Here is a 43,234-nt window from a genome sequence, read left to right as displayed (position 1 = left end):
CCCCCACCCCGGCCAGGTTTTTGGACGGAAAGCCGCAGCCGGGCTGATTGGGATTGACGATCAGCGCGTCCGGCAACGTGTCGCCGGGCAAGTGGTGGTCCGTCACCAGCACTTCGATGCCGCGCGCCTTGGCCGCTTCCACCCCGGCCACGCTGGCGATGCCGTTGTCCACAGTGACGATGATGTCCGGCCGCTTTTGCGCCGCCAGCGCCACGATTTCCGGCGTCAGTCCATAGCCGTATTCGAAGCGGTTGGGCACGATATAGCTTATGGTCCCGCCCAGCGCGCCCAGGCCCTTCACCGCCACGGCGCAGGCGGTGGCGCCGTCGGCGTCATAGTCCGCCACCACCAACAAGCGCTGGCCGGCGGCGATGGCGTCGGCCAGCCGGCGCGCCATAGCGTCGATATTCTTCAAGCCCTGGTAAGGCAGCAGGCCTTTCAGGCCGTAGTCCAGCTCTTGGCTGTCCGCTATGCCGCGGGCGGCGTACAAGCGCGCCTGCAGCGGCGTCAGCCCTTGGTTCAGCAGTTTTTGCTGCAGTTCCGCCGGCACTTCACGGGTAAGGATTTGCGACATGTTCTCTCAATACAAGGCCGCCACAGGCAGCGCGCGTTTCCAGAATTTCCACAGGTCCGCCGGCTTGACGGTCAGCTCGAAGCCGGCCGGACCGCTGGCGATCAGCGTCAGCTGTTGCAGCTGCCCGCGGCGCAGGGCCAGGAGCAGCGGCGCGAACCAGTCGCGCTCCATGCGCTCCAGTCCCTCGCGCCAGCCCCAGGCGTCACGGTACTGGGCCGCGGCTTGCATCGCGTCCAGCGCCAGCAAGCAGTCTTCTCCGCCGTCCAGCCCTTCGAAGGCGAACGGCGCGCCGTCAGCAGACATGCCGGTTTGCGCGGCCAGCCACTGCAGCGGTTCGTCATCCGCCAGCAGGCGCGGCGCCGGGGCGCGCCACGCGGCGGGCTGGCCTTCGCCCCACAGCCATACGCTGTTGACGGCCAGTTCGCCGCGCATTTCGCGCGCGTCATTGACTGGCTGGGTGTGCAGCAGCATCTGCAGCTCGTTCAGCATGCGGCTCCAGGCCAGTCCGGACTCGCCCTGCGGCAGGTGCAGATTGATGTCCTCGCCCACCACGTCCCATAGCGGCGCGAAGCTCGCCCGCAAGGGCTGGCGCGCTTGCAGCAGCCAGCGGCCCGGCTGAATGGCGTGAAAAGCCAGTCCATCCTCGCCGAAATGCCGGTTCAGGGCATCCACTAGCGCGGCGGCCTCGCCCTGCTCCACCTGCATCACGCCCACATCTGCCAGCAGCGCGCGGTCGCGGTCTATTCTCAGGTGCACCGGATCGGCCAGCAACCATTCGCCTTCCGCGGCATCGAGGCCGGCCGCGCTAGCGGCCAGCCGCGCCAGCCCCTGCGGCGGCGCGCCCCACAAGCGGCCCACGCAATCGGCCAGGCTCTGCTCGCGCCTTTGCAGCGAGCCCTGGCCCAGCAGCCGTTGCAACGAGGGCAGGCTCAGTCCCTTGCCGACTTCCACGCCGTCATGGGCATCCAGCCAGCACAGGCCTGGCATCAACAGGGTTAATTTCATCTTCTTGCCAAATGATTGAAAAATAAGGCCATTTTGACCAATGGTGATTTGGCCGGCGCGCCATTTTGCGGCAAACTGGCGTCTTTTGCCGGAACTATCGTCCCCGGCGCTCGCCAAACACGCTTTTGGCGCGCTCCGCCGCGGCGCCGGAACCCTTGAATATCTTGCATAGGCAGGCATGGCCTGCCCGGAAAAGTGATGGATTATCGCAAACTGCTACACATCCCGCAAAAATGCGCTGGCCGACTGGTCAATCACCATCTGAGCTGGCTGGGGGTGGCCGCCTGCCTGCCCCTGCTGGGCACCGCCACCGCCTTCGCCGTGGCCAACGGCGCTCAGGAAACCGAACCCGCCCGCATCGTGCAGCAGAAAGTGGTGGAGCAGCTGTCCCTTCCGCCATTCCGCTTCGCCGACAGCCAAACCCGCTATTGGCGGGACGAATCGATCAAACGCGGCGACACCATCGCCCGCGTGCTGAACCGCGTAGGCGTGCGCGACGACGAAACCCGCCGGCTGCTATACGGCGACAACGCCCAGGCCAAGAACCTGCTGAAACTGAAAGTGGGCGCCACCCTGTCCATTCAGACCAATGACTCGGGCGAGCTGTTCGGCCTGCGCTTCCTGCAAGACGACGACAACGGCGAGCAAGTCCTGGTGGTGCTGGAAAAGCGCGACGGCAAATGGCAGGCCAGCAACGACACGGTGGCGGCAGAAAGCGTGGAGACGGTGCGCTCCATCAATATCAAGCGCAACGCCGCGTCCGAATTGGCGACGGCCAATGTGCCGGCCGACATCCGCGGCCAGTTGGCCGAAGTATTCGCCGACCAGTTCGACCTCTCCAGCCTGGGCGCGGGCGACCGCATCAATCTGGTGTACGAGACCATGGTCTACGCCGGCTCCGCCATCGCCAGCGGCAACTTGCTCGCCGTGTCCATCGAGCGCCAGGGCAAGCTTTACCAGGCCTATTACTTCGCCCATGACAGCGAAAGCGGCGCTTACTACGACGCCGCCGGCAAGCCGGTGAAGAAAGGCTTCAGCCGCCAGCCCGTGGCCGGCGCCCGCATCAGCTCAGGCTTTGGCCTGCGCAAGCATCCGATCCTGCGCACGCTGCGCATGCACACCGGCATAGACTATGCCGCCAGCGCCGGCACGCCCATCTCGGCCCCTGCCGACGGCGTAGTGGTGAAGGCCGCGCGCGAAAGCGGCTACGGCAATGTGGCGATGATCAAGCATAATGCCAAACTGACCACGCTGTACGCCCATATGCGCGCCTTCGGCAAGGGCGTAAAGCCTGGCCTCAAGGTAAAGGCTGGCGACATTATCGGCTATGTGGGCAGCACCGGTCGTTCCACCGGCGCGCATCTGCATTTTGAGGTTAGAATCAACGATCAGCCGGTAGACCCGGCAACCAACGCCCTGCCCACGCCGGGACTGGGCCGGACCCAGCTCGCCCAGTTCAACGCCAAGCGCGTGCAATTGAGCGCCAAGCTGGACCTGCTGCAGAATATCCCGGTCAACGTTGCCCAGATCGATTGATGAACGACCTATATATCGGAATGATGTCCGGCACCAGCCTGGACGGCGTAGACGCCGCGCTGGTGCGCTTCGACGCGGCCGGCCAGCCTGCGCTGCTGGCCGAACACGCCCTGCCTTATCCCGCCGACGTGCAATCCGCCGTGCTGGCGCTGCAGCCGCGCGGCGATGACGAACTGCATCGCGCGGAAACGCTGGCCAACCAGCTGGCCGAGCTCTACGCCCAGGCCGCGCTCGAGCTGCTGGGCAAAACCGGCTGCGCGCCAGCCGACATCCGCGCCATCGCCTGCCATGGCCAGACCGTGCGCCACGCGCCGCATGAGGCCTACACCATACAGCTAGGCAATATGGCCCGGCTGGCCGAGCTGGCCGGCATAGACGTGATCGCGGATTTCCGCAGCCGCGACCTGGCAGCCGGCGGCCATGGCGCGCCGCTGGTGCCCGCCTTCCAGCAAGCCGTCTTCTCCAACCCTGAGCAGCGGCGGGTCATCCTGAACATAGGCGGCATCAGCAATCTCGCCCGGCTGCATGCCGGACAGAACGCGATAGGCTTCGACTGCGGCCCCGGCAATATGCTGATGGATGCCTGGTGCCGACGCCATCTCGGCCTCCCCTACGATGAAGACGGCCGCTGGGCCGCCGGCGGCAATATTCACGCGCCCTTGCTGGAAGCGATGCTGGCCGAGCCTTACCTGACGCAGCCGCCGCCCAAAAGCACCGGCCGCGACCTGTTCGACGACGCCTGGTTGGACGCCAAACTCGCCGCGCTGGCCGCTTCTCCCCGCCCGCAAGACACCCAGGCCACCCTGCTCGCCTTCAGCGCGCGCTGCATCGCAGATGCCATCTCAGGACACTGCCCAGGCAACCAGGCCGTCTACGTCTGCGGCGGCGGCGCCCGCAACCGCGCGCTGCTGGCAGAAATCGCCCGACTGCTGCCCGGCCAGCGCGTCGCCCCCATCGAAGAGCTGGGCCTGCCGGCGCAAGCCATCGAAGCCATCGCCTTCGCCTGGCTGGGCTGGCGCTTCGTCAACCGCGAGCCGGGCAATTTGCCGGCGGTGACCGGGGCGCGCGGACCGCGCATCCTGGGCGCGCTGTATCCGCGGTGAAAAATCGCATCAAGCCGTAATTAAGCTGTCGCGATAGCTCAAATGTGGATTCATCCTAATCACGCCGGAAAGATAGCATGAGTCGATTTGTCATCCTTTCCGGCTGTTCAGGCGGCGGCAAGTCCACATTGCTCGCAGAACTTGAGCAGCGTGGATACCCCATTGTCGAAGAGCCAGGCAGGCGGCTCATCAGGGCGGAAATCCAGAGGAACGGCGCCGCATTGCCCTGGATCGATTTGAAAGCGTTTTTGCATCAAACCATGGCAATGGCTCTTGATGGCCTCGCATCGCTCCATGAGCAGGACAATTGGGTCTTCTTCGATAGGGGATGGATAGACGCCGCCATTGCTCTCCAGCACATAAGCGGGGAAGCGGCATTAACAACCCCGGGCTGAGCCATCGCTATCATCAACGGGTATTCTTGACGCCCTCGTGGCCGGAAATTTATGTGCAAGATTCGGAGCGGCGTCACGGACTGGACCGCGCCATGGAAGAATATACCCGGCTGCTCAAAACCTACCCGACACTGGGGTATAACATGGATATTCTCCCAAAGATCAGTCTCAAAGAGAGGGCGGACTTCATTCTGAGTGCTTTGAACCGCTAAGCCGATCTCCAGAGGTGTTGGCTCAGATAGTTATTAGGGATTCGCTGCAAGGCAGCAAAGCGAAGTGGTCAGCATCCGGCACTACGATGCATGTCCTCCCCAGTTGCTCAGCCATCTCCAGCATATCAGCCTTGGCAAAACAAGCATCCGCGACGTACAAGCGCAGCGGACAGGCCACCCTTTTCAACAAATCCAGCATGTCCGGCCAATCGCGCTCTCCCCTTCTCAGCGCTTGCAATGCGTCCATATCTGCGGCTTGCAAACGCTGCGCCATTCCCCCAGGAACCGACATCAGGCTTTGCCACAAATCGCGCCAGGCCTCGCCGCCTTGACGCAAGGTCTGCAATACGATGTCCGCCCCGGGCTCAAAATCGCTCTTCCGCTCGAAACCGCCCAGCAGCAAGCGTTCTACCCGTTGCGGATGCTCGGCCCCCAGGCCAAGCGCCAGCTTGGCGCCCAGCGAATAGCCCCACACCTCCGCTTTATCAATTTGCAAACGCGTCAATAATTCCGCAATGTCCGCAACAAGAGCGTCCAGGACATAAGCAGAAGTTTCGCGAGGCGCGGGACTGCCGCCATGGCCGCGAGGAGAGACGCAAATCAGCCGATACCGGTCTCCCAGCGCCGCCGCGTAGCCCAGTTCCAAAGCGTCCTCGTGACTCATGCCGAAGCCAAGCAGCAGCAATAGCGGTGGTCCAGAGCCGTATTCGGCGTAATCCAATTTTAAAGTTTTCATGCCGAGGAAATCCTAAAAGAAGCCGCCCCTGCGCGAGGGCAGCTCATGTCGCGGACGCCCTTTGGTATTCGCAATTGAAAGAAATACATGCTGTTGAGTTGGCGTGCGCGCAAATGAAAACCAATAGTCTGAGGGACGCGCTCAGCAATGGCATTTTGATATCAATCACTACTTATCCACGACAATAGTAAGCCATGGTATCCTCTGCGTGAATCGTAATATCGGCGATATGGCCATAGGGTATGTATCTCCAAAAGTATCACTATCAGCCTCTCCGAAGCGCTTTCGCAGATGGGCACGAAATGAAATCAATGGGTTACAAGTAGAATGCGATTTTTCAAGCGCAAAGCCGTTGTCAAAAATAACCAGACGCCTCTGCCGCCGCAGTTGGTCTCCCTGCTGCGCGAGGCGTGGTGGCTGCTGATGGCGGTGGCCGCCGTCTATCTGGTGCTGGTGCTTGCCAGCTATTCTCCGCTGGATCCGTCATGGTCCCACAGTTCGTCCGACCCCACCGTCCGCAATTTCGGCGGCGCCTTCGGCGCGTGGATGTCCGACCTGCTGCTGTACATCTTCGGCTTCTCCGCCTGGTGGCTGGTGGTGTTCTGCTTGGTCGCCATAGGCTGGGGCTACCGCCGCATCGAAAGCCTGGGCTTCAAGTTCAACCCCATCACCGCCGCCGCCGTCGGCGGCTTCTTCCTGCTGCTGCTGTCCAGCGCCAGCTTCGAGGCCATCATCCTGGAGGGCAAGGCGGTGAAGCTGCCGCTCTACCCGGGCGGCATGCTGGGGCGCTTCCTCGGCAAACATTTCTCGCATGGCCTGGGCCTGTCCGGCGGCTATCTGCTGCTGGGCGTGATGTCGGCCATCGGCTTCTCCCTGTTCACCGGCCTGTCCTGGCTGGATTTGATGGAGAAGATAGGCGGCGCGATAGAGGATGGCGCCATCCGCCTGTGGCAAAGCTGGCAAGCCAAGAAAGACCGGGAAATCGGCAAGGAAACCGCGCAAAAGCGCGATGAGAAGGTTTCCGTGGCCAAGAAGAAGATAGAAGACGCCGCGCCGGTGCGCATAGAGCCGCCGGTATTGGAAGTGCCGGTGTCGGTCAAGGCGCAGAAGCCGGTGCAGCAGTCGCTGTTTTCCGACCCGACAGACGCCGCCCTGCCCGGCCTGAGCCTGCTGGACGCGCCCAAGGAGATGCTGGAACCCGTTTCCCAGGAAACGGTGGAATATACCTCGCGCCTGATCGAGCGCAAGCTGGCGGATTTCGGCGTGGACGTCAAAGTGATCGCCGCCTACCCCGGCCCGGTGATCACGCGCTATGAAATCGAGCCCGCCGTCGGCGTCAAGGGCGCGCAGATCGTCAACCTGATGAAGGACCTGGCGCGCGCGCTGTCGCTGGTTTCCATCCGCGTGGTGGAAACCATCCCCGGCAAAACCTATATGGGCCTGGAGCTGCCCAACCCCAAGCGCCAGATCGTCAAGCTGACCGAGATCATAGGCTCGGACGGCTACCAGAACATGGCGTCCAAGCTGACCATGGCGCTGGGCAAGGACATCGCCGGCCAGCCGGTGTCGGCCGACCTGGCCAAGATGCCGCATGTGCTGGTGGCGGGCACCACCGGCTCCGGCAAGTCCGTGGCCATCAACGCCATGATATTGTCGCTGCTGTACAAGGCTACGCCCAAGGAAGTGCGGCTGATCATGGTGGACCCGAAAATGCTGGAATTGTCAGTCTACGAAGGCATTCCGCACTTGCTGGCCCCGGTGGTCACCGATATGAAACAGGCCGCCAACGCGCTGAACTGGTGCGTGGGTGAAATGGAGCGCCGCTACAAGCTGATGTCCAAGCTCGGCGTGCGCAATCTAGCCGGCTTCAACCAGAAGATCAAGGACGCCGACAAGGCCGGTCAGAAGATTCCCAATCCGTTCAGCCTGACGCCGGAAACGCCGGAGCCGCTGGACACCCTGCCGCTGGTGGTGGTGGTGATAGACGAACTGGCCGACCTGATGATGGTGGCCGGCAAGAAGATCGAGGAGCTGATCGCCCGCCTGGCGCAAAAGGCCCGCGCCGCCGGCATCCACCTGATTCTGGCTACCCAGCGGCCGTCGGTGGACGTAATCACAGGCCTGATCAAGGCGAACATCCCCACCCGGATCGCCTTCCAGGTTTCCAGCAAGATAGACAGCCGCACCATTCTGGACCAGATGGGTGCGGAAGCGCTGCTGGGCCAGGGCGATATGCTCTACCTGCCGCCGGGCACCGGCTACCCCAATCGCGTCCACGGCGCCTTCGTATCCGACGATGAAGTGCATCACGTGGTGGAGTTCCTCAAAACCACCGGCGAGCCCAACTATATCGAAGGCATCCTCACCGGCCAGACGGACGGCGACGACAGCGCGGCAGGCGGCGCCCTGGACGGCGAAACCGACGGCGAGTCCGACCCGCTATACGACGAGGCAGTGGCCATCGTGGTGAAAACCCGCAAGGCCTCCATCTCCTCGGTTCAGCGCCATCTGCGCATAGGCTACAACCGCGCCGCGCGGCTGATCGAGCAGATGGAATCCGCCGGTTTGGTTTCCGCCATGGAAAGCAACGGCAACCGCACCGTGCTGGCGCCGGCACGCGAAGACTGACCCTGGGGCGCCGCGGCGCCCCCTTTTCCATTCACAAGGATGGCCATGCTCCGCTATCTGTCCGAACCGGCGTTTCGCCACGACTACGCGCCCAAAACTGGCGTGCTGCTGATCAACTTGGGCACGCCGGACGCGCCCACTCCGCAAGCGTTGCGGCCGTATCTGAAACAATTCCTGTCCGATCCGCGCGTGGTGGAGATTCCGCGCCTGCCCTGGTGGCTGATCCTGAACGGCATCGTTCTGAACACCCGTCCCAAGCAATCGGCCCGAAAATACGCCAGCATCTGGACCAAGGACGGTTCGCCGCTGCTGACCCATACCCGCAGCCAAACCAAGCTGCTGAAAGGCCGGCTGGGCGAGATGGGCATCTCGAACCTGCTGGTGGACTACGCCATGCGCTACGGCAATCCATCCATCGAAACCGTGATTAGCAAGATGCGCGAGCACGGCGTGGAAAAGCTGCTGCTGCTGCCTCTCTATCCGCAGTACGCCGCGTCCTCCAGCGCCACCGCTCTGGACGAGGCCTTCCGCGTGCTGAGCCGGCTGCGCAATATGCCCGAGGTGCGAACGGTGCGGCATTTTCACGACGATCCAGGCTATATCGCGGCGCTGGCCGCGCAAATCGGCCGGCACTGGCAGTACGGCCAGCAGCCTGACAAGCTGGTCATGAGTTTCCACGGCGTGCCGCGCTTCACCCGCGACAAAGGCGACCCCTACCACTGCGAATGCCAGAAAACCGGACGTCTGCTGGCCGAAGCGCTGCGGCTGCGTCCGGATCAATATGTCATCAGTTTCCAAAGCCGTTTCGGCCGCACCGAATGGCTGAAACCGTATACCAGCGAAGTGCTGGCGGAATTGGGCAAAACCAAAACCGCGAAGGTGGATGTCGTCTGTCCCGGCTTTGTCGGCGATTGCCTGGAAACGCTGGAGGAAATCGCCATGGAGGGCAAGGAAACCTTCCTCAGCCATGGCGGTGGGGAATTCCGCTACATCCCCTGCCTGAATGAAGACCCGCAATGGATAGGCGCGCTCGCCGCAATTGTAAAAAACAATCTTGCCGGCTGGCTTGAAAAACCGGCAGAAGATAGCCGCTCCCGTAGCGCCCGAGCCCATGACATGGGGGCAAGCAACTGACATCAAGCGACATTGCGCCAATCAATGACATTCAAATAACACATTCACAATCAAGCCGCTAAACCGCCAGCCGGGCATATTGCAATTTTTGCGATATGCCCGTTTTCAATTCAATTTGCGCAAAATGTGAATAGGAATCCTATATTCATGGGGTCTGCGGCATTCTGCATTGACACCCCGACAAACTGGTCACCATAATCAGTTGCAACTAACCACCGCAACAAAGGTGTAGTTGGTTTACCAAAGAGATCATCAAAGTCTACACAGATAAGATTCAGGGGAAATCTCTATGAACAAATATGCTCGCCTCAGCCTGATCGCCACCGCCGCGCTCGCCATGGTTGCCTGCAGCAAACAGGAACAAGCGGCCTCGGGACAGGCCTCCGCTCCGGCCCAAGCCGCCTCCGGCGGCGACAGCGCCACCATCAAGATCGGCCAGGTTTCGCCGATGTCGGGTCCGATCTCCCACCTGGGCAAGGACAACGAATACGGCGCCAAGCTCGCCATCGAAGACCTGAACGCTCAGGGCGTCGAGATCGGCGGCAAGAAGCTCAAGTTCGAACTGGTGTCGGAAGACGACCAGGGCGACCCGAAAATCGGCACCCAGGTCGCGCAGCGCCTGGTTGACGCCGGCGTGGTGGGCGTAGTCGGCCATCTGAACTCCGGCACCACCATCCCGGCCTCCAAGATCTACTCCGACGCCGGCCTGCCGCAGATTTCTCCGTCCGCCACCAACCCGGACTACACCAAGCAAGGCTTCAAGACCACCTTCCGCGTGATCGCCAACGACGTTCAGCAAGGCAAGGCGCTGGGCGAGTTCGCCGCCAAGGAGCTGCACGCCAAGAAGATCGCCATCATCGACGACCGCACCGCCTATGGCCAGGGCCTGGCCGACCAGTTCGAAGGCGCGATCAAGGCCAATGGCTCGGAAGTGGTCAAGCGCGAGTTCACCAACAACACCGCCACCGACTTCAACGCCATCCTGACCTCGATCAAGGCCACCAAGCCGGACCTGGTGTTCTACGGTGGCATGGACGCGCAGGCTGGCCCGCTGGCCAAACAGATGCAGCGCCTGGGGATCAAGGCCAAGCTGATGGGCGGCGACGGCTGGCAGACTCCGGAATTCGTCAAGCTGGCCGGCGACGCCTCCGAAGGCCAATACGCTTCCAGCTGCGGCATTTCGCGCGACAAGATGCCGGGCTTCAAGGCCTTCGACGATAAGTTCAAGAAGGAATTCAACACCGACGTGCAGATCTACGCGCCGTTTGAATACGACGCCGTAATGGTGCTGGTGGACGCGATGAAGCGCGCCAAATCCACCGACCCGAAAGCGTATCTGCCGGAAGTGGGCAAGACCGACTACAACGGCGTGACCGGCCACATCGCCTTTGACGACAAGGGCGACATCAAGAACGGCGCGGTTACCGTGTACCAGGTGAAGAACGGCAAGTGGGAAGTCGTCTCCACCGTAGGCGGCGACGCCAAGTAAGCTCCGGCAACGGATAGGAAAAGAGGCGCTTCGGCGCCTCTTTTCATTGCGGCGCGCCCGGACGGCGGCGCCAACATCGCGAATCAATCCCGGAAGCTGGCCTGCTGCTTCATCATGGCCGCCATCGCGGCCTTCTGGATGTCTTCCGATATCAGCATGGCCGCGTTCCAGCCGGCCACGAACTGCAGGCCATCCGCCACGCTGTGGTCGCGGCTGTAGTTCATCACCTCCTTGCTGCCCCGCACCGCCAGCGGCGACTTGGCAGCGATCAGCCAGGCGCTTTGCAGCGCGGCGGCCAGAACGGCCTCGCCATCTTCTTGAACCCGGTTGACCAGGCCCACGTCCAGCGCTTCACCCGCCGTCATGTCGCGGCCGGTCAGGGCCAGCTCGCGGGCCACGCCCTCGCCCACCACGCGCGGCAAGCGCTGCAGCGAGCCGACATCAGCCACCATGCCGATATCCACCTCGCGCACGCCGAATACCGCGTCCTGCGAGGCGAAGCGGAAATCGGCGGCCAGCGCGATGTCCAGGCCGCCGCCCAGACAGGCGCCGTGGATGGCGGCGATTACCGGCTTGCGGCAGCGTTCCAAGCTGCTGACGCAATCCTGCAGATCCAGGATCAGCTTGCGCAGCTTTTCACGCTTGCGCGCCTCGCAAGCATCCTCGATCTGCGCCTGCAAGCCCACCAGCATGGCCAGGTCTATGCCGGCGCAAAAATGCTTGCCGTGGCCGGCCAGCACCACGGCGCGAACGCCGGGCTCGCCATCGACCCAGTCCATGGCGCTGCGCAAGTCCTGCCACATCTGCATGTTCAGCGAATTGGCCTTGTCTCCGCGATTGAATCGGATCAAGGCCGCCTTGTCATTCACCTCGACAGTCAGGGTTTCCAGGGAAATCATGCCGCTTTCGCCTCCGGACGTTTCTTGGGTATCCAAGCCCATAGCATCTCGCACACGATGGGCGATTCGCCCGATTCGTCGGTGACCTCCACCTCCACCAGCACCTCGCCCTTGTCCTGCTCGTACATGGACTGGATCTGCTGCGGCGTCAGCTTGGCCACCGCCCGCATATCGCCCTGCGAGCGCTTGGTGTAGTTGACCTTCATCGACTTGAGCAGCATCAGCTTGTCGTCCGGCATGTTCATGCCCACTACGAAGCCGGTGGACGTCTCTGCCAGCAGCGCCATCGCCGCGGCATGCACGCCGCGGATGTGGTTCTGCACCTTCTTGCGGTTGCGGATGGAGACGGTCAGGCGGTCATGGCCAACCTCCTCGAAACGCAGCCCCGCCGTAGACAGGAAGGGAACGATCTTGCCGAACATCATAGACAATACCGGGCGGCGCCAGCCTACCGGCAGCTTGCCCACTTTGTCGGCGATGCGGCTCATGCTGTTCTTGCGATATTCCATGTTAACCCCTCTATTGCGGCTCTCGCCTTGTTATATTCGCGGGTCCGCGCCAGATAAGCCTAACGTGACCCTGACTTGTTGCTTGAGCAGCGGCAGCGCGCCCTCGTCTATGCGCGCCAGTTGCAAACCGCCCTGCAGGGCGGCGAACAGCATCATGCCCACCGCCTCCGGCGTGCCGGCGTAGCGCATCGAGCCAGCTTCGCGCCCCTTGCGCACGATGGAGACCGCCCATTGCCGCATTTCGTCGATGAAAGCCGCAGCCTCGGACTGCATGTCCTCGGGCAGGGTCTGGAACTCGGTGCTGAAAATGCCGCTGGGACAGATTTGCTTGTGTTGCTGGTAATACTGGTCCGACAAGCCGAAATAGCTTTCCAGCTGCTCCTGGGCGCTCCACTCCGCCTGCTGCTCGATGAAGCGCTGGAAACGGCGGCGGTAGCGCTGGATCAGCTCCACGCCCAGATCGTTTTTTTTCGGGAAATGATAATGGATGGCCGCGTTGCGCACGCCCAGCTCGCTGCTGATGTGCTGATAGCTGAAGCCATTGAAGCCGCGCGTCAGCAGCAACTCCTCGGCCAGGTCGAGAATGCGCTTGCGGGTGTCGTTCTTGCTGTCGGAACCATTTTGCATCGAAACACTCTACTTACTGGTTAGTAAGGTGTCAATCGCGAACCACCCGCATACCCCATGCCGCCTTTCATCCATTAAAATGCAAGCTATTCCGCTCTCCCACCCTGCGCCCGCGCGCGCTCACCTTGGCAGAACATGACCGAACACACCGTCCCCGATCTGGAGTCCGCGCTGCAGCGGCTGTGCCGCGAAACAGGCCAGACCGACGCTCTGGCCGCGCTGGTCTCCGCGCTGCGCCCCGACAAGCGCCAGCCGCCGCAACAAGCCACCGTCAGCCTGCAAGCCCTGTCCTTTCTGCTGGAACACCACCCCGAGTACCGTCAGGCCTTGCGGCAATCCTTATGCACGCTGCTGGCGGAAAGCCGGCAGATTCCGCTGTACACCGAGGCCGGCATCCTGGCCAACGACGGCTTCGGCTCCACGCTGATGCACCGGCTGGGCGAGCGCGTGCTGCCCATGCCCTACAACCCGGACTCGTTGCGCGACCGCTTCGGCCGCCTGTTCAACCATCCGGACGACCACCTCTGGCTAGCCGCTGTGCCTGACGCGGCCTGGCATGCGCTGTGGCGAGCCTTGGCCTGGAGCGAAGCGACGCAGCAAGACAGCGAACGCCAGACCCGACTGCAATTGCTCGAATCCGTCCAGGTCTTGTCGGCGCGCATCACCGCCATCGGCCTGGAACCCGAACTGGTTCGGGTCTGCCCGGAGGTCGAGCGCTTCGCCTCGCCTTTCATGCACCTGAACGCCGAGGTGCAACACTACGTAGACGGCTACCGCCAATCTCTGGTCGACGGGGCCTCGCCGCCGGAAGACGAGAAGCAGGTGCTGGTGCTGCTGGAGCAATGCGACGCCATCCTGGCCAAGGTGCGCAAGAACGCGGCGCGTTACGGCATCTCGGTCAGCCTCACCTATCACGGCCTGCGCCTGGCGCAGAGCATGGCCCGCCTGCGCGCGCTGCTGGAGCTGCTGTCTCCCGAGCACGATCCCGCGCGCCGGCCTGAGTTGTTCCGCTTGCTGGTGGACTTCGCCCGCGCGGAAAACCGCAAATACAGCGTGCGCGATCTGCTCAAATCGAATACCGAGCTGCTGGCGCTGCAAGTGACCGAACACGCCGGACGCCACGGCGAGCACTACATCGCGGAGGACAGGCGCGACTGGTCTCGCATGGGCAAAGCCGCGATGGGCGCCGGCTTCATCGTCGGCTTCATGGCGCTGATCAAGCTGATGCTGGCGCGCGGCCACCTGCCGCTGCTATGGGAAGGCATCGCCTTTGGCCTGAACTACGCCATCGGCTTCATCATCGTGCAATTGCTGCATTTCACCATCGCCACCAAGCAGCCCGCCATGACCGCCGCGCGGCTGGCCGCGGTGCTGCAAGCGCAGTACGGCCGCAAGAAACAGCTGGAAGAGCTGGCCGAACTGATCGTCAAGGTGGTCCGCACCCAGTTCGTCGCCATCATGGGCAATGTGATGCTGGCGATACCGACGGCGGCGCTGATCGCCCTGGGCTGGAGCGCGTTGTTCGGCGCCCCGGTGGTCAACGCCGCCAAGGCGCAGACGCTGCTGCACGACATCGATCCGCTGCACAGCCTGGCGCTGCCGCACGCCGCGATCGCCGGCGTGTTTCTGTTCCTGTCCGGCCTGATCGCCGGCTACTACGACAACAAGGCCATCTACCGCCGCATTCCGGAACGCATCGCCGGCCATACGCTGCTGCGCAAGGTTCTGGGAGAAAGCCGCGCCTGGCGGCTGGGCCATTATGTCGAACACAATCTGGGCGCCCTGGCCGGCAACTTCTACTTCGGCATGTTCCTGGGGCTGACCGGCACCGTGGGCACCATACTGGGCCTGCCGCTGGATATCCGCCACATCACCTTCTCCTCCGCCAACCTGGCCTTCGCCACGGTGGCGCTGGACTTCCAGGTGCCGCTGTCGGCCGTGCTGCTGGGCTGCGCCGGCGTGGCCTTGATAGGCGCGATCAACCTCGCCGTCAGCTTTTTCCTGGCGCTGTGGGTGGCGCTGCGCTCGCGCAAGCTGTCCGGCTCCTTGCTGCTGCCGCTGATCCCCATGCTGGCCAAGCGCTTCCTGCGCCAGCCCCTGCGCTTCTTCCTGCCCCCGGCGCCGGCAATCGAGGCTCCCGCCGCGGTCGAACCGGAGCAAACGCAGCAGGACGCGCCCAAAAACTGACGCTTGGCGCAGCCTTCGGCTCAAAGTCGTCGCGCTCGCTCCCTCGAAATGTACTAGTTATAAATACGTAGCCCGCGCGTGAATGAGATGGCAGACCCCGCTCATTCTCGCGTCATGGGCCGGTCGAGGGAGCCATGGATCTGGAACAAGAAATTGTTCGCCACAACGCATGGAAAGACAGCTTGCGGGAGGCGATTTTCCGACAGGAGGCGCTGGACGCGGCACTCTTCGCTCGCGACGACTGCTGCGAACTGGGCCAGTGGCTGCATGGCCACGGCGCCAGTTTGTACGGCGGCCTGGGCATCTTCCACGCCTGCCTCAGCCGCCACACCATGTTGCATCGCGAAATCGGCCGCATCGCCCGGCTGATCAATCAGCGCTGCTTTCAGGAGGCGGAAAGCGCATTGAACGACGCGGCCTTCGATGTCGCCGTCAGCGCGGCCGTCTCATCCATGCGTCAGCTGAGCCAAGCGATAAGCCGCGGCGCTTAGGACACGGATGGACTTGAGCGCGGCGCCAGCGCCTGCGCCAGGTGCGCCGCCGCCCGCCAGGCGAAGGCGTAGATGGAAAGCTGCGGATTGGCGCCTATGCTGGTGGGGAAAACCGAGCCATCCACCACCGTAAGATTGCGCCAGGACCAGTGCCGCCCCAGATCATCCACCACGCCGCGCGCGGGATCGTCGCTCATGGCCATGCCGCCCATCACATGGGCGCTGACCAGCTTGGCCCGCAGCGGCTCCAGCGGCAAGCCGCCTATTATCTCCCTGGCCTGTTTCCAGCTCGTCGCCGGCCGCGCCCGCTCATGCAGGGGAAAGACCATTTTCGCGCCCGCGGCGAACTGCAGCTCAGCCATCGCCAGCCAGCTTCTGCGCACACCCTCCCACAATACATCGTTGAGCGGATAAGCCAGCGCCGGCGAACCGTCCGCGCGCAACTGCACCGCGCCGCCGCGGCTTTCTTTGTGAAAACCATCGCGCAGCAGCGCCAACGTGGCGTGCAGATTGGGAAAACGCCGCAGCAGACCAGCCTGCGCCTCGCCCATGCCCGGAAACGTGACGCCGGCGAGCAAGGGGTGGATCGGCGGCACCTCCAGCTTGAAGCCCAGCGGGCCGTCCAAGGGCTGAGTGTGCATGTAATGGTCGGAATAAACCGTCTGCGGCGCGCCGTTGAACGGTTCCACCCGCTCCGGCATCAAGGCGGCCGACAAAGCCACCGGGTGCAGAAAGGTGCGCTTGCCGGTCAACCCGGCATGATCGGCGAGGCCGCTGCGCAGCATGACGGCAGGCGTGCCTATGGCGCCGGCGGCCAGCACCACATGCGCGGCCGCTACCGTCGCCTTTCGCCCGGTGGGCGTCAGGCCATCGGCGGACAACAAGCTGATCCGCGCCTCGCTTATGCGTTGCCGCCCCGCGTCTACGCTCAGGCTGTCCACCCGCGCCCGCGTCAGCAAGCGCGCGCCCTTCTCCAACGCGCCTGGAATGCTGGTAACCAACATGGACTGTTTGGCGTTGGTCGGACAGCCCATGCCGCAATAGCCCAGATTCCAGCAGCCGCGCACATTGCGGCTGATCCGCGCATGGCGCAGCCCCAACGCCAGACAGCCCCGCTCCAGCACCAGATTGTTGGCATTGGGCTCGCCCTGCCACGGTGCGATGCCCAGTCGCCGCTCGGCCTTCTCGAACCAGGGCCGCATCGCCTCTTCAGATAAGGCCGCCAGTCCATGCTCCGTCCGCCACCAATTCAGCGTATCGGCCGGCGTGCGAAAGGAGCTGGTCCAGTTGACCACGGTCCCGCCGCCCACCGTGCGGCCCTGCAGAATGGAAATACCCTTGTCTACGGTCTGCCGCGCGGCGGATTCCTGATACAGCTCAGGATAGGCCTTGGCCTCGCTCAAGCGAAAATCCGACGAGCTGCGCAGGCCGCCCTCCTCCAGAATCAGCACATCCAGCCCCGCCTGGCTCAGCACTTCGGCGGCGATGCCGCCGCCCGCGCCGCTGCCGACGATCACCACGTCCGCGCTCAGCCGCAAATCCTCGCGCTGCGCCGCGCCGTCCATCACTTTCCAACCTGACGCGATGCCTTGGCGCCATGGATCGATGATTTTCTCGCTCAAGGCAGCCTCTCCATCACATAAGCCGGCTGCTGATAGCCTATGGCAGCCCAGCTGGCCGGATTGCCGTACCAGGCGGCATTGATCAATTGATGCAGCCCCTGGTAGGCGCTGCGCAGCAGCAGGAAGCGGCTATCCCGCCAATTCTGCAGAAACAACTCCAGCTCCGCCTCCGACACGCGCGCCCACGGGGCACCCACGCCGGCCAGCCAGCGACGGGCCCAACGATTGCCCAGCAGATCGAACAATTGGCGGATTTCCGCCCGGGTGGCCGGAGGCAAACCCGCCACAGCCCGGTCCACGCCTGCGACGATGTCACGTACTGGCAGGCCGCGCAGCCCCAGCATGACGGGAGCCAGCGCAGACACGATTTGCGCGTCCCGCCCATTCAGCCAGCGCAATGCCACTCCCGCGTCTGCGACGGGCACATCGCCGGCTGGCGCGGCCACATAGCCCGCCAGCGCCAACGCGGCCACGCCCAGCGCGCCGGCTTGCAGAAATCGGCGGCGGCTCGCCATGTCAGCGCCGCAACATCAGCTTCAGCATGGCCTCCACCAGCTTGCCGTAAGGCGGCCTGGTCAGCCAGGTGCCGGCCAGCCGGCTTTGCCGGAATACCGGCTTGAGCTTGGAGAAGGTCAGAAAGCCCTCATGGCCATGGTAATGCCCCATGCCGGATGGCCCCACTCCGCCGAAGGGCAGGTTTTCCTGCACTACGTGCAGCAAGGTGTCGTTGACGCTGACGCCGCCGGACACGGTTTCCTTCAACACCCGCTCGATGCGCAGCGCATCGTCGTCAAACAAGTACAAGGCCAGCGGCCGCGGCCTGGCATTGATGTAGTCCAGCGCTTCCTCGAACTTGCCGTAACGCACCACGGGCAGCACCGGCCCGAAAATTTCCTCGCGCATCAGCTCGCAGTCGTCGGGACAATCCAGCGCCAGGGTCAAGGGCAGTTTGCGCGCAGCCTCCAGCGCCTCCCCTGCCGGATTCACCGCTTCCACGCTTGCCCCAGCCTGGCGCGCAGCCTCCAGCCAGCTCTGCAGGCGCTGGTAATGGCGCTCGTTGGCGATGGCGCTGTAATCCAGATTGGACGCGAGCGTAGGATAAAGCCGCGCGGCGGCCGCCCGCAGTTCCGCCAGCAACGCCTCGCAATCCTTGTCGTTGACCAGCACGTAGTCCGGCGCCACGCAGGTCTGCCCGGCATTGAGCATCTTGCCGGCCACGATGGCCTCGGCCGCGCGCCGCAGATTGCCGCCGCGCGCCACCAGCGCCGGCGACTTGCCGCCCAGTTCCAGCGTGACCGGCGTCAGATTTTCCGCAGCCGCGTGCATCACGTGGCGGCCCACAGCGGTGGAGCCGGTGAACAGCAAGTGGTCGAAAGGCAGGCGCGTGAAAGCCTGCGCCAGCTCCGCGCCGCCGTTGACCACCATCAGCAGCTCATCGCCAAAGTACTGTCTGGCGAGCTTTTGCAGCAGTTCCCCGGTGGCTGGAGTGTATTCGGACATTTTCACCATGACCCGGTTGCCGGCGGCCAGCGCCGCGGCTATCGGGCCAAAGGACAAGAAGAGCGGATAATTCCACGGCACCACCACGCCCACTACGCCCAGCGGCTGCGGCAACACGCTGGCCGAAGCGGGTTGAAACCAGATGGACACGCCGCGCCGGCGCGGCTTCATCCAGGCCTTCACATGCCGGCGGGCATGGCGCGCGCCCTCCAGCGACGGAAACAGCTCGGCCAGACGCGTCTCCACATCGCTGCGGTGGCCGAAGTCCCGGCTGACCGCGTCGATCAAGGCCTGGCGGTTTTCCTGCATCAACCGCTCCAGCGCTGCCAGCCAGGCGCGGCGCGTATCGGCGGATGGATAAGGCGCGGTGCGCGCCGTGGTTTTCAGCCGGGCAAACGATTCGAGCAGAGCGCCTTCTTCGACGGTAGGCACTTTGATGGCATCCATAGTATTATCCTTATCGCCAATAAACGAACAACCGTTTAGAGTTCGCACTCTAGCAAGAGTAGCATCGCGCCGCCCCGCTGTCACTATGCCAGGCGATTGCCGCACCCACTCCGCCAGCCACTCATCCGTAGTATGATTTCTCCAAACCTGCGACTCTCCCCACTCCCATGCTGATCGACTTCTTCTACGCTCTGCGCGGCGCCGGTTTGCCGGTCTCGCTGAAAGAATTCCTGCTCTTGCTGGAAGCCCTGCAACGCAACCTCGCCTTCGGCAGCCTGGACGAATTCTACTATCTGTCCCGCGCCGTCCTGGTCAAGGATGAAAAGCATTTCGACCGCTTCGACCAGGTGTTCGGCCACCACTTCAAGGGGCTGGACCTGGCGCTGGACGATCTGCAACGCGCCATCCCGGAAGAGTGGCTGCGCAAGCAAGTCGAAAAATACCTGAGCGAGGAAGAAAGGCAAAAGCTGCAAGGCATGGGCTGGGACAAGCTGATGGAGACCTTGCGCCAGCGGCTGGAGGAGCAGAAAGAGCGCCATCAGGGCGGCAACAAGTGGATAGGCAGCGGCGGCACCAGCCCCTTCGGCGCCTGGGGATATAACCCGGAAGGCGTCCGCATAGGCCAGGACCAATCGCGCCACCGCCGCGCGGTCAAAGTCTGGGACCAGCGGGAATTCCGCAATTTCGACGACAAGGTCGAGCTGGGCACCCGCAACATCAAGCTGGCGCTGCGCCGGTTGCGCGAGTTCGCGCGCGACGGCGCGGAAGAAATCCTGGACTTGGACGCCACCATCGCCGCCACCGCGCGCAAGGCCGGCATGCTGGACCTGAAAATGCAGCGCGAGCAGCATAACAGCGTCAAGGTCTTGGTGCTGTTCGACGTCGGCGGCTCGATGGACGACCACATCCGCGCCTGCGAGGAGCTGTTTTCCGCCGTGAAATCCGAGTTCAAGCACCTTGAATACTTCTACTTCCATAATTGCGTGTATGAATCGGTATGGAAGGACAACCATCGCCGGCAGAGCCAGCGTTTCCCCGCCTGGGACTTGATCCACACTTTCGGCCGCGACTACAAGCTGATCATCGTCGGCGACGCCAGCATGAGCCCGTATGAGATCACCTTCCCCGGCGGCAGCGTGGAGCATATGAACGAGGAGTCCGGCGAAGTCTGGCTGCGCCGGCTGCTGGAGCATTTCAAGCACGCTGCCTGGCTCAATCCGCTGGCTGAAGAGGCCTGGGCCTATACACAGTCCGTGGGCATGCTGAAGCAGTTGATGGGCGGGCGCATGTACCCGATGACGCTGGCTGGATTGGACGAAGCGATGCGCGGATTGAAAAAAACCGCAGCGGCCGCTTGAAAAATTAACGGCGGCACACAACTTTTCACTTGAGTCGCAAGCAGTTTGTAGCCCAGAATGAAGCCAGAGGCCGCAACACATCTTCTAATCGCGCCTCAGATTCAGCTACGGGGAGTCATACCATGCAAATCCTTCTTTTCTCCGCCCTCGTCATTGCGGTCGTCGCTGTCGCCAAAATGCTGGCCGCCCCGATGCAACAGGAAGGCAAGCTGGTGCCCATCCGCATCCGAACCGACGATCAGCGCCGCCGTCGCTGACCCCACACAGAACCGTACCGACTGAGATCGCGTAAACAAGCGCGGATTCAGCGGTCAGAATCACAAAAACGCCACGGGAATTACTCGTGGCGTTTTTTCGTCCAACGTCCCTGCGCGCTGCTGAACAAGCGCGCCTCGGCCGGCGAGCTTACTTCTGGATTTCCAGCAGCTCGACTTCGAAATAGAGATCGGTATTCGGCGGAATGGCGCCGGGCGCGCCGCGGCTGCCGTAAGCCGTCGCAGCCGGGCAGAACAACTTGGCCTTGCTGCCCACGGCCAGTTCGCTGACGCCCTGCGTCCAGCACGGAATCACCCGGTTCAGGGGGAAGCTGATCGGCCCACCGTTCTTGTACGAACTGTCGAACTCCTTGCCATCCTTGAACGTGCCGCGGTAATTGACCTTGACCGTGTCGGTCTGCTTGGGCTTGGCGCCCTTTCCTTCCTTCAAGATTTCGATCTTGACGCCCGAGGGCAGCGCTTGCGCGGCGGGGGCGGCATGCGCGGCCGCGCCAAGCATCAGCAGGGCCACAGCCGTGGCGAAACGATTCAGCGACATAAACTCTTTCATGGGTTTAAAGGGTAGGAAGCAACGCATCAACGGTATTGTACGCTGCCGCTTTCGGCCAACTCCTCCAGCAAGCGCTCCGCGCTGGCGCCGGGCATGGTGAACGGCTCCAGCGACGGCAAGGAAGAATGGCGCAGAATGATGGAAGCATTCAACTGGTCCAGCGGCACCTCCGCCATGCTCCAATTGGCGAACTTGCGCTGCTCTATCTCGGAAAACGACAGCAGGGTCAGCGAGTGGTGGCGCGCGTCGCGGGCCAGTTTCAAATACAGGCGATTGACGTGGGCCCTGCTGCCCTCCAGAACCTGCACGAAAACATCCCGGCTGTAGCACAGCATGCCGGTAATGCCCAGCGGGGGATTGTATTGGCGCGCCGCCAGCAGGATTTCATCCACCAGCGCTTGCTCTATCGGTTGTTGCGCCCGGCTGCAATAAATCAGGCGAACCAGCATGGCCATGCTCCTCGTCATTTATGCATCAGCGACAGAAACTCCCGACGCAGGTTGGCGTCCGTCAGGAACGATCCGCGCATCACGCTGTTGGTCATCTTGCTATTGCTGTCCTTCACGCCTCGCCAGTGCATGCAGAAATGATCCGCTTCCATTACGATGGCCAGGCCATCCGGCTGCAGCTTGCGCATCAGCAGATCGGCGATCTGCGATACCGCCTCCTCCTGGATCTGCGGCCGCGACATGATCCAATCGATCAGCCGTGCGTACTTGGACAAGCCTATCAGGTTCGAATTCTCATTAGGCATGACGCCCACCCACACCCGGCCGATGATGGGGCACAGATGGTGGGAGCAGGCGCTGCGCACCGTGATCGGACCCACGATCATCAATTCGTTCAGGCGTTCGACATTGGGAAACTCAGTGCTGGGCGGCATTTGAACGTAACGGCCGCGAAACACCTCGCGCACGAACATCTTGGCCACCCGCTTGGCGGTATCATGCGTATTGTGGTCATTCTCGGTGTCTATCACCAAGCTTTCCAGCACTGTTCTCAGTTTAGCCTGCACTTCTTCCTGCAAGGCGTCGAGTTCGCCCTCTTCGATAAAATCAGCGATATTGTCGTTTGCATGAAAACGCGCGCCAGCCTGCTGCAAGCGGTAGCGAATCTTCTGTGAAACGGCTTCCTGCTGGTTCTGCTTGTCGGTTTTGCTCATTGTTGATTACGTATTCGCAAGAAAATGGAAATCATTCCGAATATACATCAATCACCCAGTGCGGAAGACAACATCCGGCAGTGATTCTCCACATATCCGAAGCCTGACATCGTGTGCCGATGGTAGAACAGCCTCCGTTCCGATGCAAACCCGGCCGCCGCGGGAGCCTGGGGCCGCCGCGCCATCCATTCAACAGGCACAATGCCCAATGCTATATAATTAGATCATTGTTATCAATAGAATCATTTGACATTTAACTTGCGCAGCCATTCCAATGAAAAACGGCGCCGGTTCCAAATGGAACAGGCGCCGCGCGTCGCGAGATGGCGAAATCAACCCGCCATCAGGCATTCCACCCGCTTAGGCAAGGCGATCTGCTGATCTTTGCTGTACTGATAATCATGGAACACATGTTCCGCGCTCAACAACTGATAGCTGCCATCAGCCGACCGGTGCGTCGTGTCCTTCAGCCGATAAGTGTAATGGCCGCAGGTCCAGCAATCGAAGTTGCGCATATGCGTGCACAGGCAGGTCTTTTCCCATACCGGCACCCGGCGCTCGCCCGGATGCTCGGCATGCGCCTTGTGGTAGGCATCTATGTAAGAGCAGCCGCCTTTGGCGTCCAGCAGATAGCCATAGGCTTCGCAATTGGGACGAATGCTGTCGCCTATCGCCGGACAGCTCTTGATCATCCGCATCGGATAGCCGGTCGGCGACAGTTGGTTGACTTCAATGTCGTCCTCGCTGGCCTTGAAATACTCCTGCTGCACTTTTTCAGGCAGACCGCATTCACGCGTCACGGTGAAGCGGGTAGCCACCTGCACTGCGCCGGCGCCGGCCTCCAGATAGCCCGCGGCGTCGCTGCCGGTGAAGATGCCGCCGGCCGGGATCAACGGAATGTCCAGTTGCTCGGCCCGCAGCCAATCGCGTATCTCGGCGAAGATGCTCGCCAAGTCGTATTGGGCCCAATCCATGCCGAAACCAAGGTGACCGCCGGCCAACGGCCCCTCCACCACCACGTAGTCAGGCATCCGGCCGCTGCGGCCATTCTTTTTCAGGAACAGCTGCAAGGCGCGCAGAGACGAAACGATAATGCCGAGCTTGGCGTCGCGGAAGCGCGGATGATCCTCGATCAGCGCGAAGGAGCCCAAATGCAGGCCGGCCGCCAGCGTGATGCCGTCGATGCCGGCATCGAGCGCCGCCCGCATGCGCACCCGCAGCGTATCCTTGGGCGCGTTCATCGTCAGCTTTTCCATGCAGTTGATGAACACCAGGCCATCGCCCTGCTTCTGCTGCATGGCGCTGTCCACGTGCAGACGCGTGGCCTCCTCCAGCACGCCGAGGTCGAACTGCACCACGGATTTGTCCGGATTGTCCACATTGAACTTGTACTGCGCCAGCTTGTTTTTGACGAACTTGGTATTGAAACGGCGATCAGTCACCGTCGGCACCATCGCGTCGGATATATGGCCTACGCCGCCCAGCCTGGCCGCTTCCAGCGCCAGCCTGGCGGTGGAAATATCCACGCCCATGCCGCCTATCATGATAGGCACCAGTTCCTTGTTGCCCAGCTGCAGGCGAAAATCATCAACACACTTCATCTTGACGGCTCTCTCCTTTAGTGCTGGGCGCGATTATCGCGCGCCGGACCGTGGAAATCCACATTTTTAGAGTTTTTGCTCATAGACCCCGTACTCCGCTGCCTCCTAATCCTCCAAAATCGTCTTCACCAGCAAGCGCAATTCCGGCAGCAGCTCGCGCTCGAACCACGGATTTCGCCGCAGCCACAGCTGGTTGCGCGGGCTGGGGTGCGGCAATGGCGCCGCTCCAGGCAAATACTCCCGCCACGCCGCCACCGTCTCGGTCAGGCTCTTCTTTCGCCGCGGCAAGTGATAGGCCTGGGCGTACTCGCCCACCGCCAATATCAGCCTGACCTCGCCCAGCAGGGGCAGCAAGCGCGGATGCCACAAGGCTCGGCATTCCGCCCGCGGCGGCAAATCGCCGCTGCTGCCCCTGCCCGGATAGCAAAAGCCCATGGGCACGATGGCGAAGCGGCTGGCATCGTAAAACGTGGCGGCGTCCACCTCCAGCCACTCGCGCAGCCGCTCGCCGCTGGCGTCAAGCCACGGCACGCCGCTCTCATGCACTTTACGCCCCGGCGCCTGGCCCGCCAGCAGGATGCGAGCGCCCGCCGCCCCGCGCAGCACCGGCCTCGGTTCATGCGGCAGATGGCCGGCGCAGGCCCGACAGGCCTCGATTTCGCCCAGCAGGCGGTCCAGCGTCTCAGCCATGCTTCGCGCCGGCAAGCAGCGCCGACGGCGCCAAGGCGGCATCGCCATCCAGCTCCAGCAGCAGGCCGCTAGCGCCAACCGCCAGCGCCGCGGCGGCCAGCGCAGGCGCCAGCGCCGCGCCGCCGGCCGCTACCGGCGCGACCAGCAACGGTAGATGGGTTTCGCGGTGCAGCCAAGCCAACTCGCCCGCGTCCAGCCCTGCCCCATCCCCCTCTCGCCCGCAATCGCACAGCACAATGCGGTGATTGCCGCCAGCCGCGACATGCTCCGCCGCCAGCAGCCACTCTTCCGGCGTGCTGCGATTATTCCTTTGCAATATGACGGGCTTATTGACGCGCCCTACTTCCCGCAGCAACTCGACATTGCACAGACAAGCCGGCGGCAGCAGCAGGCCGGCGAAATCAAGCTCCAGACAGACGTCTAGCAAGCGCGGATCGCTCAGTTCCGCCACCGCCGCCAAACCTCGCGCCGCGGCGGCCTCGGCCAATGCCTCCATCTCCGCCACGCCGAATAAACGGTAACGGTAAGGATTATCGTGCCGGGCGCCGCCGGCGAACAACAGCCGTCCGCCTGCCGCCCAGACTTTCTCCGCCGCGCCCGCCAGCGCCTGCCGGCTCCAGTCATGGCTGCAGCCGCCCAGCCAGGCAGGCGCGCCGCCGCCGAACATCGCGTCGCCGATGCGTACCGCGCTATCCTCAGGCTGCGCTTCGCGCGACACGATGCGGTAGTCGCTGACCACGCGCAACGCTCGCTCCACGCCTGGCATGGACTCGAATATGGCCGGCTCCAGCCCTCGCTCCTGCCCCACCGCGCCTATCACAGTGCGCTCGCTGCCGCGCGAGACATGGGCTGCCAGTCCCTGCGCCTCTATGCGCGCCGCCACCGCGTCGATCTCAGCCTGCCTGGCCGCGCCGCTCATTACGATTATCATTGCGTTTCTCCATGATCGCGCCCCGTCTGTTCGGCTTCATCGCGCCGCCAGCGCCGCGCCGCGCGCCTCGCCAGCCTGGACAAGGCGGATGGCTGAGCCATCCGCCAGCGGATCCGCCGGATAAAGCGGCTGGCCCAGCGCCACGGCAGCGAGGCGTGCAAACGCTGGAACACCCACGCCCGGCAACGATGAAAACGCTCGTACCAGCGCACGAACCAAGGCACCTGCATCAGCGCGGGCTTGGTCAACATGAATAGCCGCGCCGCCAAAGCCGTGCCGCCGAGCTTGGCCAGCACGATCACGCCCAGCCCCAGCAAGGCATGGCCTTGTTCTATCAGATACAGCGCCGCCAGTTTGACTGGCAGCAAGCCCAACGCCGGCAGCAGGAACAGCGCCAGCGCCACTCGGGGCGGACACCTCTCGATGCGAAGCTCCAGCCAGGCCAGTGGCGGCCACTTGGCCAGCCGCGCCAGCGCGGCCGCCAGCTCATCCCAGGCATATTCCTCAAACACGATGACCGCCGCCAGCGCGAGCGCCAGCGGCCAGGTCAGCGTCCGCCGCAACAGCGGCCAAAAACCGTTTTTAGACGGCATGCTTCGCATCGCCTCACGTCTTGCTGATGTCCAGCCACTTGGGCACGGTTTGCGGACGATAGCCTTCCATCCACGCCAGCAGCGCCGGCAAATCTTCGCCGCGATGGAACAGGTCCAGATTGCCCGCCGGCACGAAGCCTTCCGCCACCGCATGATCCACCATGGCCTGCAAGGGGCGGAAGAAGCCGCCCACATCCAGCATGCCCACCGGCTTGCCATGCACCGATAACTGCGCCCAGGTCAGAATCTCGAACACCTCGTCGAAAGTGCCGAAGCCGCCAGGCAGCGCGATGAAGCCATCGGACAATTCCGCCATCAAGGCCTTGCGCTGATGCATGGTTTCCGTAACGTGCAGCTCGCTCAAGCCAAGATGCGCCACCTCCTTGGCCTTCAGGAATTCCGGGATCACGCCGATCACGCGGCCGCCGGCTGCCAACGCGGCATCCGCCGCCACGCCCATCAGGCCGACATTGCCGGCGCCATACACCAAGGTGATGCCGCGCTCGGCCAGTTCGCGCCCGAAGGCGCGCGCCGCCGCTTCATATTCAGGCTTCATGCCCTTGTTGGAACCGCAAAACAGACAAATCGCCTTCATGTTCACTTTCTTTTCACTGCGTCAAAAGCAAGAAGGGCCGGATCACCGGCCCTCAATCAAACTCGCGCCATCACAGCACCGCCATGGGGTAAGAGCCCAAAACCTTGACATAGGAGGTTCGCTCCCGCAGCCCATTCAAGGCCGCCTGCACGCTCTCGTCCTGCGAATGCCCCTCCAGATCGATGAAGAACACATAGTCCCACAGCCCCGCGCGCGAAGGCCTGGACTCGAACTTGCTCATCGACACGCCATTGGAGGCGATGGGCTCCAGCAGATAATGCACCGCGCCCGGCCGGTTAGGCGCGGACACCACGATGGAGGTTTTGTCCTGGCCGGAAGGGCCGACATCCTGCGGGCCGAGCACCAGGAAACGAGTGGTGTTGTTCGGCTCGTCCTCCACGTTTTCCGCCAATTTCAGCAAACCGAAGCGCTCGGCCGCCGCCTGGCCGGCTATGGCCGCCGCGGAAGCGTCCTCCGCCGCCATCCGCGCGGCTTCCGCATTGCTGGACACGGAAACGCGCTCGACATGCGCCGGCAAGTTCTTGTTCAACCATTCATGGCATTGCGCCAGCGCCTGGGCATGAGCATAGACGCGCCGTATGCCCTCCATGCCTTCCGCTGCGCGCAGCAAATGATGGTGGATGCGCAGCACCACTTCGCCGCAAATCTTCAGCGGCGAGCTGACCATCAGGTCCAGCGTGCGTCCCACCGCGCCCTCCGTGGAGTTTTCCACCGGGGCCACTACGTAATCGAGCGCGCGCGACTCCACCTGGCGGAAGGCCTCGTCTATCGAGCTACAGGCCACTGCCCGCGCCGCATGGCCGAAATGCTTGACCGCGGCCAGCTGGCTGAACGTGCCCTCCGGTCCCAGGTAGGCGATGGATAGCGGCTTCTCCAGCGCCAGGCACTCGGACATCACCTCGCGGAACAGCCGGGCGATGGACTCGCTGGGCAGCGGACCGGGGTTCAGGTCTTTCAGCCGACGCAGCACCTGGGCTTCGCGCTCCGGGCGGTAAATGATGCCGCCGCCCTTGATCTCGCCGATTTCCCGGGCATGGCTGGCGCGCTGATTGAGCAGTTGGAGGATTTCGACATCGATGGCGTCGATGGCGTCGCGGTGTTGCTTGAGCAGGTGTTCCATGGTCACGAGAGCGGATCTTTCTTGCAGGCTAAGGCGGGACTCTCCCTAGTTTCCGCGAGAACCCGCCCCGTCGCAAGCCTTGCCGCCGTCTCAGCGGCTCGCTTGGTCTCCGCGCAGCCGCTCGACCAAGGCCAGGATATGCTCGGCCGTTTCCAGCGGCCGCTCCAGCGGAAACAGATGGCCGCCGGGATGCGCCTCCACCATCATGCCGAAATGCCTGCGCATGAACCGTATGTCCGAGCCTCTCAGCACATCCGACTCTTCGCCGGCGATGAAGCCGGCCGGCACCTTCAGCCTCCCCTTGTGGCAGGGAAAGTCATGCGGCAGCGTGCCGTAGATGTCGTGCTCCACCTGGGGCCTGAACTTAAGCTTGCGGCCGCCTGCGTCGTCGTCCCGCGTGCCGTGCTCGGCATAGTCTGCCAGGCAGTCCGGATCGAAACGGGCGAACATGGGCTTGCGCGCGAAATAGTCATGGACCATTTCCACCGAGGCCCAGTTGTCCCGCCGCTTCAGCGTGTTGCCGCCCGGCGTCACTTTCTGGATGAAGCCCAGCCGCTTGGCCAGCCAGATGCCGAAGGAGCGGCGCGGCCCCATCAACGGCGAATCCAGAATGATGATGGCGCGAAACAGGTCCGGCCGCTGCAAGGCGGCGTAAAACATCAGAAAGCCGCCCAGGGAATGGCCCACGCCTATCACCGGCCCGGCATAGCTGCGCTCGATATGGCTGATGCTCTCCGCCACCAGATGCGGCCAGCAATCGGTGATCGGATACGCCGGATCGTGGCCTATGGTGTCCAGATAACCCACCTCGTGCCGCTCCCCCAGCCTGGTCAGCAGCTTGCGGTAGACCGATGCCGGAAAGCTGTTGGCGTGGGCGAAATGTATGGTTTCTCGCATAATCCCTCTGAATAACCTCATGCCTATTTTTCATTTTCATCTGGCTGTCGGCCGGCCCCCGCTCCAGATATACTGGCCTCCAGTCGCCGCCTGCCTCGCCCGGAGGCGGCGCATCCGGCCAGGACAATTGCCGAGCCGCGCAGTTTGATGCATATTGCATCACGCCGGGACAAAACGGAACCGCCTCCACGCCGTCGCGTCTCACTCCCATAGCAACCACAAGCAGAGTCAGCACGTGCAAGCATACCTCAACTCACTGTACCGCCAGGCATGGCGATGGCTGATGGCGCTGGTCGCCTGCCTGGCCGTCGCGCTGCCGGCCCACGCAGTCAATCAAGACGACTTGCTGCCGGCGGAGAAAGCCTTCGCCGCTCAGGTCAGCCGCAGCGGCGACAAGCTGCAGCTTACCCTGGATGTGGCGCCGGGCTATTATCTGTACCGTGACCGCATCGCCATCAGCACGACCCCGGCCGATCTGGCCGGCAAGCCCGTGCTGCCCGCCGCCCAGGAAAAAGCCGACCCTTATTTCGGCAAGCAATTCATTTACCACGGCAAGCAGAGCATCGTCATTCCGCTGGCCGCCGGCGCCCCAGCCGACTTCCAGCTCAATGTGCGGCTGCAGGGCTGCGCCGAGGCCGGCGTCTGCTACCCGCCGTATACGCACAAGCTGAAAGTCAGCGCGGCCGGCGGCAAGACGGAAAGCAAGCTGGACAACTGGCTGGGAGGCGCCGCCACCGCGGGAAAATCGCCGGCCGGTAACAGCGAGTTGGCGGCCAAGGGTTGGCTGACCACACTGGGCACTTTTCTGCTGGCGGGCCTGGGCATGGCGTTCACCGCCTGCATGTACCCGCTGCTGCCCATCGTTTCATCGCTGATTGCCGGCCAGGGCGCAACCCTCACCCGCGGCCGCGGATTCCTGTTGTCCCTGCTGTACGTGCAAGGCCTGGCGCTGACCTACACCGCCGTCGGCGTCGTGGCCGGCCTGACCGGTTCGCTGCTGACCGTGTGGCTGCAGCAGCCCGCCGTCGTTCTCACCGCCAGCGCGCTGATGGTGGTGTTCGCGCTGTCCATGTTCGATCTGTTCACCATTCAGTTGCCCAATGCCCTGCAATCCAGGCTGGCGGAATCGTCCAACCAGCTGTCCGGCGGCAAAGCCCTCACCGTGTTCCTGATGGGCGCGATGTCGGCGCTGATCGTCGGCCCTTGCGTCGCGCCGCCGCTGGCTCTGGCGCTAGGCTATATCGGCAGCACCGGCGACGCCCTGCTGGGCGGCGCAGCCCTGTACGCGATGGCGTTGGGCCTGGGCCTGCCGCTGATCCTCATCGGCACTTTCGGCGGCCATGTGCTGCCGCGCGCCGGCAATTGGATGAAAGTGGTGAAATCCGGCTTCGGCGTGGTCATGCTGGGCCTGGCCATCTGGATGGCGACGCCCTTCCTGCCTGCCTCGCTGGTGATGCTGCTCTGGGCCGCGTTGTTGATAGGCGCCGCCGTGTTTCTGGGCGCTTTCGACACCCTGTCCACCGCATCCAAGCCAGGCGCCCGGCTGGGCAAGGCCCTGGGCCTGCTGCTGTTCCTGCTGGGCGGCGCACAACTGGTGGGCCTGCTGTCCGGCGCGGACAACCCGCGCTATCCCTTGAAGCTGATCGCCGCCAGCAGCGCGGAGGGCGCGGCCAGCCATCCATTCCAGCCCATCTCATCCATCGCCGAGCTGGACGCCAAGCTGGCCGAGGCCAAGTCAGCCGGCAAACCGCTGCTGCTGGACTTTTATGCCGACTGGTGCGTAGCCTGCAAGGAAATGGAGTCCGAGGTGTTCCCGCAGCCGCTGGTCGCCGCCAAGATGGGACAGTTCGTCCTGCTGCGCGCCGACGTCACGGCGAACAGCGACGCGCACCAGGCGCTGCTGAAGCGCTTCGGTCTGTTCGGCCCGCCCGGCATCATCCTGTTCGGCGCGGACGGCAAGGAAGCGCAGCGCGTCGTCGGCTTCACGCCCGCCGCAGCGTTTGCCAGTCAACTGGGTCAAGTGGCACACTAGCGCACGTTTCAGGCCGGCATGACGCCGGCCTGCCCAGTTTCATCTTGCGGATACCACCATGCTGCCCATTCCCGGCCGATCCAGCCTCAGCATTCTCAATGTTTTCCAGGTCGCCATCCTGGCTATGCTGGTGCTGGCCTGCATCAAGATATTGCAACCGTTTCTCGGCGCCCTGACCTGGGCCGCCATCATCGCCATTTCCGCCTGGCCGCTGTACAGCCGGCTCAAAACACGGCTGCGCGGCCGCCACAAGCTGGCCGCACTGCTGATCGTACTTGGACTGTCGGCCGCATTGGCCATTCCCATCGGCCTGATGGCGCTGACGCTGGCCGACACCTTGCCGCATCTGGCCAACCTGACACACGATCTCAGCGACTTCCGCCTGCCCGACGCGCCGGCCTGGCTCACCAGCCTGCCCGTGATAGGCGACGGTCTGAACAAGCTGTGGCTGAGCACCCAGGCCGACCTGCCCGGCTTCTTCGACAAGATCCGCCCCGTCATCAATAAGACCGTGCTGTGGCTGCTGTCCGGCGGCGCCAATCTGGGGCTGAGCCTGCTGGAAATCGTGTTGGCCATCGTGGTGGCCGGCCTGCTGCTGATTAATGGCGACAAGCTGTGGGAGCTGGTGGAGCGCATCGTGCTGAAGCTGGGCGGCGAAACCGCCGGCGATCTGCCGGAAGTGATAGCCCGCACCATACGCAGCGTCACCACCGGCGTGGTGGGCACGGCGCTCGCGCAAACCGTGCTGTGCGTGATCGGCCTGCTGATCGCGGGCGTGCCGGGCTCGCTGGTGCTGGGTTTTCTGTGCTTCATCGTGGCGGTGGCGCAAATGCCGACGCTGGTGGTCTGGCTGCCGGCCGCGGCCTGGGTGTTCTACACCGGCCACACCGGTCTGGCCATCTTCCTCACCGTGTGGGGCTTTCTGCTGATCAACACCATAGACAACATCCTGAAGCCGCTGCTGATCAGCCAGGGCGCGCAAATGCCCTTGTCGGTGATTTTCCTCGGCGTCATCGGCGGCCTGATCGCCTGGGGCGTGATCGGCCTATTCATCGGCCCAACCTTGCTGGCGGTGGGCCTGACCCTGCTGCGGCACTGGCTGGAACGGGACGAGGTGGAAGAAATGGCCTGCGAAGGCGAGCAAGGCTGACCGGTCGGAAGCCCCAACGGGGCGTTCCGCCATCTTTCCTTCGCTGAGATTTGTCCAAATGATTAGGACCAAACCAACTCGCCGACTCCCCCATCAGTGCAAGCCGGCTTCGAAGCCATTCCCAAGGTTTTAAGACGCCCTTTGTTTGAGCGGGGCGACGCTAGCGCCCCACGAGTTGGGCGGCGCCTTGGGAATGGCTTTGGAGACGGGGTTTCGCGGCGCTGTCGGGGCAGCCTGGGATCGCCAAGGGGCTGGCCGCACAGCCCCTGGCCCGTCCGCCGGGCGGAACCGGCCTCAAACATCATCCGCGAAGCGGATTCCATAGATCGATTAGGAATGTCAGCGCAGACAAGGCCTGCTAGCTTTCGCTCTCCGAATAACCCGGAATCGAACCGGCGCCCCTCTCCCCAACCCCTCTCCCACAAGGGGAGAGGGGCTTTCCGGCCCATCGACTAAGCCGAGCAACAGAAATGGCCCGTCCACCTGGCGCGATGTCGGGTTTCCGCCGGTCTCAGTAGCCAGGGCAGGACACAATCCAGTCCCGCCCTTCCTCCACCGCCAGGTGGCAGGCCAGCCGCCAGGACGCGGACTCGTTCCACTCTTCGCTCGCGGCCTGCGCCGCGTCTATCGCGCCCGCGCGCAGCAGGACATTGCGTTCCTTGCGACCGGGCCGCTGCGGAGCCGCCATGCCGGACACCCGCACCTTGCAGGTTCCGCAGGTGCCCTGGCCGCAACGCCAGTGCAGCGGCACGTCGGCCAAGCGGGCGATGTCCAGCAGATTGTCGCCCGGCTCCGCCTCGCTCTCGCCTAGCAGCGAGCCATCTTCCCGCAGGAATCGAATCCGGCTCACGCCATCTCCAGATACGCCAGCGCATCGCCGGGCTTGACCACCTGCCCCGGCTGCAGCCAAACCAGGCCGTCGGCCCAGGCGCAGGACATCAACACGCCGGAGCCCTGCTGCGGATACAGCTGCAATTCGCCCGCCACCTTGCGCACGCGCAGGAACTCGCTGCGTTTCGCATCCGGCCTATCCCAGGCGAAAGCCGCCGGCAGGCATTGCGCTTCCGGCGGCGGTACATCCAGCCCCATGCGCCGCTGCAGGAAAGGCTTGACCAGGGTTTGCAGCGTGACGAAGCCGGACACCGGGTTGCCCGGCAGACCGATGAAATCCGCGTCGCCCACCTTGCCGTAGGCCAGCGGCTTGCCGGGCTTGATCGCCACCTTCCATAAGGTCAGCTCGCCCTCAGCCTCCACCGCGGCCTTGACATGATCCTCCTCGCCGACAGAGACGCCGCCGCAGGTGACGATGACATCCGCCACTGCGGCCGCGTCGCGCAGCAATTGCCGCGTCGGCTCCAGCGCGTCGCCCACATGCCCCAGGTCAATGACCTCGCAGCCAAGCTTATGCAGCGCCGGAACCAGCCAATAACGGTTGGAGTTGTAGATTTGCCCCGCGCCCAAGGGTTGGCCGGGCTCCACCAGCTCATCCCCAGTGAAGAACACCGCCACGCGCAGCGTCGGCAGTGCCGGAAGACTGGCCAGGCCTATGGAAGCAGCCAGCCCCAGGTCCGCCGGCGTCAACATCTTGCCCGCCTCCAGAATGACTTGCCCGTTGGCGATATCCTCGCCGCGGCGGCGAATGTTCTGCCCCGGCTGCGGGACAACAGTGAAACTCACCTTTCCATCCTCGCCCGCCGTCGCCTGCTCCTGCATGATGACGGCGTCCGCGCCCGGTGGAATCGGCGCCCCGGTGAAGATGCGGGCGATAGTGCCGGCCTGCAGCGCCAGCGGCACGCTGCCGGCCGGCACGCGTTGCGAAACCGGCAGCGCCGCCGCCAGATCGGCGCAACGCACGGCGTAGCCATCCATCGCGCTATTGTCATGCGGCGGCACATCTACGCCAGCCTGGACCGGCAACGCCAGCACGCGGCCGCAAGCCTGCGACAGGGAAACGTTCTGGTGGGTGCGCAAGGGCCGGGCCCGTTCCAGCAGCCAGGCGCGCGCCTCTTGATAGCTCAGCATGATTCCTATCCTATCCAACGGCGGGCCACGCCCCGCCTATGCTCTATCCGCATCATATCACGCGCCCATATGCGAAAAGCCCGCCGGACACGCCGGCGGGCTTTTTCTGTTCCAGGCTGGCCCGGATCAGCGAGACTTGACGAAGGGGATGCCGATGGCCTTGGGCGCCACGGCGCGGCCGACGAAGCCTGCCAGCAGCAGCACGGTCAGCACATACGGAATCACCGCGATGGCTTGGGACGGAATCTGGCCGACCACCGGCAGCGCCACGCCTTCCAGACGGATCTGGACCGCGTCGGCGAAGGCGAACAGCAGGCAGCCCATCACCGCCGGCACCGGACGCCATTTGCCGAAGATCAGCGCCGCCAGCGCCAGGAAGCCTTTGCCCGCGGTCATTTCCTTGATGAAGCTGCCGGTCTGGTACACAGACAGATACGTGCCGGCCATGCCGCACAGCACGCCGTTCCAGAACAAGGCGGTGTAACGCACCTTAGCCACGGAAATGCCGGCGGTGTCCGCTGCGTGCGGATTTTCGCCCACGGCGCGCAGTCGCAGGCCGAAGCGGGTCTTGTACAGCACCCAGCTCACCAGCGGGATGACGATCAGCGCGGTGATGTACACCAGGATGCTGTGGCCGGAGATCAGCTTGCTGTACACCAAGCCCACCACCGGAACCTCGCGCAGCGCGTCGGCAAACGGCAATACGATCTCGTGGAAGCGGCCGTCGTCCGGCAGCTGCGGCGAGTTGCCGCCCTGCTGGAACCAGGCCAAGGCCAGCACCGGCGTGATGCCGGAGGCCACAGTATTGATCGCCATGCCCGAAATCAGCTGGTTGCCGTTATAGGTCACCGACACGAAAGCGTGGATCATGGAGAAGGACACCGCCGCCATGATGCCGGCCAGCAGGCCTATCCACGGGCTATGTGTGACGTAGGCTGCCGCGGCGGAAGCGAAAGCCGCCACCAGCATCTTGCCTTCCAGGCTGATGTCCACCACGCCGGAGCGTTCGGAGAACATGCCGGCCAGCGCGGCCAGCACCAGCGGCGTGGCCACGCGCAGGGTGGAGTCGAGAAGACTGAAGAACATTTCCATATTACTTGTCCTTGCGCTTGAACAGGCTGGCGATGAAGGGCTCGAATAGGTTCTCCAGCGCGCCGCAGAACAGAATGATCAGACCCTGGATGAACAGGATCATCTCGCGGGTGATCAACGGCTTCTCGAACGACAGGTCCGAGCCGCCCTGGGTCAGCGCGCCGAACAGCAACGCCGACAGCACGATGCCTACCGGATGGTTGCGGCCCATCAGCGCCACGGCGATGCCGACGAAGCCCACGCCGTTGGTGAACAGCACGTTCATGCGGTGCGAGGAACCCAGTAGATCATTGACCGAGGACAGGCCGGACAGCGCGCCGGACATGCACATGGCCACGATAATGGCGGCGCTGACGCTGATGCCGGCGTAACGCGCGGCGTGGTCGTTGGTGCCCACGGTGCGCAGCGTGAAGCCCCAGCGGCTGTGCCACACGATCAGGTAGAACAGGCCGGCGGCCAGCAAGGCGAACACGAAGCACAGATTCAGCGGCGAGCTCGGCATGCCGGGAATCAGCTCATGCATCTGCGGAATCCAGCCCACCTGCCCGAACAGACGGGTGGTCGGGTTCTGCGAACCCGCCTCGATCAACTGGTGGCTGATCAGGTACAACATCAGCGAATAAGCGATGAAGTTGAACATGATCGTGGTCACCACGATGTGGCTGCCGCGCTTGGCCTGCAGATAGGCCGGGATATAGGCCCAGGCCGCGCCGAAGCCCATCGCGGCCAGCACGGCCAGCGGAATCAGCACATAGGACGGCAGCGTGTGGTCGAAGCCCAACATCACCAGAGTGACGCCCAGGCCGGCCAGATAAGCCTGGCCTTCGCCGCCGATATTGAACAGCCCGGCATGGAAGGCTGTGGCCACCGCCAGACCGGCGAAGATGAAGCTGGTGGTGTAGAACAGCGTGTAGCCTATGCCCTCGCCATAGCCGAAGGCGCCGTTAATCAGCAGCTTCAGGCATTCCCAGGGATTCTCCCCGATCATCCAGGTGACGAAGCCCGTCACCAACAGCGCCGCCATCAGGTTCAGCGCCGGCAGCACCGTCAGCTGCGCCCAGCGCGGCAGGGTGGAAGGTTGTCCGAATTTCAATGCTTGTGCCCCCCCATCATCAGGCCGAGGGAAATGGTATCGGCTTCCTTGGCCGCCACTTCACCGGTGATCTGGCCGCCGGCCATCACCAGGATGCGATCCGCCAAAGCCAGAATTTCTTCGAGTTCCACCGACACCAGCAAGATGGCCTTGCCTTCGTCGCGCAGCTCGATCAGCCGCTTGTGGATGAATTCGATCGCGCCGATGTCGACGCCGCGCGTCGGCTGGCCGATCAAGAGCAGGTCCGGGTTGGCGTGGATTTCCCGCGCCAGCACCACTTTCTGCTGATTGCCGCCGGACAAGAGGCCCACGCGCAGCAGCGGGTTGCCCGGACGGATGTCGAACTGCTGGATGAAAGCGCGGGTGCGCTCCACCAGCCTCTTGCGCGAGTACAGGAAACCGCAGCGCAGGGTCTTGTCGTTCTGATACCCCAGGATGGCGTTTTCATAGGTGGAGAACGCCTTGACCAAGCCTTCGCGCGAACGGTCTTCCGGAATATGGCCGATGCCTATCGTGCGGTAAACGGCGGCGCGGGGCTTGCCCTTGCAAGACTTCTTCAGCAGGTCTTCGCCCTTGTAGACGATGCTGCCCGCGGTCGGGCTGCGCATGCCGGCCAGCACTTCCAGCAGCTCGGACTGGCCGTTGCCGGACACACCGGCCACGCCGACGATCTCGCCCGCCTTGACCTGGAAATTCAGGCCGTCCAGCAGCTTGACCTGGCGCTCGTCTATCAGGCTCAAACCTTTGACATCCAGCACCACCGCGCCGGCCTGGCATTCCGCCTTGTCCACCTTCAGCGAAACCTTGCGGCCCACCATCAGGTCGGCCAGCTTTTCTTTGTCCACGTCGCAGGTGCGGACGTTGTCCACCACGGTGCCCGCGCGCATCACGCTGACGTTGTCGGTGATGTCCATCACTTCGCGCAGCTTGTGGGTGATCAGAATCACCGTCTTGCCTTGCGCCTTCAGCGAACGCAGGATGTGGAACAGGTGGTCGGCTTCCTGCGGCGTCAGCACCGCGGTCGGCTCGTCCAGGATCAGTACATCGGCGCCGCGGTACAGCGCCTTCAGGATTTCAACCCGCTGCTGCAGACCGACGCCCAGTTCCCCAACCAGCGCGTCCGGATCCACTTCCAGCGAGTAGTTCTTGTTCAGTTCTTTCAGGTGTTCGCGGGCCTCGTCCATGCCGCCCTTCAGCAGCCGGCCGCCCTCGGCGCCCAAAACGATGTTTTCCAGCACGGTGAAGGTATCCACCAGCATGAAGTGCTGATGCACCATGCCGATTCCCAGGCGGATAGCTTCCTGGCTGTTGCGGATGCGGACATCCTGGCCGTTCACGCGGATGGAACCGCTGTCGGCTTGATAGTAGCCGTACAGGATGCTCATCAAGGTGGACTTGCCGGCGCCGTTCTCGCCGATGATGCCGTGAATGCTGCCCTTGGGCACGCTCATGGTCACATCGCGGTTGGCCTGCACGGCGCCGAAGCTCTTGTTGATGCCTGTCAGCTCAATGGCAAACTCGGTCATGCTTTGTCTGTTCCCGATCTTCGTTTGTCCCCAGCGCCGGCATCAACAGCAAACAGCCGCGATGAACGAATCATCGCGGCTGCGCCCCCGACCGGTCGGGGAATAAAGCCGCCGGCTTATTGCACCGGGCAGCTGTTGTTGGCGCGGTAATCCACGACCTTGATCTTGCCGCTGATGATTTCAGCCTTGGCGTCGGCGATCTTCTTCTCCATGTCCGGAGTGATCAGCGGGCGGTTGTTCTTGTCCAGCGCCCAATCCACGCCCTGCTCCTTCAGGCCCAGCACTTTCACGCCGGACTTCCAGGAGCCGTCCTTGGCTTCCTTGAAGGTGTTGTAGACGGCTACGTCCACTTTTTTAACCATGGAAGTCAGCACGGAACCCGGGTACAGGTAGTTCTGGTTGCTGTCCACGCCGATGGAGTACTTGCCGGATGCCTTGGCGGCCTGCAGCACGCCCATGCCGGTGCCGCCGGCGGCGACGAAGATCACGTCCGCGCCGCGATCAAACTGGCTCTTGGCCAGTTCGGTGCCGCGAGCCGGGTCATTGAATGCCTGCGGGGTGGTGCCGGTCATGTTCTGCAGCACGGCGATGTTCTTGTTGGCGTACTTGGCGCCCTGGGCGTAGCCGCAACCGAAGGCGCGGATCATCGGAATGTCCATGCCGCCGATGTAGCCTACCTTGCCGGTCTTCGATTTCAGCGCGGCGGCCATGCCCACCAGGAAGGAGCCTTCCTGTTCCTTGAACACGATGCTCTGCACGTTCGGGCCCTTGGCCACGGCGTCGATCAGGGTGAACTTGACCTTGGGGTATTCCTTGGCCACGGTTTCCACGGCCTGGGCGAAGTTGAAGCCCACGGCGACCACGATGTCGGTGTCGCGGCCGGCCATCTTGCGCAGCAGCTGTTCTTTCTGCGCGTCGGACGAGATCTGGCCGTCGCGGTAGCTGACCTTGAAGTCCTTTTTGAAACGCTCGGCGCCGTTGTAGGCCGCTTCGCTGAAGCTCTTGTCAAACTTGCCGGCCTGATCGTAGATCACGGCGGGAGTGAATTCCTTGGCGCAGGCTGCGGCGGACAGAACCGCGGCGGCGACTGCGAAGCTGATTCGTTTCAGTTGGATGGTCATCTCTATAACTCTTGGCTTGAGTTGATCAACGCGCGCATGGCCCCATGCAGGCGCGACGAGTGCAACAGTGCGTGGACTTGAATGGTGACAGCTGAAATTGCAGTCGGCATGTAACCTGCCAACTACAGTCTCAGCTGTGCCGAAGCGGCCTGAACCGCCCCCTGCGCAATGCAAAAACCGGCTGCAGACACCACTTTGTCGTTCTTCTGAGCGCCGCGAATTGTAATGAGCGTTAACCTGGCTGTAAACATTTTCCTCTCGACTTTGAAATACCGTGTTGCAAACATTTCTCCACGTAAAGAATCTACATTCAGCACAATCCGCGCCACGTCTGAGTCGATGCCGAAAGCATCACATCGAATATTGACTTTTCATGCTCAAATTGACTTAACACAAAGCAATGCTGCTATATCCAAAGCAGCGTGCAAGCCCTAAAATCGCCGCCTGAACCCAAGCGCCACACCCATGCTGCCCATACTGTATCGGGACGATCTGCTGATCGCCATCCACAAGCCATCCAATCTGCTGGTGCATCGCACCGAGCTGGACCGCCACGAAACCCGCTTCGCCGTGCAAATGCTGCGCGACCAGATAGGCCAGCGCGTCTATCCTGCCCACCGGCTGGACAAGGGGACCTCCGGCGCGCTGCTGTTCGCGCTGGACAAGGACGCCGCCCGAGAATTGTCCTGGCAGTTCGAGCGCCAGCAGGTGGCCAAACGCTACCTCGCGGTGGTGCGCGGCCATCCGCCCGCCGAAGGCCTGATCGACCACCCGCTCAGCCGCCGCCCCGACGATCTGGAATGGATAGGCGAAAAGGTGGAAACCGCGCCGCAGGCGGCGCAAACCCGCTATCGCACGCTGGCCGAGATCGAGTTGCCCATCCTGGTGGAACGCTACCCGACCAGTCGTTACGCGCTGCTGGAACTGGAACCGCTGACCGGCCGCCGCCACCAGTTGCGCCGCCACCTGAAGCACATCGCCCACCCCATCATAGGCGACTCCACCTATGGCAAGGGCCGCCACAACCGGATGTTCGCCGACGAACTGGACAGCCATCGCATGTTGCTGGCTTGCCTGGAAATGACGCTCAGCCACCCGGCCAGCGGCGAGCCGCTGCGCATCGCCTGCCCGCTGGAAGCCGGCTTCTCCACGCTCATCGAACGCCTGGGCTGGACTGCGGCCGCGCGCGCCGCCGGAATCGAACTCACCATCTGAAAGAAAAAGACTAATGCTCAGCTACCGCCACGCCTTCCACGCCGGCAACCACGCCGATGTGCTCAAGCACCTGATTGAAATCGAATTGCTGAATTACCTGGGCCAGAAAGACAAGCCCTACTGGTATATCGACACCCATGCCGGCGCCGGCGCGTATTCCTTGATCGAAGGCTACGCCACCAAGAACGCCGAGTTCGAAAGCGGCATCGCCCGCCTGTGGAACCGTGATGACTTGCCCGAGGCCGTGCGCAACTATGTGGACGTGGTCAAGCGCATGAATCCGGACGGCGAGCTGAAGTTCTACCCCGGCTCGCCGTGGTGCGCCGCCGACGTGATGCCGGAGCGCGACAAGCTGCGGCTATTCGAGCTGCACCCCAGCGACGCGCAAATCCTGCAGGAAAACTTCGCCGGCGCCGGCCGCCGCGTGCAAATCCAGCAGGCCAACGGCTTCGACGGCATCAAGGCCATACTGCCGCCGCCGCCGCGCCGCGCGCTGGTGCTGATCGACCCGCCGTACGAGGACAAGCGCGATTACCAGAACGTGGTCACCGCGCTGAAGGAAGGCTTGAAGCGCTTCGCCACCGGCGTTTACGCCGTGTGGTACCCCTGCCTGCAGCGCGTGGAAATGAAGGAAATGATCCCTGAGCTGAAAAAGCTGCCGGTCAAAAACTGGCTGCGCGCGGAACTGCATGTGCAAGGTCCGTCAACCGACGGTTTCGGCATGCACGGCAGCGGCATGTTCATACTCAACGCGCCCTGGACCCTGCCCAAGATGCTGAATGAGACCCTGCCCTATCTAAAGACGCAGTTGGGCCAGGACGCCAAGGCCAACTTTGTGCTGGAAACCGGCGGCGATCTTTAAGCCGGCAGCCTCCTCCAATCAAGCGCGCCCCTGGCGCGCTTTTCATTGCGGAATAATTTCATATAAAATATCTTTACATGAAATAAAACTACAGGACAAATGAATTGGCATTTGCATAATGCCTATTGCATGAATGCGGCGTCAATGCCATTCTGCCATGCAAGGCAGGAAATAAAGATCCGAATCCATGCCTATTAAATAGCATGATCCGCCTATCGCCCTGCCTTCTTGAACATTCGTCCGATCACGCCGCTACTTCCACCCAAGGAAAGCCAGCATGAGCACACTGCCGTTCAACCAAGGCCAGCCTCCGTTCATTCCCCTACCCGCCTTTGTCCGCCGTCCAGAAAACGAAATGATAGAACGCTCGCGCGACTTTCTCGCAGAAATGCGCAGGCGCCGCACCATACGCGAGTTTTCGGATGAGGCCATTCCGGATGAGGTGATTGAAAACTGCCTGCGCGTAGCCGGCACCGCGCCGTCCGGCGCCAACCATCAGCCATGGCACTTCGCCGTTGTGCGGGATCCGGCGCTGAAACACAAGATACGCGAGGGTGCCGAGGCGGAAGAGCGCGAGTTCTACGCGCACCGCGCGCCTCAGGAATGGAAAGATGCGCTGGCGCCGCTGGGCACCGACGCCGACAAACCTTTTCTGGAAACCGCCCCTTGCCTGATCGCCATCTTTGGCCAGAAGAAAACCGTGCTGGACGATGGCTGCGAGCTGAAAAACTACTATGTGCCGGAGTCCGTCTCCATCGCCGCCGGCTTTCTGATCGCGGCGCTGCACCACGCAGGCCTCGCCACGCTCACCCACACCCCCAGCCCGATGAATTTTCTGAATTCGCTGCTGGGCCGGCCGCAGCACGAAAAGCCCTACATCCTGCTGGTGGTCGGCTATCCGTCAGAGCATTGCCAAGTGCCCAATATCGGCAAAAAAACCCTGGATCAGATCGCCAGTTTCCACTGAGGCCGCACAAGCCGGGCGCGTCATGCTATGCTGCGCGCCCCGGCAACGTTTCTTCGCGCCCAGCACTATGGCCAAACTGTTTTTCCGATACGCCGCGATGAACAGCGGCAAAAGCACCCAGCTGCTGCAGATCGCCAACAATTACGAATCGATGGACAAAAAAGTGGCCTTGTACACCAGCGCCATCGACGACCGTTACGGCGTGGGCATGATCACGTCGCGGCTGAACATTCAGCGCGAATCCAACACTTTTGATTCAGGCTTTGACTTCCTGACGCAGGACTACGGCGACACCGCCTGCATCCTGGTGGACGAAGCCCAATTCATGACGCCGGAACAGGCGCAGCAACTGCACCGGCTGGCGCACCAGCGCAACATCCCGGTGATCTGCTTCGGCCTGCGCACCGACTTCCAGGGCCATCCCTTCCCTGGATCGGCCTGGCTGCTGTCGCTGGCCGACGACGTAGAAGAAATCAAAACCATTTGCCACTGCGGCCGCAAGGCGACGATGCACATCCGCATCGACGCCGCCGGCCGGCGCGTCAAGGAAGGCCCGCAGGTGGAGATAGGCGGCGAGGCGCGCTACCGCGCCGTGTGCGGCCGCTGCTTCCACCAAGGCTGAGCGCGCCTTGCATTGCCCGGGCCGGCCAGGCCGGCCCGTATCTCATTCCTCCGCAGGCACATAAGCCCGCAGCCTATGTCCATCCGGATCCAGCGCCACGAAAGTGCGGCCGAAATCCAAATCGGTCATAGGCTGCAGAATGGGCAAACCCTGCGCTTGCCAACCGGCATAGCAAGCCTCCAGCACCGCGAAATCCTCGCATTGCACGATCAACTCCCCTCCCCCGCCCAGCGCCTCGGCTCCCGGCTCAACCGTATAGCGCGACCATAGGCCCAGCCTCATGCCGGATGAAAACTTAAACATGGCGAAAGTAGGCGACTGCTCTATCGGCTGCAGATCAAACAGCTTGGAATAGAACGCCGCGCTGCGCGCCGGCTGGTCCACGTACAGAATCACAAAGTTAGGGTGTTGCATGGTGGCTCTCCTTGGTTGAGCGCCGATTTCGCCTCGGCATGCTGTCATGCTAAGCCCATCCGCTGTCAGTTTTTGTCAGTAGCATTCAGATCGACAACATGACAATATGCCAATAGCAAAACAATAGACCTTATAAAAGGCTATGTCCCAATTCCGTGTTGGGAGCTATGCTGAATACGGTAGCAGACCGGGAGCAACGCCATGGATGCCCAAAGTTTTCAGCGTTTTCTT

General features: G+C 63.0%; 43 protein-coding genes. 17 read left to right on the top strand and 26 right to left on the bottom strand.

Annotated features, from left to right (window positions below; translation table 11 throughout):
• Together C2I19_RS22645 and C2I19_RS18970 are read right to left on the bottom strand one after the other, a co-directional pair.
• Positions 1-574, bottom strand: a 574-nt coding sequence (locus C2I19_RS22645; RefSeq protein ID WP_233201280.1) for a DHH family phosphoesterase, incomplete at its 3' end; no start/stop codon positions are given.
• 6 nt (positions 575-580) lie between these two features.
• Positions 581-1,579 (bottom strand): hypothetical protein, encoded by a 999-nt coding sequence (locus tag C2I19_RS18970; protein ID WP_103904192.1) that lies wholly within the window; start codon positions 1,577-1,579, stop codon positions 581-583.
• A gap of 198 nt (positions 1,580-1,777) precedes the next feature.
• Here C2I19_RS18970 and C2I19_RS18965 point away from each other — a divergent pair, with 198 nt between their 5' ends.
• From C2I19_RS18965 to C2I19_RS22905, 4 genes are all read left to right on the top strand, one after another.
• Positions 1,778-3,115, top strand: coding sequence for a M23 family metallopeptidase (locus C2I19_RS18965; protein WP_103904191.1), 1,338 nt, complete (start codon positions 1,778-1,780; stop codon positions 3,113-3,115).
• Complete coding sequence (locus tag C2I19_RS18960; protein ID WP_103904190.1) at positions 3,115-4,218, top strand: anhydro-N-acetylmuramic acid kinase; 1,104 nt, start codon at positions 3,115-3,117, stop codon at positions 4,216-4,218. Before C2I19_RS18965 ends, C2I19_RS18960 begins: the two co-directional genes overlap by 1 nt.
• A 77-nt stretch (positions 4,219-4,295) precedes the next feature.
• Positions 4,296-4,613, top strand: a complete 318-nt coding sequence (locus C2I19_RS22760; RefSeq protein WP_255410709.1) for an AAA family ATPase — start codon at positions 4,296-4,298, stop codon at positions 4,611-4,613.
• Positions 4,547-4,825 (top strand): AAA family ATPase, encoded by a 279-nt coding sequence (locus C2I19_RS22905; RefSeq protein ID WP_369406695.1) that lies wholly within the window; start codon positions 4,547-4,549, stop codon positions 4,823-4,825. Before C2I19_RS22760 ends, C2I19_RS22905 begins: the two co-directional genes overlap by 67 nt.
• Positions 4,826-4,847: 22 nt before the next feature.
• Here the strand turns inward: C2I19_RS22905 and C2I19_RS18950 are convergent, their stop codons facing one another.
• Positions 4,848-5,510: an alpha/beta fold hydrolase gene (locus C2I19_RS18950; protein WP_199181270.1), complete on the bottom strand. Its 663-nt coding sequence runs from the start codon at positions 5,508-5,510 to the stop codon at positions 4,848-4,850.
• 378 nt (positions 5,511-5,888) lie between these two features.
• Between C2I19_RS18950 and C2I19_RS18945 the strand changes: the two genes are divergently transcribed.
• The 3 genes from C2I19_RS18945 (at position 5,889) to C2I19_RS18935 (ending at position 10,812) form a co-directional block, all read left to right on the top strand.
• A complete protein-coding gene (locus C2I19_RS18945; RefSeq protein WP_103904188.1) occupies positions 5,889-8,189 on the top strand; it encodes a DNA translocase FtsK in 2,301 nt (766 codons plus the stop codon).
• A gap of 45 nt (positions 8,190-8,234) precedes the next feature.
• Positions 8,235-9,323, top strand: a complete 1,089-nt coding sequence (gene hemH, locus C2I19_RS18940) for a ferrochelatase (RefSeq protein ID WP_103904187.1) — start codon at positions 8,235-8,237, stop codon at positions 9,321-9,323.
• Between the two features lie 289 nt (positions 9,324-9,612).
• Entirely contained in the window at positions 9,613-10,812 is a 1,200-nt protein-coding gene (locus C2I19_RS18935) for a branched-chain amino acid ABC transporter substrate-binding protein (protein ID WP_103904186.1), read from the top strand.
• A gap of 83 nt (positions 10,813-10,895) precedes the next feature.
• Here C2I19_RS18935 and C2I19_RS18930 read toward each other — a convergent pair whose 3' ends face one another.
• Genes C2I19_RS18930 through C2I19_RS18920 form a run of 3 tightly spaced genes read right to left on the bottom strand, consistent with a single transcriptional unit; the run spans position 10,896 to position 12,847 of the window.
• The gene (locus tag C2I19_RS18930; protein ID WP_199181269.1) at positions 10,896-11,711 is read right to left on the bottom strand and encodes a crotonase/enoyl-CoA hydratase family protein; all 816 of its coding nucleotides are present in this window, start codon (positions 11,709-11,711) and stop codon (positions 10,896-10,898) included.
• A complete protein-coding gene (locus tag C2I19_RS18925) occupies positions 11,708-12,220 on the bottom strand; it encodes a DUF4442 domain-containing protein (RefSeq protein WP_103904185.1) in 513 nt (170 codons plus the stop codon). The genes C2I19_RS18930 and C2I19_RS18925 overlap by 4 nt, the downstream gene beginning before the upstream one ends.
• Positions 12,221-12,250: 30 nt before the next feature.
• The gene (locus C2I19_RS18920; protein ID WP_103904184.1) at positions 12,251-12,847 is read right to left on the bottom strand and encodes a TetR/AcrR family transcriptional regulator; all 597 of its coding nucleotides are present in this window, start codon (positions 12,845-12,847) and stop codon (positions 12,251-12,253) included.
• Positions 12,848-12,982: 135 nt separating this feature from the next.
• Here C2I19_RS18920 and C2I19_RS18915 point away from each other — a divergent pair, with 135 nt between their 5' ends.
• Both C2I19_RS18915 and C2I19_RS18910 read left to right on the top strand, forming a co-directional pair.
• Positions 12,983-15,034, top strand: a complete 2,052-nt coding sequence (locus tag C2I19_RS18915; RefSeq protein WP_103904183.1) for a site-specific recombinase — start codon at positions 12,983-12,985, stop codon at positions 15,032-15,034.
• A 134-nt stretch (positions 15,035-15,168) separates the two neighbouring features.
• Positions 15,169-15,525: a CZB domain-containing protein gene (locus C2I19_RS18910; RefSeq protein WP_103904182.1), complete on the top strand. Its 357-nt coding sequence runs from the start codon at positions 15,169-15,171 to the stop codon at positions 15,523-15,525.
• On the opposite strand, the gene C2I19_RS18905 is transcribed toward C2I19_RS18910, so the two are convergent.
• From C2I19_RS18905 to C2I19_RS18895, 3 genes are read right to left on the bottom strand one after another with little or no spacing between them, the layout of a single operon-like run.
• Positions 15,522-17,147, bottom strand: coding sequence for a GMC family oxidoreductase (locus tag C2I19_RS18905; protein ID WP_233201279.1), 1,626 nt, complete (start codon positions 17,145-17,147; stop codon positions 15,522-15,524). The genes C2I19_RS18910 and C2I19_RS18905 overlap by 4 nt on opposite strands.
• Positions 17,144-17,662, bottom strand: a complete 519-nt coding sequence (locus C2I19_RS18900) for a twin-arginine translocation signal domain-containing protein (RefSeq protein ID WP_103904181.1) — start codon at positions 17,660-17,662, stop codon at positions 17,144-17,146. The genes C2I19_RS18905 and C2I19_RS18900 overlap by 4 nt, the downstream gene beginning before the upstream one ends.
• Before the next feature lies 1 nt (position 17,663).
• The gene (locus tag C2I19_RS18895) at positions 17,664-19,094 is read right to left on the bottom strand and encodes a coniferyl aldehyde dehydrogenase (protein ID WP_103904180.1); all 1,431 of its coding nucleotides are present in this window, start codon (positions 19,092-19,094) and stop codon (positions 17,664-17,666) included.
• Between the two features lie 167 nt (positions 19,095-19,261).
• On the opposite strand from C2I19_RS18895, the gene C2I19_RS18890 reads away from it, so the two are divergent.
• Positions 19,262-20,452: a vWA domain-containing protein gene (locus C2I19_RS18890; RefSeq protein WP_103904179.1), complete on the top strand. Its 1,191-nt coding sequence runs from the start codon at positions 19,262-19,264 to the stop codon at positions 20,450-20,452.
• Positions 20,453-20,574: 122 nt separating this feature from the next.
• Positions 20,575-20,709, top strand: a complete 135-nt coding sequence (locus C2I19_RS22755) for a hypothetical protein (RefSeq protein WP_255410708.1) — start codon at positions 20,575-20,577, stop codon at positions 20,707-20,709.
• 148 nt (positions 20,710-20,857) lie between these two features.
• On the opposite strand, the gene C2I19_RS18885 is transcribed toward C2I19_RS22755, so the two are convergent.
• From C2I19_RS18885 to C2I19_RS18840, 10 genes are all read right to left on the bottom strand, one after another.
• A complete protein-coding gene (locus C2I19_RS18885; RefSeq protein ID WP_199181268.1) occupies positions 20,858-21,265 on the bottom strand; it encodes an FKBP-type peptidyl-prolyl cis-trans isomerase in 408 nt (135 codons plus the stop codon).
• Positions 21,266-21,303: 38 nt separating this feature from the next.
• Positions 21,304-21,726: a BLUF domain-containing protein gene (locus C2I19_RS18880; RefSeq protein WP_103904177.1), complete on the bottom strand. Its 423-nt coding sequence runs from the start codon at positions 21,724-21,726 to the stop codon at positions 21,304-21,306.
• Positions 21,727-21,740: 14 nt separating this feature from the next.
• Positions 21,741-22,439 carry a GTP cyclohydrolase I gene (gene folE / locus C2I19_RS18875; RefSeq protein ID WP_103904176.1) on the bottom strand — a complete coding sequence of 233 codons (699 nt, stop codon included), beginning with the start codon at positions 22,437-22,439 and terminating at the stop codon, positions 21,741-21,743.
• A 332-nt stretch (positions 22,440-22,771) separates the two neighbouring features.
• Positions 22,772-24,040, bottom strand: a complete 1,269-nt coding sequence (locus C2I19_RS18870; RefSeq protein ID WP_103904175.1) for a nitronate monooxygenase — start codon at positions 24,038-24,040, stop codon at positions 22,772-22,774.
• Positions 24,041-24,145: 105 nt separating this feature from the next.
• Positions 24,146-24,730, bottom strand: coding sequence for a uracil-DNA glycosylase family protein (locus C2I19_RS18865; RefSeq protein ID WP_103904174.1), 585 nt, complete (start codon positions 24,728-24,730; stop codon positions 24,146-24,148).
• Positions 24,723-25,661 carry a 3-deoxy-7-phosphoheptulonate synthase gene (locus C2I19_RS18860; RefSeq protein ID WP_103904173.1) on the bottom strand — a complete coding sequence of 313 codons (939 nt, stop codon included), beginning with the start codon at positions 25,659-25,661 and terminating at the stop codon, positions 24,723-24,725. Before C2I19_RS18860 ends, C2I19_RS18865 begins: the two co-directional genes overlap by 8 nt.
• Entirely contained in the window at positions 25,658-26,254 is a 597-nt protein-coding gene (locus tag C2I19_RS18855; protein ID WP_103904172.1) for a hypothetical protein, read from the bottom strand. Before C2I19_RS18855 ends, C2I19_RS18860 begins: the two co-directional genes overlap by 4 nt.
• Positions 26,255-26,267: 13 nt before the next feature.
• Complete coding sequence (locus tag C2I19_RS18850) at positions 26,268-26,849, bottom strand: LOG family protein (RefSeq protein ID WP_103904171.1); 582 nt, start codon at positions 26,847-26,849, stop codon at positions 26,268-26,270.
• Between the two features lie 70 nt (positions 26,850-26,919).
• On the bottom strand, positions 26,920-27,990 hold the full coding sequence (gene pheA, locus C2I19_RS18845; RefSeq protein WP_103904170.1) for a prephenate dehydratase: 1,071 nt from the start codon (positions 27,988-27,990) through the stop codon (positions 26,920-26,922).
• A 90-nt stretch (positions 27,991-28,080) separates the two neighbouring features.
• Positions 28,081-28,887 carry an alpha/beta fold hydrolase gene (locus C2I19_RS18840; protein ID WP_103904169.1) on the bottom strand — a complete coding sequence of 269 codons (807 nt, stop codon included), beginning with the start codon at positions 28,885-28,887 and terminating at the stop codon, positions 28,081-28,083.
• A gap of 235 nt (positions 28,888-29,122) precedes the next feature.
• Here C2I19_RS18840 and dsbD point away from each other — a divergent pair, with 235 nt between their 5' ends.
• Entirely contained in the window at positions 29,123-30,919 is a 1,797-nt protein-coding gene (dsbD, locus tag C2I19_RS18835) for a protein-disulfide reductase DsbD (protein WP_233201278.1), read from the top strand.
• Positions 30,920-30,977: 58 nt separating this feature from the next.
• Complete coding sequence (locus C2I19_RS18830; protein ID WP_103904167.1) at positions 30,978-32,069, top strand: AI-2E family transporter; 1,092 nt, start codon at positions 30,978-30,980, stop codon at positions 32,067-32,069.
• 511 nt (positions 32,070-32,580) lie between these two features.
• Here C2I19_RS18830 and C2I19_RS18825 read toward each other — a convergent pair.
• The 6 genes from C2I19_RS18825 to C2I19_RS18800 form a co-directional block, all read right to left on the bottom strand.
• Positions 32,581-32,919, bottom strand: coding sequence for a 2Fe-2S iron-sulfur cluster-binding protein (locus tag C2I19_RS18825; RefSeq protein ID WP_103904166.1), 339 nt, complete (start codon positions 32,917-32,919; stop codon positions 32,581-32,583).
• Positions 32,916-34,091, bottom strand: a complete 1,176-nt coding sequence (locus C2I19_RS18820; RefSeq protein WP_233201277.1) for a molybdopterin molybdotransferase MoeA — start codon at positions 34,089-34,091, stop codon at positions 32,916-32,918. The genes C2I19_RS18825 and C2I19_RS18820 overlap by 4 nt, the downstream gene beginning before the upstream one ends.
• Positions 34,092-34,217: 126 nt before the next feature.
• Entirely contained in the window at positions 34,218-35,183 is a 966-nt protein-coding gene (locus tag C2I19_RS18815; protein ID WP_103904165.1) for an ABC transporter permease, read from the bottom strand.
• Position 35,184: 1 nt separating this feature from the next.
• Positions 35,185-36,276: an ABC transporter permease gene (locus C2I19_RS18810; protein ID WP_233201276.1), complete on the bottom strand. Its 1,092-nt coding sequence runs from the start codon at positions 36,274-36,276 to the stop codon at positions 35,185-35,187.
• Entirely contained in the window at positions 36,273-37,802 is a 1,530-nt protein-coding gene (locus C2I19_RS18805; protein ID WP_103904164.1) for an ABC transporter ATP-binding protein, read from the bottom strand. The genes C2I19_RS18810 and C2I19_RS18805 overlap by 4 nt, the downstream gene beginning before the upstream one ends.
• Positions 37,803-37,918: 116 nt before the next feature.
• Positions 37,919-38,923, bottom strand: a complete 1,005-nt coding sequence (locus C2I19_RS18800) for a BMP family lipoprotein (RefSeq protein ID WP_199181266.1) — start codon at positions 38,921-38,923, stop codon at positions 37,919-37,921.
• Between the two features lie 465 nt (positions 38,924-39,388).
• On the opposite strand from C2I19_RS18800, the gene C2I19_RS18795 reads away from it, so the two are divergent.
• From C2I19_RS18795 to C2I19_RS18780, 4 genes are all read left to right on the top strand, one after another.
• Positions 39,389-40,138: a tRNA pseudouridine(65) synthase TruC gene (locus C2I19_RS18795; RefSeq protein ID WP_103904163.1), complete on the top strand. Its 750-nt coding sequence runs from the start codon at positions 39,389-39,391 to the stop codon at positions 40,136-40,138.
• Between the two features lie 13 nt (positions 40,139-40,151).
• On the top strand, positions 40,152-41,000 hold the full coding sequence (locus C2I19_RS18790; RefSeq protein WP_103904162.1) for a 23S rRNA (adenine(2030)-N(6))-methyltransferase RlmJ: 849 nt from the start codon (positions 40,152-40,154) through the stop codon (positions 40,998-41,000).
• A gap of 277 nt (positions 41,001-41,277) precedes the next feature.
• Entirely contained in the window at positions 41,278-41,967 is a 690-nt protein-coding gene (locus C2I19_RS18785) for a nitroreductase family protein (protein WP_103904161.1), read from the top strand.
• Positions 41,968-41,989: 22 nt separating this feature from the next.
• Positions 41,990-42,589 carry a thymidine kinase gene (locus C2I19_RS18780; protein ID WP_369406694.1) on the top strand — a complete coding sequence of 200 codons (600 nt, stop codon included), beginning with the start codon at positions 41,990-41,992 and terminating at the stop codon, positions 42,587-42,589.
• Between the two features lie 42 nt (positions 42,590-42,631).
• Here the strand turns inward: C2I19_RS18780 and C2I19_RS18775 are convergent, their stop codons facing one another.
• The gene (locus C2I19_RS18775; RefSeq protein WP_103904159.1) at positions 42,632-43,003 is read right to left on the bottom strand and encodes a VOC family protein; all 372 of its coding nucleotides are present in this window, start codon (positions 43,001-43,003) and stop codon (positions 42,632-42,634) included.
• Between the last annotated feature and the right edge of the window lie 231 nt (positions 43,004-43,234).

The sequence above is a fragment of the Chromobacterium alticapitis genome, assembly GCF_002924365.1.
GTDB lineage: Bacteria > Pseudomonadota > Gammaproteobacteria > Burkholderiales > Chromobacteriaceae > Chromobacterium > Chromobacterium alticapitis.
The sequence above is the reverse complement of the archived record's forward strand: the minus strand, read 5'-3'. Positions and strand labels throughout refer to the sequence as shown.

Excerpts from the sequence above, each read along its gene's own strand:
- C2I19_RS18970 (WP_103904192.1), bottom strand. The coding sequence starts at position 1,579 with ATGAAATTAACCCTGTTGATGCCAGGCCTGTGCTGGCTGGATGCCCAT.
- C2I19_RS18965 (WP_103904191.1), top strand. The coding sequence starts at position 1,778 with ATGGATTATCGCAAACTGCTACACATCCCGCAAAAATGCGCTGGCCGA.
- C2I19_RS18960 (WP_103904190.1), top strand. The coding sequence starts at position 3,115 with ATGAACGACCTATATATCGGAATGATGTCCGGCACCAGCCTGGACGGC.
- C2I19_RS22760 (WP_255410709.1), top strand. The coding sequence starts at position 4,296 with ATGAGTCGATTTGTCATCCTTTCCGGCTGTTCAGGCGGCGGCAAGTCC.
- C2I19_RS22905 (WP_369406695.1), top strand. The coding sequence starts at position 4,547 with ATGGATAGACGCCGCCATTGCTCTCCAGCACATAAGCGGGGAAGCGGC.
- C2I19_RS18945 (WP_103904188.1), top strand. The coding sequence starts at position 5,889 with ATGCGATTTTTCAAGCGCAAAGCCGTTGTCAAAAATAACCAGACGCCT.
- hemH (WP_103904187.1), top strand. The coding sequence starts at position 8,235 with ATGCTCCGCTATCTGTCCGAACCGGCGTTTCGCCACGACTACGCGCCC.
- C2I19_RS18935 (WP_103904186.1), top strand. The coding sequence starts at position 9,613 with ATGAACAAATATGCTCGCCTCAGCCTGATCGCCACCGCCGCGCTCGCC.
- C2I19_RS18930 (WP_199181269.1), bottom strand. The coding sequence starts at position 11,711 with ATGATTTCCCTGGAAACCCTGACTGTCGAGGTGAATGACAAGGCGGCC.
- C2I19_RS18925 (WP_103904185.1), bottom strand. The coding sequence starts at position 12,220 with ATGGAATATCGCAAGAACAGCATGAGCCGCATCGCCGACAAAGTGGGC.
- C2I19_RS18920 (WP_103904184.1), bottom strand. The coding sequence starts at position 12,847 with ATGCAAAATGGTTCCGACAGCAAGAACGACACCCGCAAGCGCATTCTC.
- C2I19_RS18915 (WP_103904183.1), top strand. The coding sequence starts at position 12,983 with ATGACCGAACACACCGTCCCCGATCTGGAGTCCGCGCTGCAGCGGCTG.
- C2I19_RS18910 (WP_103904182.1), top strand. The coding sequence starts at position 15,169 with ATGGATCTGGAACAAGAAATTGTTCGCCACAACGCATGGAAAGACAGC.
- C2I19_RS18900 (WP_103904181.1), bottom strand. The coding sequence starts at position 17,662 with ATGGCGAGCCGCCGCCGATTTCTGCAAGCCGGCGCGCTGGGCGTGGCC.
- C2I19_RS18895 (WP_103904180.1), bottom strand. The coding sequence starts at position 19,094 with ATGGATGCCATCAAAGTGCCTACCGTCGAAGAAGGCGCTCTGCTCGAA.
- C2I19_RS18890 (WP_103904179.1), top strand. The coding sequence starts at position 19,262 with ATGCTGATCGACTTCTTCTACGCTCTGCGCGGCGCCGGTTTGCCGGTC.
- C2I19_RS22755 (WP_255410708.1), top strand. The coding sequence starts at position 20,575 with ATGCAAATCCTTCTTTTCTCCGCCCTCGTCATTGCGGTCGTCGCTGTC.
- C2I19_RS18885 (WP_199181268.1), bottom strand. The coding sequence starts at position 21,265 with ATGTCGCTGAATCGTTTCGCCACGGCTGTGGCCCTGCTGATGCTTGGC.
- C2I19_RS18880 (WP_103904177.1), bottom strand. The coding sequence starts at position 21,726 with ATGCTGGTTCGCCTGATTTATTGCAGCCGGGCGCAACAACCGATAGAG.
- folE (WP_103904176.1), bottom strand. The coding sequence starts at position 22,439 with ATGAGCAAAACCGACAAGCAGAACCAGCAGGAAGCCGTTTCACAGAAG.
- C2I19_RS18870 (WP_103904175.1), bottom strand. The coding sequence starts at position 24,040 with ATGAAGTGTGTTGATGATTTTCGCCTGCAGCTGGGCAACAAGGAACTG.
- C2I19_RS18865 (WP_103904174.1), bottom strand. The coding sequence starts at position 24,730 with ATGGCTGAGACGCTGGACCGCCTGCTGGGCGAAATCGAGGCCTGTCGG.
- C2I19_RS18860 (WP_103904173.1), bottom strand. The coding sequence starts at position 25,661 with ATGATAATCGTAATGAGCGGCGCGGCCAGGCAGGCTGAGATCGACGCG.
- C2I19_RS18855 (WP_103904172.1), bottom strand. The coding sequence starts at position 26,254 with ATGCCGTCTAAAAACGGTTTTTGGCCGCTGTTGCGGCGGACGCTGACC.
- C2I19_RS18850 (WP_103904171.1), bottom strand. The coding sequence starts at position 26,849 with ATGAAGGCGATTTGTCTGTTTTGCGGTTCCAACAAGGGCATGAAGCCT.
- pheA (WP_103904170.1), bottom strand. The coding sequence starts at position 27,990 with ATGGAACACCTGCTCAAGCAACACCGCGACGCCATCGACGCCATCGAT.
- C2I19_RS18840 (WP_103904169.1), bottom strand. The coding sequence starts at position 28,887 with ATGCGAGAAACCATACATTTCGCCCACGCCAACAGCTTTCCGGCATCG.
- C2I19_RS18830 (WP_103904167.1), top strand. The coding sequence starts at position 30,978 with ATGCTGCCCATTCCCGGCCGATCCAGCCTCAGCATTCTCAATGTTTTC.
- C2I19_RS18820 (WP_233201277.1), bottom strand. The coding sequence starts at position 34,091 with ATGCTGAGCTATCAAGAGGCGCGCGCCTGGCTGCTGGAACGGGCCCGG.
- C2I19_RS18815 (WP_103904165.1), bottom strand. The coding sequence starts at position 35,183 with ATGGAAATGTTCTTCAGTCTTCTCGACTCCACCCTGCGCGTGGCCACG.
- C2I19_RS18805 (WP_103904164.1), bottom strand. The coding sequence starts at position 37,802 with ATGACCGAGTTTGCCATTGAGCTGACAGGCATCAACAAGAGCTTCGGC.
- C2I19_RS18800 (WP_199181266.1), bottom strand. The coding sequence starts at position 38,923 with ATGACCATCCAACTGAAACGAATCAGCTTCGCAGTCGCCGCCGCGGTT.
- C2I19_RS18795 (WP_103904163.1), top strand. The coding sequence starts at position 39,389 with ATGCTGCCCATACTGTATCGGGACGATCTGCTGATCGCCATCCACAAG.
- C2I19_RS18790 (WP_103904162.1), top strand. The coding sequence starts at position 40,152 with ATGCTCAGCTACCGCCACGCCTTCCACGCCGGCAACCACGCCGATGTG.
- C2I19_RS18785 (WP_103904161.1), top strand. The coding sequence starts at position 41,278 with ATGAGCACACTGCCGTTCAACCAAGGCCAGCCTCCGTTCATTCCCCTA.
- C2I19_RS18780 (WP_369406694.1), top strand. The coding sequence starts at position 41,990 with ATGCTATGCTGCGCGCCCCGGCAACGTTTCTTCGCGCCCAGCACTATG.
- C2I19_RS18775 (WP_103904159.1), bottom strand. The coding sequence starts at position 43,003 with ATGCAACACCCTAACTTTGTGATTCTGTACGTGGACCAGCCGGCGCGC.